The sequence below is a fragment of the Trichocoleus desertorum AS-A10 genome, assembly GCF_039962155.1.
In the GTDB taxonomy this organism is placed as follows: domain Bacteria; phylum Cyanobacteriota; class Cyanobacteriia; order FACHB-46; family FACHB-46; genus Trichocoleus.
In genome coordinates, this window is the sequence record NZ_JAMPKN010000002.1 from 288180 (window position 1) to 345850 (window position 57671).

A 57671-nucleotide genomic window follows, 5' to 3' on the forward strand; every position below is an offset into this window, starting at 1 on the left:
GACTGAACGTATAGAAGCAGTCAAAAAACCATCAATTTACTCAGCTAACTGCTGGCTTGACGCTCCCATTGGCATCAGTGGGTCGAATCAAAACGATTGGCGTTTGTTCGTCAGAATTTCCGGCGGGATTACTGATTAATGCCTGCTCCAAAAAGGTTTGAGTTAGGCCAGGGGATGCTGCCAATATCTTAACTGCTTTTAAATCGTTCACGTCTACGATCGCAGCCAGTAACCCTGTTTCTCGGTAAATCTGGTCCACCACTTGCTGCGGGTTTTCTGGCCCCATGACGATAAATTGGTCGTAAGGCGGCAGAGTGCCCGTTACATCGTCGATCAGGCGAGCTTGTTCCCCAGCCAACTGGTAAAACATACCCGGCTTACCAAAGATTTTGGCGATCGCGCCCACCACGAATGCAAAGACCACTCGCCCAGGCCCCACAATATCTACCAAAGCTTGCAAACCACAAGCGGTCGCCAAGCTGGAAGTAGGCAAGAAGAAGTAACACAATCGCTTCGCAACCCAACCAGGCTTAACTTGTGTGGGGTGCCGAAACCGCCCTTGCATGATTGCCACCGGGCTTTCTCCCAGGGTGACCACATCTCCGGGTTGCGAGTAAGGCGCGACGTAGCGCTTGATCACCTCAACCGGATCATCTAAGTGCGTCAGCAGATGCGTGCGGATGGGTAACACATCGGCATTGGTAGCAGGTCGCCAGCGCGAGGGAGCGGTTTCAGGGGTCGGGAATTGCAGCGGCACAATCACATGCCGCACTTTAGAAATGCGCCCCTCCGGACCATAGGTGACGTAGCGAATTTGAATCCAGGCAACTTGAAGGGGTGTCAGGTCTTCACCTTGCATCTCCACCACAACTTGCAGACGGGTAGACTTGCCAATTTTAACGATGTAGCCAAACCAGTAGTCATCGGGTCTAGCTGGGGTATCTGCATGATTAGGAATCACTCTTGTGGTGTGGGTTACACCCTCCAAGCTCGCCTTGGATAACAGTTTTACCTGAGCCTGAACTTCTGGCACCATAATTTCTAGGGTGCGAGTCCGGTTGCACAGCTCTAGCTCACCGACCAGGACATACCGTTGCGGTTCGTACACCTCCAGTTGCCAGTTACCTGAGGTCAACTCCAGGTCGTTTCCTGGGCGGCGACGATATTGACTCTCTAGCGCTAAGCCCCCCAGCCCGACGAGTAGCGCCGCTGCTCCTAAACCAATTCCGATACTCCCCACAGTCGCCCAACCCTCGATCAATTAACTAAAGCAATTACCTAGTGCAAATTGGTTGCAATCAAACCACTTTAAGGCAGTGTGATCTCTAACCAAGTCCAAGTACTTGAAACAATGCGTCTTTAAGTCTATAGAAGAAACGGGTGCTTGGCAGCGAGGAAAATCATAGTTTTTGTCAAGTTTCCCTCTGGGCTCAAGCGTCCAGCTAATAGCCTTATTATTCAAGCCCGTGCCAGATGTTCCGAAACGAACAGCTTTTTTCTCGTTTCAGGTTTACAAAACTTATTATGATGAGTGAATGAAGTTTGAGCGGCTGGAGATTGCTATAGCTGTCAGGGCTTGGAGTTGATCCAAATCTGTCAATATAGCTGCTCAGCTCGATCGAACCTGGCTGAACTGAGTCGGTAGATTTTTCTTAAACGTTTGTAAACTTTTAGGATGCACTCACAGAGTGCTTTGGTTTCTGAGGAGTCTGTATGAAGCAACTTTTGACTGCTGAGCGCTTCAGTTTAATTGGCCATGTGGTAGCAATGGCCTTTGGACTAGCTGGATTGCTGTTAGTTTTACCCCACCCAGAGTTTGTTCTGATGTTACCTCCAGCGGGGCAAACGCTGTTTCAGTGGAGTATGGCTGGGGGCGGCGTGGTTTACATTCTGCTAGGAGCGATCGCCGTTGCCATTTACACCTATCGGACCTTGGGCTGGCAGCGTTGGCTGGCGTTTATGGTGCCTTCTGTCTGCATTTCTCTTTCCAGCGAACTTTCGGGCACTAGCACTGGTTTCCCCTTTGGTAACTACGATTATCTGAGCGGTTTGGGTTACAAGATTGCGGGCTTGGTGCCGTTCACGATTCCTTTGTCTTGGTTTTACCTCGGTTGTGCTTCCTATCTATTGGCCCGCGTGGGTTTGGAGGCTAGCCAGCAGACCAAGTTGCCAGGATGGGTCCGGGGTAGCTTAGCGATCGCCCTGGGTGCTCTGCTACTTACCTCCTGGGACTTTGTGCTAGATCCTGCCATGAGCCAAACGGCAGTTCCTTTTTGGGAGTGGAAACAACCAGGCGCTTTCTTCGGCATGCCTTACCAAAACTTTGCAGGGTGGTGGGGCACTGGGGCAGTGTTTATGAGCGTGGCCGCTTTGCTATGGGGTAAAGCGCCCATCCAACTCACTCGTCAGCAGTTGCAGTTGCCTTTGGCGATTTACCTCAGCAATTTCGCCTTCGCGATGATCATGAGCTTGGCCGCAGGCATCTGGATTCCAGTGCTCTTAGGCTTGGCACTTGGTGTGGCTCCAGCGTTGATTCTGTGGCGCATGGCCCCCGCTACTAGCATTGCCTACCAAAATGGCAATACGACAGAGGCTGTGTTGCCTTTTGTGGGCGAAGTCAGTGAACCAGCGATTAGTCTGGCGAGTGAATTGTCTGTTGCGCCTATGGAACTCGGCTCGAAGTGAATCTCAGTTTCGTCTTGTTGCATGAGTTCGCTTTGACTCCAGTAGCGTTCAGTGGACAAGGAGATGGTTCTGTAACAGGAGCGATCGCCCTTGTCCTACTGCTGCTGCAAATTCCCGCTGTCGCGATTTTGCTGTCCCGTTTGCTGCGCGGTCCTACTCGTCACCCGCCCTTACAGCCTCAGAAACCTAGCCCAGAGCTGCTGGGAAAGGTCAGCGTTGTCGTTCCTACGCTCAACGAAGCAGAACGAATTGGGCCTTGTCTCGCCAGTTTGAGCCAGCAAAGCTATGAAGTGCGAGAAGTTTTGGTGGTGGACAGCCGTTCCCAAGATGGCACGCCAGATCTGGTTAAACGAGCGGGACAAGCTGATCCGCGCTTCCGGTTGCTGACGGATGATCCTTTACCTCCAGGTTGGGTGGGACGGCCCTGGGCTTTACATACAGGCTTCGTCGAAAGCTCGGAACAAAGCGACTGGGTGCTGGGCGTGGATGCCGACACGTACCTCAACCCTGGCTTGGTTAGCAGTTTGGTGAAGACCGCGATCGCGGAAGGCTACGACATTCTCTCCCTAGCCCCTCAATTCATCCTCAAGTATCCGGGAGAGCTGTGGTTACAGCCCGCTCTGCTAATGACGTTGGTGTATCGCTTCGGCCCCGCTGGCGAAACTAACAATTCCGCTGAACGGGTGATGGCAAATGGGCAATGCTTCCTCAGTCGGCGCTCGGTTTTGGCAGCTGTGGGCGGTTACAGCAGCGCGCGCAACTCCTTCTGTGATGATGTTACGCTGGCTCGGTATGCGGCTGCCCAAGGAGCCAAGGTGGGCTTCTTTGATGGCTCGAAGTTGCTGAAGGTACGAATGTACGAAGGAGCAGCGGAAACTTGGCGCGAATGGGGGCGATCGCTCGACCTCAAGGATGCGGCAGCCCGTGGTCAGATTTGGGGTGATCTATGGCTGCTCACTGCTGTGCAGGGCTTACCAGTAACTCTAACGCTGATATTGCTGAGCTGGATCAGCCTAGGGTTTGGCTCTTTACCCGTGGTGGCGGCTTTAGGCTTAAACCTAGGTTTGCTAGCCATGCGGATAGGATTGCTGTGGGCGATCGCGCCTTCTTACGACCTCACTCAAGCGAAAGCGGCTTGGCTTTTCTGGCTCTCTCCTCTAGCCGATCCCTTGGCTGTACTCCGCATCTTCCTTTCGTCTACCCAGACCTCAATTCAGTGGCGAGGGCGGAGTTACACCCAGGCTTAGCCCATCTCGTTAATCTCTTCTGGCTTTACCCCATGCTCCACAGCTTTGCTCAACTACCAGTGTTTTATCTGGGCTTATTTGGCAGTCTGCTCGCAGGATTGGCTACAGGAGTCGGAGCTTTACCTATTCTGTTCTTGAGCAAAGTCACCCAGAAGTTTCAGGGGGCTTTGATGGGGTTTGGAGCAGGGGTGATGCTAGCCGCAACTTCATTTTCCCTGGTAATTCCAGGGATTGAAGCTGCAACGGAGCAGACAGGTAGCGAAGTGGTAGCAGCCTCGATCGTTACCGTGGGGATGATTCTAGGTGGATTGTTTCTCTGTCTCAGCCATCGCTATTCTCCTCACGAGCATTTTATTAAAGGCCCAGAAGGTGCCAATCCGGCGAGCTTAAAGCGGATTTGGCTCTTTATTATTGCGATTACCATTCATAATTTCCCTGAAGGCTTAGCAGTAGGCGTGGGCTTTGGCGGCGAAACTCTAGCCAACGGCATCACCCTCGCTACCGGAATTGGGCTGCAAAATATGCCCGAAGGCTTCGTCGTTGCCTTAGCCTTAGTTGGTGAGAAATATTCCAAATGGACGGCCCTGCTAGTGGCTCTGATGACTGGTTTAGTCGAACCTGTGGGTGGCGCGATCGGTGCAGGTGTGGTTTCCGTTGCCAAACCGATTTTGCCTTGGGCAATGGCCTTTGCTGCGGGAACCATGCTGTTTGTGATCAGCGATGAAATTATTCCAGAATCCCACCGCCTCGGCTACGAAAAAGGCGCAACCTTCGGCGTCATCCTCGGCTTCGTTTCCATGATGTTTCTAGATGTCACCTTGGGCTAATTGCTTAGGTAGAAGTGGTCAGGGCTAACTTGGCTTGGCGTTGCAGGAGCAGGCCGTACTCCAAACCTTCCACCACAGCTTGGTAAGACGCTTGCAAAATGTTGGTGGAAACGCCCACCGTAGTCCAGCGTTGATAGCCATTGCTAGATTCAATCAGCACGCGAGTTTTAGCAGAGGTGCCCGACCCACCATCCAAAATCCGCACCTTGTAGTCGGTGAGATAGAAACTCTCAATTTCTGGGTAGCAGCTGACTAAGGCTTTACGCAGAGCTGTATCCAGTGCAGAAACTGGGCCGTTACCCTCCGCTGCTTCGAGAATGTCTTGGCCATCTACTGCCAATTTCACGGTTGCCAAAGACAAACTCTGCGATGGGTCGGTGTCGGGCATCATGTGGTAGTGAACTTGCCAGCTTTTGAGTTCAAATGGTTGCTGTCGTTGACCCAATGCTTCGCGCATCAGCAACTCAAAGCTGGCTTCTGCTGCCTCAAATTGATAGCCTTCGTGCTCCAGATTTTTCAGGTGTTGCAGAATTTGGCGATAGGTGGGGTCTTGCGGGTCGAGTTCGATACCGAGGCTCCGCGCCTTTGCCAGAATATTGCTCAGACCTGCTTGGTCAGAAATAACAATTCGGCGGTTGTTGCCGACTAGCTCTGGCTGGATGTGCTCGTACGTGATGGGATTGCGTTCCACAGCGCTAACATGCAAGCCCCCTTTATGAGCAAAGGCCGAAAGGCCCACATAAGGAGCATGGTCGTCGGGAGCCAGGTTTACTACTTCACTGACATAACGGCTGAGTTGCGTTAACGTCGTCAGTTTTTCGGGGGGTAAGCAGGCATAGCCCAGCTTCAGTTGCAAGTTGGGAATGAGGGAGCAAAGATTGGCATTGCCACAGCGTTCGCCATAGCCGTTGATCGTGCCCTGCACCATCTGGGTCCCTTCCATTACTGCCGCGATCGCATTGGCCACCGCCATCTCTGTATCGTTGTGGGTGTGAATGCCCAAGGGGGGTAAGGGAGCGTGGAAATCCGCGTTTTGAGCGGCTCGACGCTCCCTTAAGCGCTGCTTGACCTCTCGCACAATCTGACTAACTTCGTGCGGCAAGGTTCCGCCGTTGGTGTCACATAAAACTAACCACTCCGCTCCTGCTGCGATCGCGGTTTCTAGCGTTTCCAGTGCGTAGTCGGGGTTATGCTTATAGCCGTCAAACCAATGCTCCGCATCATAAATCACCCGCCGTTCTTGGCTGCGAAGATAGGCGATCGTGTCCTGGATCATCGCCAGGTTTTCGGCCAGCGTGGTTTTCAGGCCTTCAGTCACATGCAAATCCCAGGATTTGCCCACAATTGTGACCCAGTGGGTGCCTGCGGCTAGTAAGGGTTGCAACATGGGGTCAGTCGCAGCGGTTCTTCCGGGACGGCGAGTAAAGCAAAACGCCACAACTGCTGCCTGAGCCAGTGGTGCTTCTTTGATTTGCCAAAAGAACTGCACATCCTTAGGATTCGCTCCGGGCCAGCCTCCCTCAATAAACGGCACTCCCAGTTGGTCGAGTTGCCGAGCAATGCGGAGTTTATCTTCTAGGGATAGAGATAACCCTTCGCGTTGGGCACCGTCCCGCAGGGTAGTGTCATAAATCCAGAGTTGGGGAGAAGGTTGTGAGGTCATGGAAGCAGCCAAAGCAGAGGAAGGATGGAATAAAAGCGTTTCAAAAAGCGTAAAGAAATTTAAACTTTAAAGCTGTAAGACAATCCGTTGGTTCGCACAGCTTAAAATCATGCCGCAGGTTACAGCTCAAGGAAAAACTTTTATCTGCGATCGCGGAGCCAATCTCCGTCAGGTTTTGCTTCAAAATAGCGTTGCTTTGCATAATGGCAACGCCAGCTTCATCAACTGTCATGGTTTAGGGAGCTGTGGTACTTGTGCCGTTGAGGTCGAGGGGGAAGTCTCAGAAGCTAACTGGCGCGATCGCACTCGGCGGTCTTTGCCACCCCGTGACACTAACCAAAATCGCCGACTGGCTTGTCAAACCAAAGTGCTAGGGGATGTGCGAGTCACTAAGTTTGATGGATTTTGGGGCCAAGGCACTCAACCGCTCTGGACTCCAGAGGGATAGACTGAAGAGAGGTTTGGGGAAGAAAAACACCAATGAATGACTTACTAAAAGCTGTGATTGGACTGATAGTTTTCGCTATCTTGCTGGGAGCATTCATTGCCTTGCGCGCTCGTGACTCGACTCAACAGATTGGCGGGTCAGCAAGTCCTAGCCCCAGTGCTTCTCCTGCTACTCAGGTGCGGAGTGTGGGCCAAACCACTCAACGCTCGACCAATCAGCCTGTCACTTCTGCTCCTGCTAGCCAAACTGGTACCGCTGGCACCACAACCACCCAACCCAGTGGCACTTCCGCTACAGGCACCGCCGGATCAAGTGCTGGTGGCGGCAGCACGACAACTGCTCCTAGCGCTGCGGGCGCAGGTAGTAAGCCAGTTCCAGCGCTTTGGTAATCACGACTTAGTAATTGTGACTCAATTTCAGCTTGCATGAATACAACCAGTGACGTTCTCATCATTGGCGGCGGTATCGTCGGCCTTGCGATCGCGATTGAGCTGAAATTGCGAGGAGCTACGGTAACAATTCTCAGCCGTGATTTTAAGCAAGCCGCCGCTCATGCCGCCGCCGGGATGTTAGCGCCTCAAGCCGAAGGCATCCCGCCAGGACCAATGCTGGAGTTGTGCCTGCGATCGCGCCAACTGTATCCCAACTGGATTCGTAAGCTGGAGGAATTAACCGGAGCTTCAACGGGTTATTGGCCCTGTGGCATTTTGGCTCCAGTCTACGTAGCAGACGCTGAACGGACAGATTTAAGAGAGGCAGCCGCGATCGCTCAAGCCTCCGGAACCGAAGCGCAATGGCTAGATCAAGCTGTGATTCACCAATATCAGGTGGGGCTAGGCTCAGATGTGGTGGGTGGTTGGTGGTTTCCAGAGGATGCTCAAGTGGATAACCGCGCCCTCACCCAAACGCTATGGATTGCTGCCCAAACTCTCGGCGTGAATATTCAGGATGGCGTCAGCGTCCAAGCAATTCAGCAGCAGCAACGCCAAGTCGTCAGCGTCCAAACTTCGGTGGGAGATTGGCAAGCCAAGCATTATGTCTTAGCCACAGGGGCTTGGTCGAATGAACTGTTGCCAATTCCAGTGCAGCCCCGTAAAGGCCAAATGTTAGCGGTCAAGTCACCCGACTCAGCCGCAGATTCACCCTTGCGACGCGTGCTGTTTGGCTCCAACCTATATATTGTGCCGCGCCAAGACGGTCGCATCATTATTGGAGCTACCAGTGAGGAAGTTGGTTTTACCCCCAACAACACCCCCGCAGGCGTTCAAGAGTTACTGGCACGAGCGATCCGGCTGTATCCAGCCCTACAAGATTTTGCTTTACAAGAGTTGTGGTGGGGCTTTCGGCCTGCAACTCCAGATGAATTGCCGATTCTAGGGGCGAGTGCTTGCGCTAACCTGCTACTCGCTACCGGGCACTACCGCAACGGCATTTTACTGGCACCAATTACAGCTCAACTGATTGCCGATGCGATCGCCCAACAACCCGATCCACTGTTGGAGCATTTTAGTTGGCAGCGCTTTCATCAAACGAAACCCTCAACTCCCCCTGCTTCGTTGGCAGCTTCCTCAACTCCTGCTGCCCTTAGTTCTTCCACCCACGTTCTCCCAAGGTCTAATTCTGTGTTGACTCACGCTGTTCCTGCCTTAGCTCAAGCCGATATCACGACGCTAGATAGCCCCTTAGTGATTGCTGGGCGATCCTTTCGCTCCCGCTTGATGACGGGGACTGGCAAATATCGCAGCATTGCCGACATGCAGCAGAGTGTCGTGGCGAGTGGTTGTGAAATTGTGACGGTGGCGGTGCGACGAGTACAAACCAAAGCCCCAGGCCATGAAGGTTTAGCTGAAGCACTGGACTGGAGCAAAATCTGGATGTTGCCCAACACCGCAGGCTGCAAAACCGCAGAAGAAGCGATCCGAGTTGCCCGTCTAGGCCGAGAAATGGCGAAGCTGTTGGGTCAAGAAGACAACAATTTCGTCAAGTTGGAAGTGATTCCAGATGGAAAATACTTACTGCCTGACCCTATTGGTACGCTAGAAGCCGCTGAGCAATTGGTAAAAGAAGGGTTTGCCGTGTTGCCCTACATCAATGCTGACCCACTCCTAGCCAAGCGATTAGAAGAAGTAGGATGTGCGACGGTGATGCCTTTGGGTTCGCCGATTGGCTCCGGGCAAGGCATCAAAAATGCTGCCAATATTCAGATCATTATTGAGAATGCCCAAGTGCCTGTCGTCGTAGATGCAGGTTTAGGGGCACCCAGTGAAGCCGCCCAAGCAATGGAAATGGGGGCTTCGGCTTTACTAATTAATACTGCGATCGCCGAAGCTCAGAATCCTGTAGCAATGGCTAGAGCGATGGGCTTAGCAGCAGAAGCAGGTCGTCTAGCTTACCTAGCAGGTCGTATTCCGGTGAAAAGCCACGCCAGCGCTAGCTCACCCCTCACGGGCACCATTACTCAGTAAATCTAAAGTAAATTTGAGCATTTTTTAGTTTCTAACTTAGGAGCGAGAGTATCTTCATAATTTTTGTTACAGTTAGTTAATACAAAAACTGAGGGTTTTGTTCATGCGTTATACGACCGAGGAAGGTGGACGCTTAAATAACTTCGCTGTTGAGCCGAAGATGTATCAAGCAGAACCACCCACTAAATCCCAACAAAGAAACTCCCTTATCTTGGGAGCTTTAGGAATGGTTTTAGTCGGTGGGCTCGTCTTTGTCGCCTTCTCCGTATCCAACCTAGGCTAGAAAAAATCAGCTTTAAACTTTCAAAATATAAAAATAGGCCAGGTACTGCTTATTTCGAGCAACCTGGCTTTTTGCTATAGGTTTCCGCTGCAGTGAGCTGATCAGCGCGATCACTTTCACATGAAACCTTCGTCAAAATCAAGCTTTAGTCCTGAATCGAGCTTGAGGAATTTGAAGAGTGTTATACCTCCAGATTTCCTCGCCACGATTAAGGGTATTGTTGGTGCAACTAGCTGATCGCCACTCCCCATTGCTCCGCATGACTGGGCCGAATCAAACCAGTTCACATTTGAATCGGCAAAGTTATCAGCGTTTAAAACGAGCGCTGAGCTTACACTTACGCCGTCAAATTTTTGTGGCGGTCTGCGATGATCTAGCCCTACGAAATCGCTTGGCGGCTCGGCTCCATGCGGAACTCGCCTATCCCGCTGCCTCGGCAAACATGCGTCACCCTGAAGAGGCTGGGCTTGCTTCAGATTATCCCCAACTGGTTACGCTCAACCTCAATCTCAACGATCCTAATCCGATCGCTCAGGTGACTCAGTGGTTAGCTCGTCATCCTTTACCCAAAGGATCAGGAACAGAGCCACCGACCCCTAGCTTCCAAATCTTGGGGACTGAGCGACTGACGCGACAATCGGCTGCGGTACAGCGGTTGTTTCTCAGCTATCTACAAGGGTGCGATCGCAGTTTACCCACGTTAGAAGCAAGCTTGTTGCTGTGGGTGCCTCATCCCTGGTTTCGAGCCATTCAACAGTCTGCCCCTGAGTTTTGGGGTTGGCGCACTGGCGTGTTTGAGTTTGTCGGAGAACCCACACCGCTTTCAGTCGTTTCTGAGCAACCCAAGCGCCGTCATTCAGACCAAGTAGCTTTCACCCATCAGCCAACCCCGAAGCGTCCCCAGCCAGCGATCGCCTCTACTTCTGACGTTGCCCATCCTCCAGTTTCACCTGCCAATCAGAAACCTGTAGATGTGCCCATTAGTTTACGGGATTTATTGGCTGATGAGTTGGCCTTTGGAGACTTGGTGGATGACCTAGAAACCACAGTAGCTCCAGCAAACACAACAGAAAGTACAGGCGATCGCCTAACTGCCAATCCAGCTTCTCCTCCACCCAACTCTTGGAGCGTTCACGTTCCGACTGCTGCCGCGCCAACCAACCAGGTTACAGCCAACAGCCTGCCTGCCCGCTCTGGATTTCACTCAGAATCACCCGCCTCAGAACCGCAGCCGCTGCGTACGGTTGCTACAGAGCCTCAATCCCCATCGATTACCGCCCCAGCAGCGAACTCATCAGAGTTAGACAATACACCTACAGAAGCTCCTCTTCCATCAATTGCGCCGGAACTTGTCAATTTAGTTCTGACAGCGGCAATTCAAGAGATTGGAGGGGCAACAGCGCTACGAGCCAATGCTCCGGTTCCGTCTCTCTCTCGTCTTAGTGCTACCTTGCCTGCCCCTTTAGTGGCTGCTCTGGAGGACTTTCCGCCTTTGCGGATGTTGCGGCATCTAGAGCAGTTACATCAACAACAAGCAGAAACTACAGGGTTAGCTGTCACCTATCGCACTCTTGGTAATTTTTATCGCGATCGCATTGAGCAAGGACACAACTCTCCTCAACAGTTAGCGATTGCCATTCAAGCTTATGAGCAAGCCTTAATTCACCTAGAAGAGTCTTCGGCTTTAGTTCCAGATATTCTCAATGACTTAGGCAATCTCTACTGGATGTTGTCCCGGTTTCCGCCCAACCCGGAACAACGGTTGCCTTATTTAGAGCAAGGCATCGCGGCCTATCACCTGGCGCTGACTCATGTAAGTTCTGAGCAGCAACCACAATCCTACGCCATGATCCAGAACAATCTGGGAGCAGCCTATGGAGATTTAGCTCGCTACCGGGAGCCCATTGAGAACCTACAATGCTCGATCACAGCTTATGAGGAAGCGTTGCGACATCGCAAACCAGACGTAGAACCTTTAAAGTATGCTTCCACCCAAAATAACCTGGGTACCGCTTACTGGCACTTGGCACAACACCATCAACCTGCCCTACATCTGAAGCAAGCCATCGTTGCTTACACCGAGTCACTCACTTTCTACAACCCAGAGCAGGAGCCGTTGCATTACGCCATGATCCAAAACAATTTGGGCACGGCTTATTGGAATTTAGCCCAGCATGAGCAGCCGGAAGAATTTCTCAATTTGGCGATTAGTTGCTATCGCATCGCCTTGATTTACCGCACCGTAGAGGTTAACCCTGCTGCCTATGCAGCGACTCAAAACAATTTGGGCACCGCTTATTGGCACCTAGCTAGCCGCTCCAAAGAGCAACCAGAAGCCCAACAGCAAGCTTTACGATCCGCGATCGTAGCCTACGAAGCAGCTTTAGCCATCGTTGAACAAATAAACCAAACGCCTAATGGTGCTGGCACTAAACTGACCTTTGACGTGTTCGCAACTCACAACAATCTAGGTTTAGCCCATTACCAAGTGGTGACCGATCAAGCGGGCGCTATTCCGGTACCTGCTAAGTCTGCTCATTTAGAAGCGTCTCTGCGTCACCATCTGCAAGCGTTACAAGGATGGCAGCACCAACCTGATTTTCACCAAACAGCGCTAGGCTATGTCCTGCAAACGGTACGGGCTTTTTACAGCGAGTGTGGTCTGCAAGGCCAGAACTTAGCGCTATCTCTATTGCCGGGTCATTTATTACCTGAAATTTTGCCACGGCTCTAAGCACAACCGCTCTCGGCCCAAGCGGGACTTAGGCATCAAAGTAGCGATCGGGATGGAGAGAAGAGGGTACGCCCAAGACGGGACAAGGGCTATTAGCGCTCAAGGTTCGGACAATGGAGTTCTTGGGAGAGTCACAACCCAACCACAACAGCACTGCCGATTCTGCTTTAGCGACACTCCGCAACTCCTGAGCGACTTGCCCAAATCGTAGGTGCGTTTTCAGGGAACCACGCCACTCGTTAGCGAGACAGCGAGCTTGCCACAAAATTCGGTCTGCCTGCTCAAACTGATCGACTTGGCACAGGGGGTAATTGCCGAATGGTAGCCCAGCATCTTCTAGGGTTGGTTCAGCTAGAGTTGCGATCGCGCCTTCCCGCTCCGAAGTGGCACTAGAGGTTGCGCTAGAGGCCGCACTATAAGTATCAGGTGCCACCAGTGCCTTAGATAGCTGCGCCTGGTGCTGAGAAGATTTCTTGCCAGTTCTGACTGGGCGAAAATCGGTTGTAGTGGGAATGCTATCTAGACAGTCAGTGGGATTGATGACATACACCACCTGCACGGTCACTTGGCGACGAGTCGCTAAACGAGTTTGGTGAGCAATCCACAGGGTCAAATCTAAAGCGGTCTGGCTCTTCGGGGAGCTGTTGTAGCCCACCACCAAATTAATTTCGGCATCAGCTCCAGACGCTGCTTCTGGACGGTTAGCCTGGAGGTGCCGTTTAGTAGCCCGCCGAGTCTGGCCTGGCAAATGCAATTTACCGGAAGAGCGATCGCCCTTAGGCCGCTGAGGCAACAGCAGAATTTGCTCGATTAAGTCAGTTGAACCCAGTGCGCCCTGTAGCCGCACCAACATTGGCATAATATTCACGATAAAAACCTCTCCAGACTACTTGTTTCGAGAGGTGGGCCAGGAAACAGACATCATCAACTCTGAGAGAAATCTCTTAGGGGAATCTGATATCTGCTAGGAGACCGCAATGACCGTTGCTATCAAAAGCCTGCGTCCTAGGTACTCCTCCCACTGCCGACGGAGTTAGCTGACGGGCTAAGACTGGAAGGTGTCTCTCTCAAATTAATCTTTGAGATTAGCCCCAAAAATCGGTTCCTCCGTTCCAGACGAAACAGCATTCAAGTTTTCACCTTGATGCCTATTAATCCGGATTAGGCTACCCACTGAATGTTTTAATGAACGCCTTTTTGATGTAAGAAATGCCATCAAAAGACGGTTCTATTTCAGAGCAAAAATTGTGCTCAGATGTGATTTAAATAACGTTAAGAAATCCTTCACCAACACGGTTGTATGAGGAATTCCTTATCCGAGGTTGATTGAACCCTTCATCCTTGAGACAATATAGCTCACGTTAAACCGCATGGTCATCTACCTAAAAGCAGTAGTCAAGTTTACGATCAATCAGATATTTGCCGCTGTATCCTTGGTTGCTATTCGCCAGAAATGTATGTATGAAGTGGCGATCGCGGTCTGATTTGCCCTAGATTAAGCTGAAGAATAGTCAAGCTTTAATCACAATCAATTATTAAGATTCTTGAATGCGACAACTGAGTTGGCTCGACCTCCTCGTAAGGTGACGAGGTTGATCGTAGCAAACAGCTTTAGTAGCTGCGGTTTACAATTAAAAAGATGAATTGTAGGCCAATTTCTCGCGAAATTTTGCCTCTTGAGTATAGATCGCAACCTGATTGGAACTTAGTGCGTGAACGTTTCCTCTACTCTGCCAGAACTAAATTTACGAGAGCTGTTTCCCTTTGAATTAGATGCGTTTCAGTATCAAGCGATCGCGGCTCTGAATGCGGGGCGATCGGTCGTAGTCTGTGCGCCAACGGGGTCAGGCAAAACGTTAATTGGCGAGTATGCCATCTATCGCGCTCTGGCTCAGGGGCGACGAGTGTTCTACACCACTCCGCTCAAAGCATTATCCAATCAAAAGTTACGAGATTTTCGCGATCGCTTTGGCCCTGAGCAAGTTGGGCTGCTGACAGGAGATGTATCGATCAACCGGGAAGCACCCATTTTGGTCATGACGACCGAAATCTTCCGCAACATGCTTTACGGCACCCCGATCGGTGAAGTTGGCACCTCAATGGTCGGTGTAGAAGCGGTGGTTTTAGACGAATGCCACTACATGAACGATCGCCAACGGGGCACCGTCTGGGAAGAATCGATTATTTACTGCCCACCGGATGTGCAGCTAGTCGCGCTGTCAGCCACTGTTGCCAACAGCGATCAGCTCACGGATTGGATCGGTCGAGTTCACGGCCCTACAGAGCTGATCTATTCAGATTTCCGCCCTGTTCCTTTGCGCTTTCACTTCTGTAACCCCAAAGGCTTATTTCCTCTCCTCAGCCAAGATCAAAAAAAGATCAACGCCCGCCTCAAACCTAAAGGAGGCCGAGGCCAACGCAAGCGGGAAGACGAGCCTGGGCTGGCTTATGTGGTCAGCCAGTTGCAGCAGCGGGACATGCTTCCAGCTATCTATTTCATCTTTAGCCGTCGTAATTGCGATCGCGCCATTACCCAAGTCGAGCATTTATCCTTGGTCAATGAGGCGGAAGCGGCAAAGCTGAAACACCTGATTGATGAGTTTTTGATGCGACACCCTGATGCTGGGCGAGCTGGGCAGATTGAGCCGCTCTACCGGGGCATTGCCGCCCACCACGCTGGAATTTTGCCTGCCTGGAAGGGCTTAGTCGAAGAACTCTTTCAGCAAGGGTTGATCAAAGTGGTCTTTGCCACCGAAACGTTGGCCGCTGGCATTAACATGCCTGCCCGCACCACAGTGGTTTCTAGCCTCTCCAAGCGCACCGATTTGGGACATCGCCTCCTCAATCCCTCAGAATTTCTCCAGATGTCGGGTCGAGCTGGCCGGCGGGGAATGGATGAGTTAGGGCATGTCGTCACGGTGCAAACTCCTTTTGAGGGAGCCAAAGAAGCTGCATACTTAGCCACAGTCGGAGCTGATCCGTTGATTAGCCAATTCACTCCCAGCTATGGCATGGTCCTCAACTTGCTACAAACTCACACCTTAGAAGAAGCGCAAGAGCTGGTCGAGCGCAGTTTTGGGCAATATCTCGCCACGCTGTCTTTGCGGCCCCAACAACAGGCGATCGCTGATCTGACTAAAGAGCTTGAGCAACTTCAAGCCCAGCTCGAACTGGTTGATCCACAACTATTTTCGAGTTACGAAAAGCTACAAGAGCGCCTGAAAGAAGAACGCCGCCTCCTGAAAATTTTGCAGCACCAAGCCCAAGAGATGCAGTCGGGTGACATTGCTGTAGCGCTCTCATTTGCGATCGCGGGCACCGTACTAGGGCTGAAGGGAGAGAACGTCCCTACCGCCGAGCCAATCCCAGCGGCTCTGGTGATGAAAACTCCAGGTTCTGGCCAATTCCCTTATCTCGTTTGCTTGGGTCAAGATAATCGCTGGTATGTCGTAGCGGTGGGAGATGTCGTCAGTTTGCGAGCCGAGATTCCTCGCATTAAGGCAGTAGACAACCTCACCCCCCCGGCTGAGATGCCGCTGAAACCAGGACAATGCCGCAAAGGCAGTGAAGAAACAGCAGCGATCGCCCGGCAAATTCCTCCTGTGCCTTCGCTCCTCGAAACTGCCCCAGAAGTCCAAGCCCAACTCGAACGGCTGCAAGCGGTGCAAACCCAACTAGAGGCGCATCCCCTACATCAATGGGGCAATTCTGCCACGCTGTTAAAGCGGCAGCGCCGAGTCCAGAATTTGCAAGAAGATATTGCTCAACGCCAAGCCAAGTTAGAGCAGCTATCCCACCAGCATTGGGAAGAATTTGTCCACTTGATTGAGATTTTGCAGACGTTTGGCGGCTTGGATGGCTTAACTCCGACTGTTCTGGGCCAAGCAGCAGCAGCCATTCGTGGAGATAACGAGTTATGGCTGGGCATCTCCCTCATGTCGGGAGAACTCGATGATTTGGATCCGCACCATTTGGCCGCCGCTTGTGCTGCTTTGGTCACAGAGGTCTCGCGTCCTGACAGTTGGACTCGCTACCAAGCTTCCTCGGCAGTTGAAGAAGCGCTGGGTGGCTTACGGGGTCTACGACGGCAGTTATTCCAGGTGCAACGACGGCATCAAGTGGCTTTACCCGTTTGGCTAGAAGACGAGCTGATTGCTTTAGTCGAGCAGTGGGCTCTGGGAGTGGAATGGGCGGAACTGGGAGAAAACACCAGTTTGGACGAAGGAGACGTAGTACGGATTTTGCGGCGGACCTTAGATTTCCTTTCGCAAATTCCCCATGTCCCACATCTGCCAAATTCGCTGCGTCAGAATGCCTACCGAGCTATTCAGTTGATCGATCGCTTCCCGGTCAATGAGGCCGTTGAGTAGGAGATACTGCAACCCTGAGTGTTGGATGTCAAGGTCTACTTGAACGATGTCACGGTTTGCACTCAGGAACTAGCAAGGGTAGGATGAACAACGGGGTAAAGCTCTACACAGAATTTAATCGGGTAGGGGTGCAGAGATCGTTGAGCTTTTGGGCCTACTTAGGGAACCCTTCAAATTGAAATAAGTCTTAAAATCTTGCTCCTAGAAGGCTCCAGTTTCTCCCTAGTAATAGCTGCGGGAAGTCGCTTGTGACTGCGATATCCGCTTTAGGAGCTGATTTTTTCGCATGCATGGTTTTCGTAGCAATCTGCAACAGAAGCTGTGGCCTTGGTTCCAGCGATCGCTTCGCTCTCAGTCAGTTATTTTGGATGTTGCCGATCTAGTGATGCATCAAAGGCGCTCAACTCGTTCAACTCGTTTACTTTTGAATCTGATGAGCAAGAGTCGGCTAGCGACTAGTGTTTGTTTAGGCTTGTTGCTGCAATGTCTCGTGTTGCTCTCCCCAGCAGTTGCCGAGCGGGTATCCCTAGGAGTGGCACGCAGCTCGGATAATGCGGCTGACTGGGAAAGTATTACCACTCGGCTGCAAGCCGCTAAAGTTGGTTATCGCGTGATTGATTTCCAACAGGTACAGCGAGCCGCTGACCTCAACGGCATCAGCGTGCTATTTCTGCCCAATGTGGAAACAGTTACAGAAGTGCAAGCGATCGCCTTAGAAGAGTGGATGAGCCGAGGTGGGCGGGTGGTCGTTAGTGGCCCAGTTGGTCGGTTGTCGCCTTTAGGAGTCCGGCAAGCTTTGCGATCGCTCTTGGGTGCTTACTGGGCCTATCCGCTCTCAGAACCCACGGGTTTGCAAACCATCACGAGGCAACCCCAGTCTTGGGCGCGCAAAGGTCAAGCGGCCAGTGGCCTCTGGGGAGGTGTGATTATGCCTTCTAGCCTGAGCAGCCAAACGATTGCGACTTGGAAAAGTGCTACAGGAGTTAATCCTGCTGTCACTGCCACTGGAGCGCCCAGTGACAACCCACCGGCGATCGTGACCACGGAGCGATCCACCTTCTTTGGTTGGAATTGGGGTCGGCGCTCTTCAGGCTCTGCTGAGTTTGATGGTACTTGGCTCCGGGCCGCTTTGAGCCGCTATGGTGAAGTGCCAGTCGTTACAGTTCCTATCGCAGCAGTGCCACCGCCCGCAACTCCAACTAACAGCACAGCCCCAAAACCCACGGTAGGTACCAGCACCCTCAGCCTTCCTCTCACCTCTACACCACCAACGGGTTCCACAGCGTTGCGTCAGGCACCTGTCCAGTCTGGCAACGACCCCGCCGAGCAGGTAGCGCCTCCAGGCATAGAAGTTGAGCCAGGGGCACTCCCCATCGCCACGCTCGAAGCGATCGCAATGCGCCAAGAGCTAGAGAATTTGATCGGCAGAGTGGCAAGCGCTCTCCTCACTGCCAATGCCGCTAACAGCTCTGCTCAGACAGCTAGCTCAATCTCTACACCCAATAACACAACTGCATCCAGTTTAGTTGCCAGCAGCAAGGAGTTTGTCGCCGCTACACCTACTAAAACTTCAGCCACGGCTGCTTCCTCTGACCCGGTTCAAGTTGTAGCCACGGCTCGCCAAGGGCTGCAAAAATTTTCTCAATTAGTAGCACAAGGAGATTACCGCAAAGCTCGTAGCCAGTGGATCCAAACTCGACGCTTTCTTTGGGATAACTACCCGACTGAACGGTTACGGGCTCAACCGGAAATTCGCGCTATATGGCTGGACCGAGGCACCATTGTCCGAGCGGGTTCTGAGCAAGGACTCGCAGCTTTATTCGATCGCTTGGCAGCATCGGGCATTAACACAGTTTTCTTTGAAACCGTTAATGCAGGCTATACCATTTATCCCAGCCAAGTTGCACCACAACAGAACCCGCTCACCCGTGGCTGGGACCCCCTAGCTGCTGCCGTTAAGCTGGCTCATGCTAGAGGCATGGAACTACACGCCTGGGTTTGGGCCTTTGCTGCTGGCAACGAGCGCCACAACTTGCTGCTAAATCTTCCCAAAGATTACCCAGGGCCAGTCATTTCAGCCCATCCAGACTGGGCCAACTACGACAACCGGGGTCGCATCATCCCAGCGGGCCAGGAAAAACCGTTTCTTGATCCAGCTAATCCTGAAGTACGGCGTTATTTGCAGCAACTCCTCAGCGAGATTGCTAGCCGCTATCAAGTTGATGGCATTCAGTTAGACTACATTCGCTATCCTTTCCAAGATCCAGCGGCTGGTCGCACTTACGGTTATGGCAAAGCCGCTCGTCAGCAATTTCAGCAATTTGCCGGCGTTGACCCCCTCAAAATCTCTCCTGGCGATCGCAACCTATGGCAGCGCTGGACTAACTTCCGCACCCAGCAAATCGACAGCTTTGTAGCCGAAACCTCACAGCAATTACGTCGAGCAAAACCTAATTTGGTCATGTCAGTCGCGGTGTTTCCCCTACCGCAGCACGAACGCATCCAGAAGCTGCAACAGCATTGGGAAAATTGGGCAGAGCGGGGAGATATTGATTTGGTCGTGCCAATGGCTTACGCAATGGATACCAATCGGTTCCAACGCCTAGTCCAGCCTTACCTAACTTCCAGCAAGCTCAATTCAACCTTGATCATGCCAGGAATCCGGCTGTTGAACCTGCCCGAAGCGGTGGCGATCGATCAGATTCAGGCGCTACGAGACTTGCCCTCTGGAGGTTATGCTCTATTTGCGGCTGAGAACTTCAACGATCGCTTGCAAACCATCTTTCAAAAAACTCAAGGACCCATTCAACGAACTCCCAAAGAGCCTGTCCCTTATCGTCAACCTTTTGCGGCGGCGGCGGTGCGTTACACAGCTCTGCAACGCGAGTGGAATTTTCTTCAAGGGCAAAAGCAACTTTGGATGAGGGAACCTGCTTTAAGTCGTTGGCAAAATCAATCAAAAGCTTTGGACCAAGCGCTCCAAGCTCTAGCCGAACGTCCCGGACGCGATCGCTTAAAAACTGCCAAACGAGAATTAACTAACTTCCGGGCTCAGTTTAGCAGTTGGATGAACTTATACGCCCTAGAGCATCGTTACCAAGTAGACGCTTGGGAGCATCGCCTGGACACCATCGACACCCTATTGAACTACGGCGATCGCGTGACGCTTAACTCAACGCCCAACCGGTCTGCTAATAGGTAAACCCATTACTACTCCTTGAGTCGGCTGAGAAGCAAAAGCTTGGTTTCAACTGAGGGGCAAGGCGATCGCAAACTTCGTTCCTTGACCAGGTTCAGAGGTGAAACTCAAATGGCCTGCGTGTTTTTCCTCGACAATTTGTCGAGCGATCGACAATCCTAAGCCTGTACCCTTACCCACGGCTTTGGTCGTGAAGAATGTCTGAAAAGCTTTTGGCTGCAACTCTGGCGGCATCCCCGCTCCGTTGTCAGAGATATAAACAACAATCTGCTGATCAACCAGAACGGTTTGAATCAAGATCTGAGGTGTAGCAGGCAGCGCTTCCTCCAAAGCATCAATTGCATTGGCCAGAATGTTCATAAACACTTGGTTGAGTAGCCCTAGATAACATTCCACCAGAGGTAACTCCCCATAGTGCTTAACCACCTCAATGGCAGGACGGTGCTGCTCCTTACCCGCTACTCGCACACTCCCAGCCTTCAAGCGGTGGCGCAAAATCGTTAAGGTGCTCTCTAAGCCATCATGTAAATCAGCTCGCATTTTCGCGGTGGCATCCGAGCGAGAAAAAGTTCTCAAAGAAATTGAGATGTCTTTAATTCTCTCTGTACTCAATTTCATAGAATGGAGCAGCTTCGGCAAATCCTCTAATGCAAACTCAACGTCAATATCGCCTAAGGTTTGCTTCAACTGCAAAGCCGCTTCAGGACAAGCCTGCTGATAAAACTCAATAACCTTCGTGATCTCAGTGACATACTCAAACGCTGGTGCCAAGTTGCTGACAATACAGCCAATGGGATTGTTCAGTTCGTGAGCAATGCCCGCGACTAGTTGCCCCAAGGCAGACATTTTTTCGCTCTGCACCAGTTGCACTTGGGAGCGTTGCAAATCTTGTAAAGCATTAGAGAGTTCAGCAGTTCGCTCTGTTACCCGCTCCTCTAGCACTTCTGTTGAGTGCTGAAGTTGAGCATTTTTCTCTTCTAAAGCTTTCGTCAGTTGCCGCAGTTGTAAATGAATATTGACCCTAGCCATCACCTCCTGCTCTTCAAAGGGTTTGGTGATGTAGTCTACTGCCCCTAGTGACAGGCCCTTCACCTTACTTTCACTATCCGCCAGAGCCGTCATAAAAATCACGGGAATCGCTTGGGTAGACGGATCAGCTTTCAAGCGAGTACAAGTTTCAAAGCCATCTATCCCTGGCATTTGAATATCTAGCAAAATGAGTTCGGGTAATTGTTGCTGAGCAATATTAATGGCGCTGACTCCATCCATTGCTACCCGAACTTTTAGACCTACTTGTTTGAGTGCTTGAGACAACACCGACAAGTTGGTGGAGTTGTCATCCACAATCAAAATGAATTCGGTCGATTGGTCATACATAGCTGATAAGCAGTGTTTGTTAAAAGTGAAGCTGTTAAAGCGGCAATATGAATTTAGGTCAGCAGTCTGGGGCATCACTCTGGCATGGACTGCTTGAGCAAAGTCGTAAGTGCGTTTAGTTCACAGCCTTCAGCTAGCTCCGCTACTTTGCGGGCAAAGGAAACCAGTTGAGGATCGGCCTGTTCTAGTCGCTGAGCTGTCTCTACAATGCCGTCCAGATCGCCCATCGCTAACAGTTGGTGTAGGTGTTGCAATTCTTCTGCGGCTGGGAGTTTCCAGGTTAAATCTATACTCTCAGCTGGATCGACGGTTGCACCTAGCTGATCCAGCTTATGGTCATAAATCCATTCCAGTTCTAGATAGTGTTGTATCCATTGCAATAAGGTTTCAGTCTGAATCGGCTTGGGTAAAAATTCATTGGCACCCGCTGTCACGCTCATATATTCATCCGTCTCAAAAGCACTCGCGGAAGAAGCAATCACAGCCGTATTTTTGAATTGAGAGAGCTGCCGTAAATGTCTCAGCATTTCAAAGCCATCCATGACTGGCATGACCAAGTCGGTGACGATCAGGTCAGGACGTATAGCAACTGCTGTATCTAATCCTTCTTGGCCATTGTTTGCTTCAATCACCTCGAAACCGATTGGTTCTAGTAGGCTCGCTAAAACAGAACGATTTTCCCAGCGATCGTCAATGACTAAGATTTTGCGTCTAGCTCCCTGATAACCTACAATCGTGCCTTGCTGAGCTGTCCTAGCGGCAGCAGCCCAATTTTTAGCTTCGGGCAGATCTGCATCGAACCAAAATTTGCTGCCTCGGCCAAAGTTGCTTTGTACTTCCAGGCTGCTACTCATCAATCCCACAATTTTCTGGCTGATTGCCAAGCCTAGTCCAGTTCCTTCAGATTGCTTTCTGACATCTCCCACTTGCTCGAAGGGTAGGAAGATTTTCTTCACTTGCTCTGGCGTCATCCCTACGCCTGTGTCTTCTACGAGGAAACGAATTCGCCAAGGAGAGGCATCGGTCTTGGGTTTTGCCGCCTGGCTGTTGGCTCCTGGTATGGCTTGCACTTCCACCCGAAAAGTCACCTTGCCGCTATCAGTAAACTTGATGGCATTTCCCAACAGGTTGATCAGTACTTGGCGTAGTCGCTTTTCATCAGCTCGAATCCCAGTTGGCAACTCTGCATCTGGCTGATAAACAAAGGCGATTTGTTTTTGCTCTGCCCGAATCCGACAAATTTCGGCAATGCCTTGGAGGAAGGACGGAAAATGGAATTCGCTATGACTCAAATCCATTTTTCGAGCTTCAATTTTCGCTAAATCGAGGATGTCGTTGATTAGCATCAACAAGTGGGAGCCACACTGATGAATAATGCTGATGCCTTTACGCCCTTTATCGGTCATGGATTCGGTGCGCTGGAGGATTTGGGTGTAGCCGAGAATGCCATTGAGGGGAGTGCGTAGCTCGTGGCTCATGTTGGTGAGGAACTCGCTCTTGGCTTTGTTGGCGCTGTCGGCGACTTCTTTGGCATTCTTGAGTTCTGCGGTGCGCTCTTCCACTCGCTGTTCTAGGGCTTGGTTGGTGTTTTCTAGCGCTGTAAAAGAGTCTCGTAGTTGCTGAGCCATGCGATTGAAGGATTGAGCCAGAACAGTAAGTTCTTTGACTCCAGAAACCTCGATTTTTTGGTCAAGTTCACCCTGGGCAATCGCCTCTGAAGCTTGACTGAGCCGCAAAATCGGTCGGGTGATCCAGCGAGAGGTGTAGATCCCCAGGAGCGTAGCCAACCCCAACGCACCAAGGCAAAGCCAAATCGTGTTGATAGTATTGGCGTTAATCTGGCCCATGAAATCTGATTCGGGCATAGCAACCACGACGAGCCAATCTAAGCCCCACTCATCCTGCCAGCGGTTCACCTGGACAAACTGACGCTGGCCGTTCAGCTGGAAGTCTAGCTGATGCTGATTTTGAATTGTTTTCAGGTCGCCAAAGCGATCGCCTAAATATTTAGAGGTGGCTTGGATGAGAGTGTCCGGGCTTTCTACACCTCGCAGTCTTTGCGGCTTCCCATTTACCACGGAGAAGACAGGGCGATCGCTGGAACTTGCGACCAAGAAACCATTCGTTTCCAAGATGAAAATTTTGCTGGATTGGCTGACTTGAATTTGCCGCAGAAAATCCCCAATCTGGGACAACCGCTGTTCTACCCCAACGCTGCCCATGAGCTTGCCAGCTTTGTCATAAATCGGTCGGCTAGTTGCGATCGACAGGGGATACGAGTTAGTTTCCCATTGGTAAATTTCACTCCATCCTGGCTTACCCGTTTCAACGCCTTTGGCATACCAGCCTTCTTTTTGATATTGGTAATCTTTGGTGCCTGGAAAGGATTGGACTGGTTGACCCTGGTCATTCGTCGCATAGTTATAGAGGTCTGTGCTGCCGTAGCGCTTTGGCAACACTAGACTGATATCGGGGTTGCCATGCTTCGGAATCGAAGACTCGCGATAGTACCCGGAGGCGATGAATTCTCCTGTTTTAGAACCGTACAGAATGTATCCAACGTTATAGGTTTTTACCTGTTTAGAGAAAAATTGCGCCAAGCGGTCAGCGTCTGCTGGATTCAGTAGACCTAAATCGATTTGTTCGCCATCGATTTGAGTTAGATACCGAGTGGTGGCTGCATAGTTATCGAGGTGCTGATTGACGCGATTACTTACCTCTGTTTCTAATCGGGTTGCCAACTCATTCACCGCTTTTTGTCCGTTTCGCAGTGATAAGTAGCCTGTCAGCCCCACCGCTACAAAAATCTGTAGGATGAATGGAACTACTAGAACTGTCCTGAGCGGAACTTTTCCAGAGGCTTTAACTACGGCACTCGGTATAGAATCAGACAACATAGCTCAGCGACCACTGAAGTCAGGATATGTTTCTATAGTTCCCACCCTGTCAAAAAACATCCTCACCATTAAGAAAACCTGTATTTATTGTTACTTTCTAGTTTTGAGAAAACCTGTGGCCTGACCGTTTTACCCAAAGCTTAGACTTCCTTTCATAATCATGTCCGATCAAGCTGATATCCTAATTTGTTTTGTTGGAGACTCCTTCGTCAATGGCACTGGCGACCCAGAATGCCTAGGTTGGACGGGTAGAATCTGCGCTGCGGCTAGTCATAATAACTACAACGTCACTTACTACAACCTAGGCATTCGGCGTGAGACTAGTGCGGATATTCGCGATCGCTGGCAGCAAGAGGTAGAGCGCCGTCTTCCAGCAAGTTGCGATCGCCGAGTGGTCTTTTCGTTTGGGGTGAACGATACCACGATCGAAAATGGTAAGCCGCGCGTTGGTCCCAGTGACTCGATCAAAAATGCGCGTCAGATTTTGACTGAAGCACGGCGATCGTTGCCTGTGTTGATGGTGGGGCCACCCCCTGTGGCTGATGCTGAGCAAAATCAAAGAATTAGTGATCTGTCAGGGCAGTTAGGTGCGCTTTGTCAGGGGCTTGAGGTGCCGTTTTTGGAAATCGCGGGTCCGTTGCAAGCGTCTCCGGTTTGGGTTGCAGAGGCGATCGCCTCTGATGGAGCGCATCCGAGAGCGGCGGGTTATGCGGAGTTGGCGGAGTTGGTGCAGAATTGGTCGGCTTGGCGGGGTTGGTTTCCTAATCGGGGCTAAACATTTGTTTGTGACACGCTTCTCTGTGACACGTTCATGAGATCTGAACCCGAGCCTTAGGGGATTCTCCCCCAAACCCCTAATTGAGGGACGGCTGCGTCCCCCAAACCCCCTCTAGAGTGCAAGGCTGTCTCAAGCTAGATTTAGTTTTCTGAGCTTGAGCCGAAGCGGTAGCCTCGACCGTAGACGGTGTGGATGAGGGAGGTTTCGTTTTCGGCTTCGATTTTGCGTCGGAGGAGGCGAATCTGAGCGGCTAGGACGTTGCTGCCTGGTTTTTGGTCGGTGTCACCCCAGAGATATTCGTGGATTTGTTGGTGGGTGAGCAATTGGCCTGGATGCCGCATCAGGTATTCCAGCAATTGGCTTTCTTTCTCGGAGAGATCGATCGAGCGACCTTGGCGGTACGCTAACTGGTTTTCGCGATCGAGTTCTAGGTCTTCGACTCGTAAACGGGAGGGTGCGGTGGTGGGTTCTAGGGTAGCGGGGCGACGGAGTAGAGCCCGTACGCGAGCTAGCAGTTCTCGCAGTTCAAAGGGTTTGATTAGATAGTCATCGGCTCCTGCATCTAAGCCTTGAACGCGATCGTCTAGGGTGTCTTTAGCCGTGAGAAACAAAACTGGGGTGGTGTCGCCTTGCGATCGCAACTTCTGGCAAATCTCTAAGCCCGTTTGCTGTGGCAACATCCAGTCCAGAATCAGCAAATCGTAGTGCCCCTGCGTTGCCAAATTTCCTCCTGCGGCTCCGTCATAGGCTACATCAACACCGTATCCTTCTCGTCGCAAAACATGGCTCAGCGGATCGGTAAGTTCTACTTCATCATCTACTAATAGAATTCGCATGAGCAACCAACAGCAATTCGCGATCAGCTTTCAGCTATTATTATCCTGCTGACCGCTGCACGCTGAACGTTTCTATGATTACCGTCGCATTACCAAAAGGTGCTCTGCTCAAGGATGCTATCCGTCTGCTGCAATCGGTTGGACTCGACTTTAGTGCCTTTCTCGACTCGGCCAATCGCCAATTGCAAATTTCAGACCCAACAAACACCGCCAAAGCATTATTGGTCCGGGCGCAGGATGTTCCGGTGTATGTGGAGTATGGGCAGGCGCACTTAGGCATTGTGGGTTATGACGTGCTGCGTGAGAAAAAGCCGCAGGTGGCTCAACTAATTGACTTGAAGTTTGGCTATTGCCGCCTCTCGGTAGCGGTGAAAGCATCGAGTCCTTACCGTTCAGCGCTGGAATTGTCACCTAACAGCCGGGTTGCGTCTAAGTTTGTCCACTGCGCCCACGATTATTTCCAAAGTTTAGATTTGCCCGTAGAGATCATTCCGCTGTACGGTTCGGTAGAGCTAGGACCGATTACAGGCATGTCTGAGGCGATCGTAGATTTGGTTTCTAGTGGCAAGACGCTGCGCGAAAACGGCTTAATTGAAACTGATATTTTGTTTGAGAGTACCGCCCGACTGATCGCCCATCCTCTCAGCTACCGCACCAATACAGGCAACCTCCACGATTGGATTGAGAAGTTGCGGGCTGCCAGCTTAGTTAGCGCTTAGCCTCTGGGTTCATTGCCTCGGCTAAATTTGTGGCAGGCTCGACCGCGCTACATTGGAGGGACTTGCCCTTTTCTGGAACTTAACGTTTAGGTCTTAGCATGGCTGGTTCATTGCCTCGGACGGAACAGCGGCGATCGCGCGAAAATGACTGGCGGCTGTTTCTCAGATTAGTGCCTTATGCTCGGCGCAGTGGTCGGTTGCTCGCCACCTCTACGGTACTTTTGGTGCCGCTGGCGATCGCGGGAGCCATTCAACCCATCATTATTGGGCAGGCTATTTCCTTTATTAAGCAAGAACCAGCAACTTTTGATTTCCTGCAAAACCAGCCACTTCTGGATGGCATCAATATCCTGGCGGGTTTGCTGCTCCTGACGATTGTGGTGCGGCTGGTTTTGGACTCGATCCAAGGCTATTTAGTGCAGAACTTGGGCCAGCAGATTACGGCTGATATCCGGAATGACCTGTTCGATCATGTCACATCGTTAGCGGTGCGCTTCTTTGATCGCACTCCCGTAGGTCGCTTAATCACTCGTCTTACTAGCGACGTGGAAGCCTTGGGTGATGTGTTTGCCACTGGAGCCGTTGGCATTGTCAGCGATCTGTTCAATATGGTTGCGATCGCGATCGCCATGTTCAGCTTGCAATGGCAACTGGCATCGATCTTGGTAGTGATGCTATTGCCTGTCACTGGGCTAATCATTTACTTCCAGAAAGAGTATCGCCAAGCCAACTACAAAGCACGAGAAGAACTCTCAGCCCTCAACTCCACGCTGCAAGAAAATATCGTCGGCATCGGCGTGGTACAACTGTTCCGCCGGGAAAAGTTTAACTCGGAGCTGTTCCGCAATATTAACCAGCGATACGTCAAAGAAGTCGATCGCACCATTTTTTACGACTCGGCAGTTTCGGCCACCTTGGAATGGGTCTCACTCGTGGCGATCGCGGCAGTGCTTTGGTTGGGTGGCACCTTGATTCTGCAAGGCAATTTAGCCCTAGGTACGCTTTCGGCTTTCGTGATCTTTGCCCAGCGCCTCTTCGACCCACTGCGACAATTTGCCGAAAAATTCACAGCGATTCAATCGGGTTTTACCGCAGTTGAACGGATTAGCGACATCTTGAATGAACCCATCGAGATTCGCGATCCCGTCGGAGTCACACCCAAACTCCCCGATGCAGCGACCAAGGGCGAGATTCGTTTCGAGCACGTCTGGTTTGCTTACAAAAATGATGAGTACGTGCTCAAAGACCTGGACTTCACGATTCGTCCTGGAGAAAAAATTGCCCTAGTCGGCCCAACTGGAGCCGGGAAAAGCTCGATCATTCGGCTGCTGTGCCGCTTGTATGAACCCACTCAAGGCCGCATCTTAGTCGATGGCATTGACGTCCGAAATTTGCCCCAACACGAGTTGCGTCAGCACATTGGCGTGATTCTGCAAGACGGCTTCCTCTTCGCCGGAGATGTCAAAGGCAACATTTCTCTGGGCGAAGATTATCCTTTTGCAGATATCCAAGATGCCGCCGAGCGAACCAATGTCGCCAAACTAATTGAGCAATTGCCTCAAGGCTACGACACCATTTTGAGAGAACGGGGCACCAACTTATCGGGAGGCCAGAAACAGCTCCTAGCCTTTGCCCGCGTGGCTATTCGGAGCCCTCAAATCTTGGTGCTAGACGAAGCGACTGCTAGTTTAGATGTCAGCACCGAAGCTTTGATTCAAGAAGCACTAGACCGTTTGCTCGTAGGCCGTACCGCCATTATCATCGCTCACCGACTCTCCACCATTCGCAACGTCGATCGCATCTTTGTACTCAAACGCGGTCAGCTAGTAGAATCCGGTAGTCATGACGAATTACTCGAACTCAGCGGTTTATACGCTAGTCTCTACCGACTCCAAATGCTGGATTCCTAACACTATTGATACTCTTGAAGATTTTGTCTGAGTAATGTGTTCCCTAAAAGTTGAGACGGTGTAGGGAAGTCGGCCGATGCGGCGGCGATCGATCGCGTTGGAGGAGCGAGAAACTCCAGCTCACAGGCTGCAAAAAGCATTAGCCTGGAGTTATAAGTACTAGAACAGGCTACTAGTTCCGCTTCCCAGGTCTTTTCTGGCAGAGATAGGTCTTCTAGGCCAGTCGAGCGCTGGCTAACTGTGGTCGGATCTAAGGACTGAAGCCAATCCACATCAACCAAATCGTCAATTTGCAAAGGTTCTAGCGCTACCGTAGCGGTCTCAAGCTGAGTGACTGCCCCTGCCTCTACTACAGGCAACCCCAACGAAAGCGAAATGCGCTGAGGGGCAATATCAGATTGGAGAGCGATCGCGAGCATGGCAGTGATTGAAACGGTGCAGCCGAGACAAGCTCCGACTGTTAACCACTGCTCCAATTTCATGTTCATTCTGACTTCCCAATCGCAGGTTGATATCTATTGTAGATACAACACCCGATCCGAGAATTCTGTATTCAAACGCCTTAATTTTGTAAAGTTTTTGCCAGTCTAGCGATCGCGTCTGCGTTACAATGTTTTTCGCTCGCCGAGGAATAGCCCAAACCCTGACGGAGCAAAGGTCAGCAGTCATCTAACCTCGGTGTTTCCGGCTCTGCTTTTCTGCTTCACCGATGAGCCAGTAACCATAGGAAGTGGTAGCAAAGAAGGTAATCAACAAGAGCCAGTTGGTCGAATTAAATGCGAAGTCCATAAGATTTTCCTAGAGTTTAAGTTTCGGAGAGAATGACCGCTCATTGCAGTAATGTCTGTAAGCCTGCTACTCATCGTTAAGCAAAGTTAACTGCCTCAGTCTTTTCTCGACCTGCCTCTAACAGGTATTCGCCTGCAACACCCAAAAAGTCTAGGCTGACGGGTGCAACTAGCATGACTGCTTCTAGGATTAACTCCACAAATAGCCGTTTCCAATGCTTACGTTGCAATTTCATGGCCTACCTACCTTCTGGGGTTAGAGTGGGTGGGAGGAGAGCAGGCTTGAGAAGATTGTTATCTGCATCAAGTTGGGTTCATATTAAAAATTCCAGCTCTAGGTTGAATGCGAACCCTTACTGAAATCTTTGTCTTCCCCAAATTAGCTCCAGTAAAATCACGAGCCGTATTCTCCGCAGCCTTCACTCAAGAAAAATACCAAAGGCGATCGCTATTACTGAAATACCTTGGATAGCAAAGCCCTTAATTAAGACAACAAACGGGCTGCCAGAATTCCGCCCACAAAACCAAACAAATGCCCCAGCCAAGACACACCACGGCGTGAGGGCAAAATGCCCCAAATCAAGCCACCATAAAACAGGCCCACAAAGAGCGAAATCATGCCAGTCCAAAGACTGCGCTCAAAGTAGCCGTATAAAAGTAAAAACCCCAAGTAACCAAAGATTAAGCCACTCGCTCCTAAATGCACCGAGCGGGGGGCACCAAACAGCCAAACTCCCAACCCACTGACGAGAACGGTGACGGCACTCACCACAAAGAAGTAGTGAATATCTTGGAGCATCACCAGCCAACCTAGAGTCAAAAGGGGCATGCTGTTAGCCGCTAAGTGCTTAAAACTGCCGTGCAGGAACGGAGCTAGAATGATGCCACTTAGTCCTCTGAGACTTCGGGGTCGAATGCCAAACCGATTCAGGGCTCCTTGAAAGATTAAAAAGTCAATGATTTCCAAGGCCCAAATTAACAGCAGTAGCCCTCCCAGAATGGTGGCTTGAGTTTCAAAGTTTTGTTCTAAGTCAGGCAGTTGTTCTGAGATTCGATTAATCTCCTGCGCCCAGGCTGGGAGACTGGTGTCAGTAGTAATTAAGTTCAGTTTTAACTCCATGCCATCCGCTGCTACTCTACCTTTCCATAGCTTCTACCTAATATCCCGCCACGTTAATTTCGTTGCTAGGGCTGCTGTGCACAATGTAGCCCTGCAAACTTAATCTGGTCCAGGATTAGGGAACTCCGCCTATCGACCAATTTCCTTAGGTGGAAGAAAACAGAAACCAGCCAAGCTACAGTGTATTCAACAAGGGAACGGGAAGCGAGCCCAGTCCTCCTCTTACTAGATACTCAGTTAGCCAGATTTCTCCAATACAAAACTTATTAGCCTCTAGACGCCAATCTAGAGGTTATTTTTTGCTCATTTCTTCTGCGACGGCCCGACTGCATCAAAAGAAAAACCCCGGTCCCTGCCGAGGTTTTAGAGAGGAGAAAAATCCGAAATGTTAAATACTTTATTCATTGATACAAGCTCAGGTTGGCCAATTCCTGGAAGATTTCTCTAGTTTTAGGGTAATGGCTCTAGCAGCAGAAATAGGCAGATTGGAAGCTCGGCTTAGTAAAGCTTGATTGTCTTTTTGTGCTAACTTCATCCGGACTAGCCCACCTACAAATCGGATCTTCATTATGAAGATGAAGAATTTATTGACCCCCGGTTCAGCCTACAGGTCTGGGGGCTTTTTTACCATTGGAACTCTTAATGATTAACCGGCTAAGGTGAAGGACGCTATAGCTATGGATACTCTTACCTAAAACTTCTCTAGTTAAGGGAAAGTTAAGGGAGAGGCGATCGCTTGTATACTCATCGTCCAAAATCAACCCTGTAAAATAGGGTTTGCCTCATCTGTTGAAATTAGGCTAGTCTCTATGCTTGCTATGCCCCTTTATATCTAACTTGACGATACATTTTGTGAAACATCGGCAGAAATTCTTTAATCCACAGGCGGGGATGGCGTCTGTAATACCGTAAAACCAATGGCATAGACAGAGCTGCTTTGAGTTTTTCTTGGACAGATAGTTCACGTCCCAGAGCAGACTGCCACTTGCGAACGTAAATGTTCCACTCCAGAGATACTAAGTCATCTTGTAAGAAGCACCATTTCTGAGTATGAGCTTTAGCAAAGGCTTGAAAGTGGTGGTCTTCTAACAAAAAGCGCATAAATTGCTGAGTGGCTACAGTTAAATCCTGCACATTGGTAGTGTCTCCATTACTCGTTCCATGCACTCGCCAGCGAAACGTACATGCCTCGCTCACAATCACATCACGCCCTAAACACAATTTCATCAACAAACCACTGTCGCTATGAAATCCCCGAGGGAAGTCAGGATAACCACCGAGGGTGCGAATTTCACTGGTTCGGGCCAAATTAGTGACGAAGCATTTAAAGCCATGCTGGCCTAAGTTCCAGCGACGGATAAAATCTTGCCCTGTCATTAATCCCAGCAGTTTATTGGTGGATGTTGAAATCACTTGGCTAGCGCGATCGATCACCTCTTGGTGGGAGATGGCTACCGATGCACTAGGATGAGCTTCTAAAGCACTGACCAACTCTGAGACATAATTCGGGCTAATTTCATCATCATCACAGAGCAAAACAAAATACTCTCCAGAAGCGGCTTGTATTAATTGGTTAAAGTGTTCTACAACAGGCACGCTGGTAGGATTCTGCCGAAATTTATAGGGCTTGAAGTAGTGCTGACAGACCAGGTCACGAACCTTTGAACCATTCATGCCATTGTCAGAAACAATTAATTCGATATAAGGATAGTCTTGTAAATTGACTGACTTTAAGGCTTCAGACAAATATGCAAGAGACTTATAAACAGGGATTGCAACCGTAACTAATTTGGCTACTGATTGAGACATTGAACAAACTTTAAAGCTTGAGGTAGGTAAGCAAAAGACTTAATTAGGGATTGTAACTACGACTAATTTGGCCTCCGATTAGAACGTTGAAATATCCCCATAGAGTTTTGCAAAACTCTAGAGTTTCCAATCAAAAAGCTGCTAAGTATAGTCTCCACTTAACAGTGGTCTAAGGACTCAATAGACCACGTTTAATCTAGAGCCTTGTGTTCCTTATACAGTACTTCTCAAACACCAGGCTATGGAAGCTCAGATATTTTACAAAATCCTTACTGACTTAGATACATCGTTTTATAAAGCCCAAACCCGATATTTAATCGAGCCTTCAATTCTACCAATGCACCTAGCTAGATCACCCAACCAGCGCACTCGTGAACCTTTTTGATAAAGCTGACGAGAGCGTTTCAACAAACGGACCCATTCTAAAAGACCAGATTGCCAAGGTAACGCAGGCATACCCAAAGGTCGGTATTTCTTGTAAAGCAAAACGTTGTAGACTCCCCAGAGCCGAGCTTGCTGAAACCGTTTGGCTAAAGAATCACGGAGACGGTACTGAATCACCACCGTATCCACAAACTTCAGCTCAGTTCCTGCTAGTTGGACTCGCCAGCAGTAATCAGTGTCTTGCAGGCGTAGCATTGTTTCGTCATACCCACCAACAGCTTCGTGAATGGCACGTTTAATGCCCAAATTGCTGCTAGCAGCATGAGGTAAGAACGGAGGATACTTATAGTCCTGCAAGCCTTTTTGCTGCAAAAGAGTACGAGATTTGAGAAGCCAAGGTTCATTAAGCTTGTCAAACTCATGGCGACCGGCAACAAAGTCGTGCTCAGCCAAAGCCTGCCCCATTGCCGCCACCCAACTTTCGGCAACTTCGTCATCCGCATCGCAGAAGGCAAGAAACTCTCCTTGAGCCACTTTGGCTCCTGTGTTGCGAGCATGAGCAGCACCAGGTTGATCAGATGCATCAACAATTCGTAGATTTGGAACACGATCTTTGAATTGTTTGGCGATCGCTAGTGAGCTATCGGTTGAGCCATTATCTACAACAATTACTTCCCACGGTTCTAACCACTCCTGCTTTGCCAGTGCCTCTAATTGCACTCCGATTGTGTCAGCCGCATTGAAGCAAGGAACAATTACACTCAGCTTCATAGAAAAATCTTTTAAGGAAATAATCAGAAGATGAGCTGCTAAAGCAATGTAGCAACTTTCACAACTCATACTCAGCGGCTTCCACAGACCTTTAATGCTAAATTACAACACCAAATTTTTCTGGGGATTTGAGTTAATTTTACTACCGCTCCAGTTCACATTGAACTGGGCTTATGTAGTTGCTGTTGCAAAGCACATCCTACAAGCATCAGTAGGATTAGTGTCTAGGCAAAGACTATCGGTGGTGTAGTTGTTAGAGAAGTTAGTGAATCGCGATCGCCCGCAGGTACACCTATTTTTGAGCGCATGCCTCTAGATTTCACGTCTTGAGGCATGCAAGGTTTTGCCGATTTCGTTTACTAAACTGCCGCAGGTACCTTTGCAGCAACCCCAAAGTAAGCATTCTGTTCGGCTCGGAGCTTATCAGAGAGGCGACCTTCGGGCAGTTCTACGTCATCGTAGGTGAGCACTTGGTCTTTGGGCACATCCCGCTTCAGACGGCAGCCTTCGGCCAAGCCCATTGGCAGCAGGTTTTGAGCCTGAGTGACATCAGAATTTTCGCACTGGCCGTAGGTCATGTAGAAGCCAATGCCATCCAGGGTTTCTCCCACTTTCAGGTCAATCTTGGCAGTGGTGACTACATCCACGACAGGACCACCCAAAGGAGTCATAACAGGATCTTGGAACAGTACGGCGCGAGCCACCGAGAGAGGAACTTCAAAGTGGCAGAGGTGGTAGGGGGTGTAGAAACTGTAGAGGGGGCCTTCACCCAACTTGTACAGGTTCAGGTAGTGCTGCTGTTTGGGGTCATCGTGGGTGCCGAAGACAAACACCCCTGGACCTGGTTTAGTACCAACCACATAGTCCACAATGCCACCCAATTCTTTGAGCTGATCTACGTCGTACATGTGGGTCATTTCATCGACATGACCGGTATAGTCGTAGCCCAACATACCCCGCTTAGCAACTTTCATGCCCGTTGCGTTAGCAACGATCGCCTGCTCAAAGGAGATCTTGCTACCGTCGGCGAAACTGGTGACCATGTGGGCTTTTTGGCCCCAGCGCTTGGCAAAGCCTTCTTGAGTGGTGGGGTTGCGGTAGGGATCTTGCAAACCTTTGATGTTGCCGCACAGCAGGGGAGTTAAGCCAATGCTCTTGACGAAGCGGTACAGGTTCATCTGCACGCCTGGTTGGTCGCCATCACAGGCGGAGAGAATCACACCTTCCCGGTCAGCATAGACTTTGAGGATGGGGCCGATGGTGCCGTCGAGCTCGGCATTCATCAAGATCACATGCTTGTGGTGGGCGATCGCTTCTAGTACCACTTGGGCACCAAATTCGATCGTGCCTGTAACTTCAATCAGTGCGTCAATGCCTTCCGCTTGGCACAACAGCATCGCGTCATCGGTGACGGCATACTGACCTTGGGCGATCGCAGCCTCTAAATCAGCGACCGTGGTCACCACACGGACATCGGTGATGCCTGCTTCGGTGTAAGCCCGTTTGGCTCCATCCAGGTTGCGGTTAAATATGGCGACCAACTCCATTCCTGGCACGGAGTTAGCAATTTGGTTGGCAATGCCTCGGCCCATGAATCCAGCACCGATCATGCCGACTCGGACGGGGTTGCCTGCTTCAGCGCGGGCTTGTAACGCGCGATCGACAATAATCATGCCTGTGCTCCTACCATTACCGTTTCAAACAAGGGCCAAGATTGGTCTTTTTCCGAAATTTCTGTAACGGGCAAAGGCCATGCAATTTTGAAAAATGGGTCGTTATACCGCAGACCCCGCTCGTAGCCAGGAGTGTAGAATTCCCCTACCTGGTAAATCACTTCTGCCCCATCAGTCAACGCTTGATAGCCGTGAGCAAACATTTCAGGCACATACAGCGCCCGACGGTTTTCTGCGGTCAGCTCAATGCCAAAGTGTACCAAATAGGTGGGAGAGTCTGGACGCATATCAATGATCACGTCATAGATTCCCCCCTGGGTGCAGCGAATCAGTTTGGTTTCAGCGGCGGGAGGAGTTTGATAATGCATCCCGCGCAACGTCCCCTGCTTATGGTTGTAGGAGAGATTGCACTGTGCCACGGTGGGCTTGAGGCCGTGGTCTTCAAACTCTTTGGCACAGAAGGTACGAGCAAAGAAACCGCGATGGTCGTTGCGGTGTTCTAGGTCAATGACAAAGGCACCCTTGAGTGGCGTTTCGGTGAATAGCATTACTGTCTCCAGAAGAAATCTTGGTCAATTTGCTGCGTCCGCAGGAGATATTCCAACTGTTTTAGGCGGGTGAAGCCTCTAGATAGGAAGGTAGCCTCATCCATGTCGATTTGGTTAAACAAATCAAACAATTGTTGAGCACCGCGTCGGGCATCCCACTCACACTTAAAGCCAGGCAGGATGGTGTTGATCTTCTCGAAAGAAACGCGATAGCTGCGATTATCCGCAACATTGGCACCAAAGCTGAGCTGACATCCGGTGAAGATATCCGCGACGATTTCCGCAATCTCTTTGACGCGATAGTTATGCGCCGTATCCCCAACGTTGAAGATTTGGTTGTGGATAATATCGCGGGGAGCTTCCAGGACGCAGAGAAGAGCTTTAGCAATATCCAAGGCGTGAACCAAAGGCCGCCAAGGAGTCCCATCGCTGATCATCTTGATCTCTTTGGTTGTCCAAGCCAGGCCCGCTAGGTTGTTCAGCACGATGTCGAAGCGCATCCGAGGCGAAGCCCCAAAGGCGGTAGCGTTCCGCATGAAGGTGGGGGAGAAATTGTCGTCCGCCATTGGCTGCAAGTCACGCTCTACCAAAGTTTTGCAGATGGCATAAGCGGTTTGTGGATTGACTTCTGACTCCTCCGTGACATCTTGACCCGTCGCCACGCCGTAGACGCTGCAAGAAGACATATAGACGAAGCGACGCACGCCAGCAGCTTTCGCCAATTCTGCCAGGCGTACCGAGCCTTTGTGGTTGATGTCGTAGGTGATGTTGGGGGAGAGCTGTCCGGTGGGGTCGTTAGACAGTTCCGCCATGTGAACGATCGCATCGACGCCTTGCAAATCTTCAGCGGTGATGTGACGAATATCTTTGTTGAGGGTTTTAGCGGTAAGGTCGGTGGCGTTGTAGAGCCAGCCAACTTTGTAATATCCAGTGTCTACCCCAATCACCTCGTGACCGTGCTTCATTAACAGCGGCGCAAACAGAGAGCCGAGATATCCTTCTGTGCCAGTGACCAATACTTTCATGGGTGTGAAAATCCTATACGCTTAACGCTGCCTGAAGATGTTGCGGTTGGGGAATTTGAGCGGCGATCGCCTTACCAATCTCTAAAGAAGAGGTGGCCGCTGGAGAGGGAGCATTGCAAACATGGATGGAATTGGGGCCAGGGACAATCAGAAAATCATCCACTAGTTTTCCGTCATTCATTAAAGCTTGTGCCCGCACGCCTGCATGGGTAGGAATCAGATCCTCAGAGCGCACTTCCGGAATCAGCTTTTGCAAACTGCGAACAAAGGCAGCTTTACTAAAGGAGCGAATAATCTCCTGGATGCCTTCGTCCGCATGTTTAGCGGCGAGCTTCCAGAAGGCAGGATAAGTCATGACTTCGGCAAAGTCTCGCAAGTCAAAATCGGTTTTCTTGTATCCTTCGCGCTTGAGGCTGAGAACCGCGTTAGGGCCAGCATGCACCGTACCATCGATCATCTTGGTGAAGTGAACGCCCAAGAAGGGAAAGGCAGGGTTGGGCACAGGATAGATCAGCGTTTTAACCAAGTAGCGCTTTTCGGGCACCAGTTCGTAGTATTCACCCCGGAAGGGCACAATCTTAGCTTTCGGATCAGCTTGGCCCATTTTAGCCACGCGATCGCTGTGCAACCCCGCACAATTCACTACAAACCGCGTTTCAAATTCGCCTTGATTGGTTTCGAGCACCTGGCGATCGCCTTTCTGGACAATCTTGGTGACTTTCGTATTCAGCCGCAAGTCACCGCCCTGAAGCCGAATTAGATCGACATACTTGAGGCAAACCTGTTTGTAGTTGACAATCCCCGTCGTGGAAACGCGAATCCCAGCGATGCAGCTCACGTGAGGCTCAACTTCCCGGACTTCTTCAGCGCTGATTTTGGTAACGTTCAAGCCGTTCTCTAAACCGCGCTGATAAAGATTTTCCAGGCGGGATAGTTCGCTCTCGTCTGTTGCAACAATGACCTTGCCACAGACTTCGTGAGCGATGCCGTGCTCTTGGCAAAATTCCACCATTGAGCGACTGCCATCGCGACAGAACTTCGCCTTGAAGCTGCCTGGTTTGTAATAAATCCCGGAGTGGATCACACCACTGTTATTGCCCGTTTGGTGAAAGGCCCAATTACTTTCCTTCTCTAGGACCAAAATCTTGGCATCTGGATATTTGCGGCCTAACGCCATCCCAGTGGAAAGGCCAGCAATACCGCCGCCAATTATCGCGAAATCATACATAAAGCTATTTGCCCCTGAGCTGAGCCTTTAATGTTTGCATCTGTAAGGTAAGGAGTGGCTACCACACTTTCCAAGGAGCCTTACCACTCTTCCACAGCTCTTCTAGATATTGCTTATCTCGCAACGTATCCATCGGCTGCCAAAAGCCATTGTGTCTATAGGCCGAAAGCTCGCCATCGGAGGCCAGCTTCTGGAGCGGCTCTTTTTCCCAAATTGTCGAGTCGCCTGCGATGTAGTCAATCACTTCCGGCTCCAAAACAAAGTAGCCGCCGTTGATCCAAGCACCATCGCCTTCGGGCTTTTCTTGAAAATTCTCGATTTTGTTTTGCTCTGAGCCCAAGCAAATGGCACCAAAGCGTCCAGGTGGCTGCGTAGCCGTTAGAGTCGCCAGAGTTTTCTGAGATTTATGAAACTCTACTAACTCCTGAACATTAACATTACTAACGCCGTCGCCATAGGTAAAGCAAAAGGTTTCGTTGCCAATATGCTCTCTCACCCGTCTCAGTCGACCACCCGTAAGGGTGTCTTCTCCGGTATCTACTAGGGTCACCCGCCAAGGCTCGGCATAACCACAATGCACGTTCATTTGGTTAAAGCGCATGTCAAACGTGACATCAGACATGTGCAAAAAGTAGTTAGCAAAATATTCTTTAATGACGTAGCCTTTGTAACCGCAACAAATAATGAAGTCGGTGATGCCATGAGCCGAGTAAGTCTTCATAATGTGCCAAAGGATCGGCCGACCGCCAATTTCCACCATTGGTTTAGGCTTAATGGTCGTTTCCTCGCTGAGACGAGTTCCGAGTCCGCCAGCCAAGATCACGGCTTTCATAGGGTAACCCCGTAGTTTTCAAGAAGACCAGTTGGTGCGTTTTTGTGCTTTCACGTAGACCGATGAGCGTTGAGACGGGAACACAAACTGAAGCACTATACCTCTGCGTAGTAATACTAGCCAAAGGTGAAGCGATCTACTGTAAAAATCTGGTGAATTCATTAGGGTTTTTTGTGAAAACTCAAAGAAACCATTTACACAGGTTCGCCTTCTTAGAGAACCTATAGGTTGGCCAACCTTGCAACTCTGTTCCCAGGCGAGGATTGCAGGTGGTTGATCACACCTCTCCTCAAAGAATCCAATAGAGAAGGCAATTTGTATTTTTCAGATTAGCCAGCTAGCCTTGCCAGTTTTGCGTAACCTTACGCTAAAAGTATGAAGGCTCAGTAAAAAGTATTAGGCGATCGCAAAGAAAGAATAAATTTATACGATTTGCACTAGTTATAATCGCGTAGATAAAACTAGCATGTAGCAGGTAAACCCCACAGCGAGCAACCTCAAGAACGAAGGCATATATTTCAGAAGCGGCATAAGTCTAGAGATTGGATGAGCGGAATGCTTCAAAAATCTGCTGAAGCATCCATATGAATTTTATGAACTTGGCTATAAGTCTGGGTGCTAGTCCGTACACATATAAAATCACAGCTTCACATTTATAGAGCTAGCGCTACTAAAACCTAGAAGCGCAACGTTGCACTGCTCTTACATGTGATTGATACATCTTTAATGCAGTCAGTTAAACACGTTTAAACGTGTCCATGTGTGGTGGGTTAACAGAGGGAGTTCCGAACTTATGGCATCTGATTCTTGGAACATTACGAACGAGGAAACGACTCAAGCAAGTCAGGGTGAACCGCCCCTTTCTAACCTCTTATTCGATTCGTTTTTTTACCTTAAGCAAAATGCAGATGTTAGAGCAGCCATTGCCAGCGGTGCTATAAAAAGCGCTTGGGACCATTTTGTGAATTTTGGTCAGTATGAAAACCGCAATACCAGCGCCTTATTTGACCCCACCTTCTATCTAGAACAAAACCTTGATGTTAGAGCAGCCATTGCCAGCGGTGCTATAAAAAGCGCCTGGGACCATTTTGTGAATTTTGGTCAGTATGAAAACCGTAATGCCAGCGCCTTATTTGACCCCACCTTCTATCTAGAACAAAACCTTGATGTTAAGGCAGCAGTTGAAAACAACATATTCACAAGCGCCTGGCACCACTTCGTTTCGTTCGGCCAGTACGAGGATCGGGCTCCCAGCACCTTATTTGACCCCACCTTCTATCTAGAACAAAACCCTGATGTTAAGGCAGCAGTTGAAAACAACATATTCACAAGCGCCTGGCACCACTTCGTCTCGTTCGGCCAGTACGAGGATCGGGCTCCCAGCACCTTGTTTGACCCCACCTTCTATCTAGAACAAAACCCTGATGTTAAGGCAGCAGTTGAAAACGGTGAGATTGGTAGTGCCTTAGATCACTTTGTCATATTCGGTTTTGAAGAGAATCGACTGGGTGCTCAACCAAGGAACCCTATTGAGGTCATTGCTCCGACCGCCAATCTATCATCTGACGATATCACCATTAATCTTACTAACACTTTTACAGTTACCTATACCGATAATGTCGCAATCGATGTAGCCAGCATTGATGGAAGTGACATTCGAGTTGTTGGCCCCAACGGTTTCGAACAATTGGCAACGCTGGTAAGTGTTGATGCTGAGGATAATGATAGTTCTGCGAGGGCTACTTATCAATTTATGACACCCGGAGGAATCTGGGATGCTGCTGATAGTGGTATCTACAGCTTTAGCGTTCAACCCGGTCAGGTTGCTGATATCAACGGTAATTTTGTTCAACCTGCTGGGCTAGCAGCGATCGCGATTGATAATGGCCCGATCAATGGCACCCCAGCCAACAACACGCTTAACGGAAATATTTTCAACAACATCATCAATGGTTTGGCAGGGGATGACATCCTTAATGGCAATAAGGGCGATGATTTGCTTGATGGCGGCGCTGGTAGTGACACCTTCGACGGTGGCGACGGCATTGATACCGTCAGCTATGCCCTATCAACCAGCGGCATTAGTGCCAACCTGCGGCAGGGAACTGCTACTACGATTCTGCGGATTATGCCGTTGGGCGATTCCATCACTCATGGGATGCCGACTTCTAACCCTTTGGCTTACCCAGGGGCTTACCGAATTCCGCTCTGGAGAAAGTTTCAAGCAGACTCCATCTTGATAGACTTTGTGGGCTCTCAAAAGAATGGGGGCAAGAGTGAGAACTCGGATAGTCCCACAGGCTTTGACCAAGACCACGAAGGCTACCCTGGAAAGAAAATTAATGAGATTGCCACGACCACCCAGGTCAATCTGAATCCACGCTTACAAGAACTGAAGCCAAATGTAATCTTGCTGACGATCGGAACGAATGACGCCATGTCTAATCGCAGCGTCAATCAAATGAAAAGTGACTTGAGTAATTTGATTGATCAGATTACCACCCAGCAGCCCAATGCTCAGTTGTTTGTCGCAACGATTCCGCCTATCAATCCGGAGCGCAGCTCAACTGCGGCAGAAAAAGCGATCGCCTTTAACAGAGATCTTCCGAGTTTAATCAGTGCTAAAGCTGCTGCTGGCAAAAATGTTCTTTTTGTAGACACCGTTAAGGGCGTCGATGGTCGTAGTGGTACCTCAGATGACTTGAAACTCTCTGACATTGTCGCGGATGGGCTCCATCCTAATGAGGGAGGCTACAACAAAACCGCCAACACTTGGTATGAAGCACTTTCCGACAACATCACGATCGATCGCGACACCTTCAAAAGTGTCGAGAATCTCCTTGGTAGTGACTTTGATGATGTCCTGGTCGGCAGTTCTGGTGCCAATGTGCTCAACGGAGGAGCGGGCAACGACAAGATTCTGGGCGGGGGTGGTAATGACACCTTTATCGGCGGTGCAGGGAGCGATGTATATGGAGTTGGGACAAATGGCAAACCGATCATTCTCGATTTCCAGAATGATCAAGACTTGCTGGGCTTAACAAATGGCCTCCAGTTCAGTCAACTCACGATCGCGCAGGGCCTAGGGGATAACGCTAATCACACCCTGATTAGCCTGACTTCAAACGGCCAATTGTTAGCTTCCTTAATGGGTGTGCAGGCTACCAATATTACGACTAATGACTTCACAACCGCATAAAGACGAAGCAAGGCTAAGAGAGCCACCTCATCCCTCTTTTAGTCTCTGCTTGCAGTCTCAGATACTAAAGGCGATCGCCGACCTGAGAGCTGCTGAGAATACTGAGACTTAGGCTAACTGACAACCATTATTTCGGAGATTTTCACATGCCACCCATTCGAATTGAGGCTGAAAACTACACAGGTTATTACGACACCACAACTGGCAACTCCGGTAGTGTCTATCGCACTGACAATGTTGATATTCAAGCTACCACTGATGTGGGAGGTGGTTACAACGTTGGTTGGACTAAATCTGGCGAATGGCTGACCTATAACTTTGAGCTAACAGAAGCTGGGTTCTATGATCTGACGACTCGGGTTGCCTCTGGTACAAGCGGCACCAAAACATTACGAATTCTCATTGACGGTGTAGACGTAACTGGCAGCCTCAGTTTTACAGATGCCTCTGGCTGGCAATCTTGGCGTGACCTCACCAAGCAGGGGCTGAACTTGAGTGCTGGTCAGCACGAAATGCGAGTTGAAATGGTGACTGGTAATCTCAATTTCAACTACATCGAACTTACCCCTGCTGTTAGTGTTACCGATGCGATCGCTCCAACTGCCAGTTTGGCTGCAACCAACGTCACTACGGCGGGAGCTGCTGATTACACCTTTACGGTTACTTACCAAGATAACCAAGCGATCGACCTGGCTAGCTTGAGCGATGGCGATGTCATTGTTACGGGACCCAACGGATTTCAGCAAGCACCGACTCTTGTCAGCGTCAATACCACAGGGAATGGAAGTCCCCGCACTGCCACCTATCGAATCACTGCTCCAGGTGGTTCCTGGGATGACGCTGACAACGGCACCTACGCGATCGCGATTCAAAGTAATCAGGTCCGCGATACCAGCGGCAACGCTGTAATTGCCAGCAACTTAGGCAGCTTTCAAGCAACTGTAGCTGCTCAGACCGGTGGGATTGCGCTACCAGGTCGAGTCCAAGCCGAGGACTATGTCAGCTCCTCTGATACCACAACTGGTAACTCAGGGGCGGTTTACCGCAACGACAACGTAGACATTGAAGCAACGGCAGATATCGGTGGTGGTTATAACATTGGCTGGGTCAAGGCTGGAGAGTGGCTGACCTACGACATTAATGTGGCTCAAACTGGATTTTATGACCTCACTGCTCGTGTCGCTTCTGCGGCTGTAGGGACCAAATCTCTCCGCATCAAAATTGATGGGCAGGATATGGGGACACTGAGTCTTACAGATGCGTCTGGGTGGCAGTCTTGGCAGAACATTACTAAAGCAAATGTCAATTTGACGGCTGGTCGTCACCAATTGCGGGTTGAGATGCTAACCGATAGCCTGAACCTCAATTACATCGACTTTACCCCAGTTCCAGTGGGACGCATCAATGGCACTAACTCGGCAGAAACCCTGAATGGGGATGCGCTTGACAATATCATCAGTGCTTTTGGGGGCAATGACATTCTCAATGGCGGTGAGGGCAACGATCTGCTGAATGGTGGTTTCGGTAGTGATGCGCTAGATGGCGGTTTGGGAAACGACACAGCCAGTTATGCTCAATCCAGTAGCGGTGTTAGCGCCAATTTGGCGACCGGGCTGGCTAGTGCCATTCTGCGGATTATGCCTCTAGGCGACTCCATTACTCACGGGATGCCTCCTTCTAACCCACTCGCTTATCCAGGGGCTTACCGAATTCCTTTATGGGAGCGATTCAAGACAGACTCGATTCCTCTAGATTTTGTCGGGTCTCAGCGCAATGGCAGTCTGAGCGAAAACCCTGATAGTCCTGATGGCTTTGACCAAGACCATGAAGGATACCCTGGAAAGAAAATTAGTGAGATTGCCACGTCCACCCAGGTCAATCTGAATCCACGCTTACAAGAGCTGAAGCCAAATGTAATTTTGCTGACGATCGGAACGAATGACGCCATGTCTACACGTTCGGTTGATCAGATGAAGAGCGATCTGGGCAAGCTCATTGACCAAATTACAAGCCAGCGTCCTGATGTGCAGTTGTTGGTTTCTACTATTCCCCCGATTAACCCAAGTCGCAGTTCTACCGCAGCTCAAAAAGCGATCGCTTTTAACAACAGTTTGCCGACAATCATCAGCACCAAAGCGGCTGCGGGCAAGAAGGTAGCGCTGGTGGACACAATTAAGGGCAATGATGGGCAGAGTGGAACTGCTGACGACTTAGTGGTGAGCGATCTGGTCTCAGATGGCTTACATCCCAATGAGGGCGGCTATAACAAGATTGCCAATACCTGGTATGACGCCATCTTCAAGAATGTCACGATCGATCGCGACACCTTCAACAGCATCGAAAATCTGACTGGCAGTGACTTTGACGATATCCTTGTCGGCAACAATGAGGCCAATGTTCTGGAAGGTAGCAATGGCAAAGATCAGCTCACAGGTATGAGTGGTGCGGATACCTTTGCCTACCGAAACCTTTTGGAGGCTGGGGACATAATTACTGACTTTGCAGCGAATGATCTACTACAAGTTTCTGCGGCGGGCTTTGGCGGCGGGTTAGTGGCAGGTGTAGCTTTGAGTGCGGCGGAGGCTGCAACTGGTGTCTTTGTCAGTGGAAGTAATCCGACGGCGATCGGTAGCAGTGCTAACTTCCTTTACAACGCAACGAATGGGGTTCTGAGCTTTGACCAAGACGGCGTAGGAAGCGGTACGGCTGTCGCGATCGCTACGTTCAACACACTCCCCTCTCTATCGGCGAATCAATTTATGATTACGGCCTAACTCAAATCATTCTCTTTTCACCATCAGGCAGTGTACCTCGCACGCGTAGCCAGCTGCCTGATGTGGATTTAGTTTGTGAATTGTCTTGTTGACCCTAGATTTACTTTCCTCAATCTCGGGTGCTTGAACTTCTAAGAGATCAAATCTTTGGCGAGTTCAACAGTACCCCGCTGAGCCACAATCCGGGCAGGAACACCTACTGCGACAGAATAGGGTGGGATATCTTTGGTGACTACTGCTCCAGCACCAATAACGCTGCCTTCGCCAATAGTGACGCCATCTAGCACCTTCACGCCACTACCAAGCCAGCAGTCATCTCCGATCGTAATTCCTTTGCGGCTGACACCCTGCTCACGAATTTTACGATCGCGCTCAGCAAATTCATGATTATTGGCAAAAATGCCAACATGCGATGCAATTAGGCAATCTTGACCGATTTTAATGTTTCCGGGACCAGCAATACAGGTGTAAGGGCCGATCGAGGTGCGTGGACCAATCTCAATTAGGCAATCACCCCGACTAACACGAATGTCAACGCCAATATCAATTTGCACGCGATCGCCTAGAGTGATTTTGCTATGAGACCCACTGGCGTTCAGGCGAGCACCTCTATTGATCGTCACCTGATTTCCGAGTTCAATCTGATGAGCGCCTAAAAATTCCACCCCTGGCTGCAGCTGAACTGATGAGCCTAATTGGTGAAATACGAAGCGATACAGAATTCTGCGGAGGGCAAAACCGGGCGAGAGAGGAACCCAACCTGCCGAAGCTAACAGTAGCGCTTCTAGACGCTGAGAGGAGCGGCTGGACGGCGTGACAGTTTCCGAAGTCATTGTGATCTCTGCTTCAATTATTTTTTTCCTTCAGGATTTGATTGACTAGGCTCCAAACACTGCCACTGCGATCGCCCGACTGAAACTCTTGCAACAGCTTTTTGGCGCGATAGATCTTGCGTTTGGCCCGTTGAGTCAAAGTACGTTGGTTAGTAATGAAGTAATAGTATCTATCTTGAGTGAAGGCGTCAGCTTGCTCATCTTGCAAGATAAATCGAGGATGAATGAGAGGAAATGACAACTCGTTCACAGGTAGCCCTGCCCGCCAATCGTAGCTATCACGGGTATGAGTAGATTCGGAGCCAAAACCAAGGTTTGAAACCATATTGACTTTAGGCACAATGCACAGACCACTTTGCACCCAGCAGGAAAAAATCCACTGGTAGTCCCAAGTATCTTTGCGATCGCTGTACACCTCTTCAAACCGGGCTGCCCACCAATCAACCATTTTGGGGTCGCCTAGCCAATCTAGCAGCCAGCCATTGTCACGAATTTCAGGCCACACCTTCATATTCACATCGTAGTGCTGCCAAGCCCGTCGCCAAGTCGCCCAACCCCAAAAATGAGTGTAGCGAGAAAAGTAATAACTCGCGTCATTGCGTTGGTGATCAGTTTGGAAGTTATCTCCCGTCACAGCCATGATTCGGTCATCTTGCCGATAGCGCTCGAGCATTTCTTCACAGAAGCGAAAAAAGCTGGGATGAGGCACACAGTCGTCCTCAAAAATTATTGCCTCTTCGACATTTTGGAATACCCAATCCAAGCCGCTGTAAATCCGCTCCTTGCAACCCAAATAAGTATCTGCGTAGTTCGTCAAAACCTCACAATCCCAGTCAACTCGCTCAATGATGGAGCGGGCAGCCTTGCATTTAGCAACTTCTTCTGGGTGGGTGGGGCGACCCATATTCGAAACTACTAAGAGCTTGGGAGGTTTAGCCTGACGAATCGCTTCAAAGACTTTTTCGGTTGTATCGGGTCGCCTAAAAATCAATAGAGCGACTGGGGTTTTGAGTTGCCAATCCGTCATGTCCTCATTCCTGCATTAATCTCAAGCGGGCGCTTAAAGGGGATGTTTCGTGACTACACCAGGTCCAGCCAAAATCTCGCTATACAGCGCTTCAAGCTTGGCTATACTGTGTTTTTGATCAAACTGTTGCTCAATCCTCTGACGGCCCGCGATCGCCATTTGATTTCGCATTTCAGGATTGTTGAAAATAACCAGCAAATGCTCTGCGATCGCCTCCCAGTCTCGTTCTGCCGTCAAGAAACCTGTCTCTCCATGAACCACCGCTTCGGGAATTCCCGCATGAATTGACCCTATCACAGGTAGTTGCATAGCCAGTGCTTCGGTGACCACATTTGGTAAGCCTTCCGAATCGCCCGTGGCCGCAGTGATGCTAGGGGCACAAAGCACATTGGCCCGATTCATCCACTCTTTCACGGTGGGATGAGGCTGGGGCCCCAAAAAACGATATTGCTTCAAGACACTCCGAGCTAAGCTCTCTAACTCAGCTCTTTGCGGTCCATCCCCAATCAACACCAGTTCTACGTCAGGTCGAGCTGCTTGTACCGCAGCCATTGCCCGGATCAAGTATTCACAGCCTTTTTTCTCAACCAACCGCCCGACAAACAAGACTACTGGCTCACGGGTTAAAGTTGGGTCAAAGCTGAACTTGTCGAGATTCACGCCGTTATAGATGACCACCGCCTTCTCAGGTGGGCAACCCTTTTCTACCACCTTGTGGCGAATAAAATCGGACACACCAATGCAATAACGAGCCGTTTGAAAGAGTTCGGGCCGTCGCTGTACGTAATAGTCTCGGAAGAACTGTCCACGGCGATGCCAAAAATCAAGGACTGAGGGTGTCCTTTGTCCCGGCTTCAGATCCATGCCTGTGATATCATTGCCGCGAAATGTCACAACTAGGGGCAACTGTAGCCGCCGAGCCAACCGCATTCCCCAGATTCCATCTAGTCCAAAATGAGCATGGATCAAGCTGGGCGATAACGCTTGTAGGCTCTGTAACCATTGAGGGTGAACTACACCCCCTAGCTTAAAGGCCATTTTCCAGACACCTGCTGATTGAACAAAGTCGCTCAAGGTGAGACTTCTATCAGCTGGAATTAAAGATGTGGCATTAGCGGTACGCGAGGTGCCTACGTAGAACCCTGTATAAGCAGTCAAACTCTCCACTTGAGCAGGAATAAAGGTTTCCGAGTAGGGAAGTAACAGATCCCGATAGATGATTACTCTTCTCTGCATTACGTGGGCTCCAAGTCGCAGACTCCTCCTCTGCAATTAAATCGGCAACCTTGAGCAAGTAGCTATGACTCGACCCATCAACCTGACAATTTTTAACAAAACAGACCTTCTCTGTCAGGTTTGTATGAAGCGAGTTAGCGATCGCCCCTTCAAATTTGCCCAAAGCGATCGCCAAGTTGTTAGCTTAGGCTAAGCAGCACCACTTTACCGCTTCACAGAACTCCGTTGAAGCAGATTAACCCCCTTCACCTTGAAGTGTGGCTTCAGTTAAACCGAGGTCGAAAGAGAGTTAGGGTATCTACTCGCTGCTTTCACCTCTAAGTACTTTTCCCGCCAAAGGAAGAAAGGACTAACCAGAATTCCTAGCAGTAGCTCCATTTCGCAAGCGGCAACCACATCAGTTTTAATCACTGAGTAGTACTTGATGAAGTGCAGCAGCGCCTTACGAACATCATTCGCTAAGTAGATTGGAAAGGCGAAGGGTCTTTGCCACGGCTTGAAGCCAATCATCCGAATGTGGTGACGACCTAGCCCCGCGCCTCGACACAAATTGAGCAAATAAGCTTTTTCTAGACGGGACTTGGGAATTTCGTGATAAATACACATGGCTGGGTTATGCCAAATTTCCCAGCCCCCACGTTTGAGGTAAGCCAAAGCTTCAATATCTTCACTTTTGGCAGATAGGGACGTTCCAACAGGACCCCGTAACAGAAGGCGAGAAGGCACATTCTCCAACCAAGCTTGCTTACGGACCACCAGGCCTGCACCAGGAGGCAGTACCTTGGTGTCATACCGGAATACCTGCTGACCGCGATCAATAATTGCTAGAAATGCAGCAATTCGCTCAAAGTTCTGGGGGGGTGCAACTTCAAAGTTCCCACGAATCTGACTACCATAAGCCCCTGCTTCGGGATGCTGTTGGCCAAAGGCACAGGCTTTCGCAACCCAATCTGGGGTGGGCAAATTATCGTCATCTAAAAACCCAATGAAGGTACCTTGGGCCTCGCGAATCGCCCGCTGTCTTGCAAACGCTGCCCCTTGCTCCCCTTCAAAGGTGTATCGGATGGGATAAGCTTGGGGCCAGTTGGTTTGGTAAGCTTCAACGACCTTTTTGGTGTTATCAGTGCTTTTGTTATCGACAATCAGCACTTCCCAAGAGAACCCCTCCGTTCCCACCTGCGATCGCAACCGATCCAAAACAGCAGGTAGACGCTTTTCCCCGTTATAAGTACGTATGGCGACAGTAAAGTCAATCATATGTTTGCGATCGCTCTCAGTATTCCTGTCTTGGACGTTGCTCCCCAAAACCGCGAGCCGAAGTAAGAATGAATTAAGCTTGTGTAATTAAATACCGATTTGCGGGAAACACGAAGCTAGGGTTTACAGTTGGATGGTCCATTCGGCTAAACAGATTCTAGATCTGTTTAAATTACTCAAGGTTCCTCTAAAAGTAAAGTCGAGCTTATGTAAATTTGCGGAGCATAACTGCACTATATTCCGGATGTCTCAAGCGCTGCTATTCCTAGCCTGGCATCTTCATACCAACTTTAAACTAGGTGCAGGGTTCCAGCAGCCATATAAAGCTTAAGTAAAATTCCTTAGCTTGGCGCGCGTTATTGGTTCTTATAGTAACCAGTTCTTGGCAGATTTTCAGTCATAAATATCTGTAATGAATGCTCCTCTGAGGCAAGTTGCCAGCTGTACAGAGCCTACCCCGAGGGGGTGAGAGTTCTTTAGACGCGATCTAAAAAACTCTCATCAGGACTACCGAGTTAACTGGAGTTTAGCGAGGGTTTGAATAGCACTCGGCATTCCAGACTGCGCCTAAGGTAGCCAGGTTAAGCAACGACCCAGTTGACCAGGGTGCGAACCCCGTAGCCCGTAGCTCCAGCACTGTTATAGCCATTTTCCTTGTCTGCCCAAACTGGGCCAGCGACATCAAGATGAGCCCACGGCGTTTCTTTCACGAACTGTTTTAAGAAGAGGGCGGCGGTAATGGAGCCGCCAGGACGAGGACCAGTATTTTTCATGTCTGCGATCATCGATTTCAGACCGTCAAAGTATTTTTCTTCCATTGGCATTTGCCAGAGCTTTTCACCTGCGGATTCAGCCGCATTTAGTAACTCCGCAGCCAAGGTATTGTCACTACTCCAGAGACCCGCAATATCATCACCTAAGGCAACGACACAGGCTCCAGTGAGGGTAGCTAAATCTACGATTGCATCGACACCGAGTTTTTCCGTAAACACCAGGGCGTCGGCCAAGGTAAGACGGCCTTCTGCGTCGGTGTTATTCACTTCGATGGTTTTGCCGTTGGAAGCAGTCAGTACATCGCCAGGACGCAAGGCTCGACCGCTGATCATGTTCTCAGTTGCGGCGCTGATGAAATGCACTTCTACATCGGGTTTAATTTGCGCGATCGCCTTAGCAGCACCCAAGGTTGCAGCGGCACCCCCCATGTCGGTTTTCATCATCTCGATGCCGCTGCCTGCTCCTTTGATGTTGAGGCCACCAGAGTCAAAGGTGAGTCCTTTCCCCACGATCGCAACTTTGCGCCGGGGAGTGCCGTTGGGCTTGTAAGTGATGTGGATAAACTTGGGCGGAATATCAGAAGCTCTAGCCACGCCCAGGAAAGCCCCCATGCCCAGCTTTTCGCAGTCTTCTTGCTCCAGAATCTGAATTTCTAAGCCGTGTTCTTGGGCGATCGCTTCAGCCGTTTCTGCCATCGTCAGTGAAGTGACCACGTTGGGAGGAGCAGCAACCAGTTCTCGCGCCAAAATTACTCCCGAACAAATCTGCCGCGCCCTCTGAATAGCAGCGCTTTGGTCGCCGACACCTAAAATTTCAATTTGTTCTAGCTGGGAGTTTTTGTCTTCCGATTCTGACTTGAAGCGGGTGTCCTGATAGGCAGCTAACTCTGCCCCTTCGGCGATCGCTTGCACAGTAGCTTCAGGCTGGCTATTCCATACCGGGAACTGAATAGCCAAGGTCTTGCCTTTTTCTTTTTTCGCTTGTCGCATACTCAAAGCTGCGGCCCGTCTTAAACTTTCTAGCTTTAGCGAGTCGGGTTTGCCTAAACCGACTAAAAGCACTTTGCGAATGGCACTACCGCCGCCTACACGGGCAAGAGCACTGCTGCCTTCTTTTCCCTTAAACTCAGCCTCAGCCATTAACTCTTTTAAGGTGCCTGCGAGTTTCTCATCCAAGGTCGCTAGATCACCCGTCAGTTCCACCCCATCTTCAAACAACCCTAGAGCTAAAATGTCTCCCGCCCAGTTTAGGCATGAGGTATCTGTCGCGCGAACATCCATCCCTTCTTGTCCTTCTAAATCAAAGACTTCTCTATTTCTTCAGGCTACTAGTTGCAAGAGAAAATTTTTCGGATTAACTCCAAAAAAGTGACGATTTTTCGCTGATTCTCTCCTACGAACTAGCGCACCAAATGGAAGTACCAGCCTGATCACTTTTCAACTATTGTCGGATCTAGGTAGAATTCCCTGTTTAAAGGAGCAAGACCTAGGGCGGAAACGGAATTAAAAATGCTAGAGTCTCATGGGATTCGGTCCAAATCTTCGAGCGAGGACGCATGCTGAAGCGACGAGGCACGCAAGTTTCTTTGGCCATTGGAGCAGGGCTGTGTGCCTTACTCTTAGGGGCAACGTTGTCGGTTACAACCAGCGGTTTTACTCGCAAATGGCAAAGCTGGATTCAACCACAGCCGTCATCTCTGCCCAGCCAAAGCCAAGCTGCTGACTCTGCCGTTGCGGCTTTAGCAGACCTATCTCCCGAGCAACGAGCCACTAAACTAGCAGCGATCGCCCAAGGCAAACAAGGAGCAGACCGCAACCGCGCTCGCTATTTGCTAGCAAGTGATGCCATTCGGCAACGCCAAGGAGAAAAAGCGCTCCAGTGGCTCAAGGGTTTAGAGTCAGATTACCCGGAGCTTGCTGCCTATGTTGCTTTTAAGCAGGCTCAAGCCTATACGGTTAGTGGCAAAACAGCCGAGGCAGCAGCCGCTTGGAAAAGTCTGCTGCGACAATATCCGGATCACCCTGTCGCTGCCGAAGCTTTATTCGTGCTAGGCCGCCAGGATCGGCAGTATTGGGACCAAGCGATCGCCAAGTTTCCAACTTATCCTCGAACTCAAGACATCATTCGGCAACGCCTGCGCCAGAACCCAAATCAGCCAAAATTGCTCTTAATTTTGGCTAAGTATGGCATTAATGCTCCAGGTATTGTCCCGGTGCTGAATCGGCTAACCGAAAACGCCAGCTTTACCGCTACACTCCAGCCCGAAGATTGGGAGGCGATCGCCTTTAACTACTGGGAGCACCAGGAATATGGCAAGGCCGCAGAAGCTTATGCCCGTGCCCCTCGTAATTCCCTCAACACATATCGGATTGGGCGCGGGTTGCAACTCAGCGGTTTAAACTCTCAAGCTTACCGAGCTTACCAACTGTTAGCCACTGCTTTCCCCCAAGCTGAGGAAACGGCCACGGCTCTAATTCGCATGGCTCAGCTTACGCCTAAACCGATTAATGGCATTCCCTATCTAGATCGAGTCATTAGCCAATTCCCCGACCAGGCAGCAGAAGCCCTGATGGTCAAGGCTGACATTCTAGAAGGCTTAGGTAGCGGCAAATCAGCCGCGCAATCTCGCCAATCGGTTTTGAGCCAGTACCCCAAATCAGATGCTGCCGCCGAAATTCGCTGGAAACAAGCCCAGCGTCAAGCCAACACCGGAAACTTTTTGGCTGCTTGGCAGTGGGCAGAACCAATTACCAAGCAAAACTCCGAAAGTGAATTCGCCCCAGAAGCCGCTTATTGGGTGGGTAAATGGGCAAGCCAAATTGGGCGCGAGCAAGATGCCACAAGTGCCTTTGAGTATGTCTTGGCAAAATATCCAGAGTCTTATTATGCTTGGCGATCGGCTGTACAGCTAGGTTGGAACGTAGGCGATTTTGATAGCGTCCGTCAACTCCAACCGCAAGTTGTGCGCTCTGGTCACTCCAGCCCATTACCCACGGGTTCTGCTACCTTGCAAGAGCTGTATCAGTTGGGGCAAAGCCAAGATGCTTGGGCACTCTGGCAAGTAGAATTCAAAAATCCCACTAAGCCAACGGTAGCGGAGCAGTTTACCGATGGGGTGTTGCGCGTGGGAGTGGGCGATCATCTTGATGGCATTTTTATGTTGTCGAGCCTGGCTTGGCGTGAAAAAACTGAGGAGCGATCGCAATACCAAACCCTTAAGCAACAGCCTGCTTTCTGGCAAGCACTGTATCCTTTTCCCTTTCTGCAACCCATCGAGGCTTGGTCGCAAGAACGGCAACTCAATCCCCTGCTTGTCACAGCCTTAATCCGCCAGGAATCCCGGTTTCAGCCGCAAATTCGCTCTGTTGTGGGAGCAACTGGACTGATGCAAGTCATGCCCGAGACAGCTTCTTGGATCGCCTCGCAAATTAAGCTGAAGCAGTACAAACTGGACAAACCGGAAGACAACATCAAACTAGGTACCTGGTATTTAGCCTACACCCACCGCGAGTACGACAATAACTCTCTCTTCGCGGTTGCCAGTTACAATGCGGGTCCCGGTGCTGTAGCGGGTTGGGTAGATAAAAACACCTTCACCGATCTTGATCAATTTGTGGAAGCAATCCCCTACGGCGAAACCAAAGGCTACGTGAAGTCAGTGTTTGAAAACTACTGGAACTATCTACGCCTCTACAATCCAGAAGTTTCCCAACAGGTCGAACAGGTCGCCCAAGCTTCCGACAGTTACCAATCCGCCTTCAAGTTTTAATTAAGTTCTAATTGGGATACCTAACATAAAAAAGACACCTCTGTTGAAATACTCAACAAAGGTGTCTTACAGCCATGATGGACGACGGCTGTTTTAGAAGTTCATTTCAGCAGCTTGCACTTTCTCAACTTGCTTCTTCTTCAGGACAAGCATGATTTGAGAGAGAGTGATTGCAGCGAAGAAGGCAACCAAGCCTTGGATGCGAGCAGGGCTTTGCAGCACGATTTCTGTATCAACCTGACCGAAGCCACCCACGTTAGGATCAGTCGTGAGCGCTTCACCCGCTTTCACTTCTTGGCCTTCCGCGACTACTAGCTCAGGACCCGCTGGAATGTTGTCTACAGCGGTGCCACCGTCAGCAGATTGAATGGTGACAGCATAACCACCACTTTCGGCTTTAGTAATTTGGGTAATTTTCCCAGCAGCAGAAGCGTTGTAAATCGTGTTGTTGCTCTTGTCACCAGTAGGATAAACCTGGCCACGACCACGATTACCACCCACGTTGATTGGGTATTTACCAAATTTCACAGACTTATCGGCGTTAGGGTCGGGGGAGAGGACTGGGAAGGTCAGCTCTTGATACTGCTCTCCAGGTAACGGACCCACTACCACGATATTGTCCTTGTCGGCACTGTAGGGTTGGAAATACAGACCGCCAATTTTTTCCTTCATTTCTTCAGGAATTCTGTCCTCAGGAGCGATCTTAAAGCCCTTAGGCAGGATCAGGACCGCACCAACGTTCAGAGGACCTTTTTCACCATTGCCCAACACCTGCTGTACGTTGGTGTCGTAAGGAATCTTGACGACTGCTTCAAACACCGTATCTGGAAGAACGGCTTGAGGTACTTCTACTTCAGTCCGCTTAGCGCCTAAGTGACAGTTGGCGCAAACAATCCGACCTGTGGCCTCACGAGGATTCTCGTAAGCTTGCTGAGCATAGACCGGATAAGCAGCAGCAGAGTGAGGCAGCATTAGATCGCTACCGAGCAAAATGGCGATCGCGCTGATAGCGGCAAGCGTAACGCGCCAGAGGTATCGCGGAGCGAATATCGCTGACAAAAAAGTTTTCTTCATCTGTAATGAGTCTTCAATAGCAAAGGATCAGGCAGTCAATACACAAGACAGGATGCAACGTCTCACGATTGGTAAAAATGATCAATTCCTAGGACCACCAGGGGTCATCACCTGTGCGGAAGTCAGTTTCAGTCCAAGGTGTAAAGGAGACTTTGTCCTCTTGGACAGTTGCGTGAACTAGGGCGAGGGACAGCGGTGCTGGACCCCGGACTACCTTGCCAGTGTTGTCATACTGCGAACCATGACAGGGACAGATGAACTTATTCTCGCCACTATTCCAGGGCACGACACAGCCCAAGTGGGTGCAGACCGCATTAATGCCGTAGCTGGCAAGGGCTTGCTCGCCTTCTACCACAATGTAGGTGGGGTCGCCTTTGAGCCCCTGAGCCAAAGAGCGCTCGCCAGTTTTGTGACTGGCAAGGAAGTCACTCACGAGGATGTCATTACCGAGCGCATCCTTCGCAGTAACCCCACCGCTACCGCTTCCACTAGACGGCGGGATAAAGTATTTGACCACAGGATATAGTGCGCCCAAGGCTGTGCCTGTGACCGCACCAAACGTGAGGAAATTCATAAATTGGCGACGACCCATGCTAGGTACGTCTGCAGATCCAGAGACTTGAGCCATGACCTATGCTTACGTATGTGTTAAGTTATGTGTCTTAGCCAACAGTTTGGGCTAATCTTAGAACCCTGTTAACCCCGCATATTTAAGTCTGTACGCCTAGACAGCAACCATAGCTAAAGTGAGTCTAATGCAACAGGCAGGGCGTTACAGTCCCTTGAAAGAAGCGGTTTTTAGCGCCTCATGGGTATTATTACATTTCTTGACGCTAGCATCATATCTGAGTCGGGGAGCCTGATAGCTATACGAAATGTAAACAAAATGCTTGATTCCAAATCGGTTGATCCAGAGTGAGTCATGACAGGACGAGACTTACATCAACTCATTCTCCGCAAATGGGGCCGTTCCTACGATGTTCAAGTGCGACGGACCCAGGGCAAAATCTTTGTTCAGGTCATGTGGAAGTATTTGGAGCAGGCTTCTTTTCCCCTCACAGAAGCCGAATATTTCGCCCATCTAGAAACCATCAGCAGCTACTTAGAGGCTTGGGGTGGCTTCAGCCAAGTGCAGCAGTTTGTTGAGCAGACTAAGGAACGGCCTCGCTTGGGTAAGGCTGTGAGCATCCCGCTGGATCTGGGCGATCGCGCTTCCGAGTGGTTGCTAGAAGAGTTTTAAGGTCACTGGCTTAATCTCCCCCTTTTGGGTGATATTCGATCGCTCTCTGGACAGATGGCTGATTTAGGCGATCGCGAAACACTATAAGCAAATAGTAGTTGATGAATATTGGTTTGTATTCTCAATTACTAAGGGCTAAGTATTGGAAATTTCTAGAGTTTTTCTAAAACCAACATTCTAGGTATCGAGGCAGGTTCTGGGCTTGGAACTTAAAGCTTTAGGCTGCCAAACATTTCAGTTGGTTTCAGTAAAACACAACTTCTTTTTAGCCGTTCTTATAGTTATTTAAATTACAACTAGTGCTAATAAGAACCTCGGTATTAGTAGAGTACCAATTCTTACATAGCTGTATTATTTTAATTCGAGCAAAAGACTTGGAGACACTCTGAAACTGCTTTTCAGCAAGCATTTCAGGGAATAGTTCTATTTGCATCACAATCACTTTAGGCTCGATTTCATATTCGTAAATTCACACTTCCTTTAAAGATTAGGCTCTACACTTTATCGGCTCTATACGAAAATTTACAGGCATTGCCATTAGAGTTTGTAAATAGTAAATCTTCTCTTCAGCAAATAACCCTAAAGTCTAGATTTTCAAAACTAAGCAATCCAGGCTAATCAGCCACCATCTTTCTGAGATCAAAACTTGACCCAATTTCAGCAAACCTCTTCAGGTTTAGCTGCCTGTTTCTGCTGCCCAATGGTGCTATCTAGCTCACTTCAGAACCAACAAAAGCCCCTGTTGATTTGTATTTCGAGCTACTTACGGACAACCTGAATCCTTACACTCAGGACCCCTTGGTAGTCGTTTGCTCACCCAGTCCTGCCCTTTCGTCACTCAAAGAGCCTCCATGGTAAAGACCCCAACTAAGCCCCTCGGCTTCCAAGAGTTTGTTGCAGTTCCCCCTGAAGCTGACTATCGGTTGCCCGATTTTAAGAAAAAGCAGATTTGGCAAAGATTACTTGTCGGGATGACTTGTCTGGGGTTAGGAGGGGCGGCGATCGCCTTTGGCCTGTCCTCCGTTACCTATCGACTGACCCATGCCACTGTAGATGGTGGGCTGATTAGCGGTCGAACTGTGCGGTTACGCGCTCCCATTGATGGCAAATTGAAAGCTTTTTACGCTCGTCCCGGTGCCCCAGTCAAATCAGGCCAGATTCTGGCTCGGCTGGAAAGCACAGCCCAGGTAGAACAAAATTTGTTGCAGTTGCAAGGTGAAGTCCAAACCAAGACGGCACAGTTGGTTGCGGCTAAACAATCCTTAGTCTTTTTGCAGCAACAGCTAAGCAGTTTAGAAATTCAAGATAAAACCTTACAAAGAGTCAATACAGGTCTCTCTGCGAAGGAGGTTACGCACCAGCAAGCAGCCGTTGAGGCAGCAATGGCTAAGGAAAAAGCGGCGCGCCTGGATTACCAGCGCTACCAGCAGTTATTGCAGGAAGGTGCGATTTCTCGTCAGAAGGTGGACCAACTAGAGTTCATCTGGAAATCGGCTGAAGCAGAAGTCAAGCAAGCCCAGGCTGAGTTGTCTTCAGCTCAAGCTTCTTTAGGTGCTTTACAAGACGGTGTGGCGCTGACTCCTGGTGCAACCTTGGCCGACCAACGCATGAACTTGATGCGGAGCGTTCAAGGCCAAGCGGCTCAAATTGAAACCCTCGAAGCTGAGTTGGACAGCAGCCAAAAGCAACTGAAAAAGGCCCAGGCAGAGTTTAGCGATCGCCAAGACATTGAAATTTCGGCTCCCTTTACAGGTGTGGTCTACAGTACCGAGCACGACCAAGGCGAGCAAGTGAACCGCCCCGACACCCTGATTACCTTGTTGGACTGTAATGACCTCTGGGTAGAAACTTTGGTCTCTGCTCAACAAGCCA

The 57671-nt window shown here is 50.1% G+C and carries 42 protein-coding genes and 1 riboswitch (1 of these 43 only partly in view); of the genes, 19 read left to right on the plus strand and 23 right to left on the minus strand.

Going from position 1 to position 57671, the window contains the following annotated elements; translation table 11 throughout:
• Positions 1-40: 40 nt before the first annotated feature.
• On the minus strand, positions 41-1240 hold the full coding sequence (locus NDA01_RS05105; protein WP_348227102.1) for a F420-0:Gamma-glutamyl ligase: 1200 nt from the start codon (positions 1238-1240) through the stop codon (positions 41-43).
• Between the two features lie 473 nt (positions 1241-1713).
• On the opposite strand from NDA01_RS05105, the gene cruF reads away from it, so the two are divergent.
• The 3 genes from cruF to NDA01_RS05120 are packed head-to-tail and all read left to right on the plus strand — an operon-like array spanning position 1714 to position 4759.
• A complete protein-coding gene (cruF, locus tag NDA01_RS05110) occupies positions 1714-2685 on the plus strand; it encodes a gamma-carotene 1'-hydroxylase CruF (RefSeq protein ID WP_348227103.1) in 972 nt (323 codons plus the stop codon).
• On the plus strand, positions 2682-3932 hold the full coding sequence (gene cruG, locus NDA01_RS05115) for a 2'-O-glycosyltransferase CruG (protein ID WP_431193321.1): 1251 nt from the start codon (positions 2682-2684) through the stop codon (positions 3930-3932). The genes cruF and cruG overlap by 4 nt, the downstream gene beginning before the upstream one ends.
• A 32-nt stretch (positions 3933-3964) precedes the next feature.
• A complete protein-coding gene (locus NDA01_RS05120) occupies positions 3965-4759 on the plus strand; it encodes a ZIP family metal transporter (protein ID WP_348227104.1) in 795 nt (264 codons plus the stop codon).
• Between the two features lie 4 nt (positions 4760-4763).
• On the opposite strand, the gene cimA is transcribed toward NDA01_RS05120, so the two are convergent.
• Positions 4764-6422 carry a citramalate synthase gene (gene cimA / locus NDA01_RS05125; protein WP_348227105.1) on the minus strand — a complete coding sequence of 553 codons (1659 nt, stop codon included), beginning with the start codon at positions 6420-6422 and terminating at the stop codon, positions 4764-4766.
• Positions 6423-6531: 109 nt separating this feature from the next.
• Here cimA and NDA01_RS05130 point away from each other — a divergent pair, with 109 nt between their 5' ends.
• The 5 genes from NDA01_RS05130 (at position 6532) to NDA01_RS05150 (ending at position 12352) form a co-directional block, all read left to right on the plus strand.
• Entirely contained in the window at positions 6532-6870 is a 339-nt protein-coding gene (locus tag NDA01_RS05130) for a 2Fe-2S iron-sulfur cluster-binding protein (protein WP_348227106.1), read from the plus strand.
• Positions 6871-6902: 32 nt separating this feature from the next.
• Positions 6903-7259, plus strand: coding sequence for a hypothetical protein (locus NDA01_RS05135; RefSeq protein WP_348227107.1), 357 nt, complete (start codon positions 6903-6905; stop codon positions 7257-7259).
• Between the two features lie 36 nt (positions 7260-7295).
• Positions 7296-9335, plus strand: a complete 2040-nt coding sequence (thiO, locus tag NDA01_RS05140) for a glycine oxidase ThiO (RefSeq protein WP_348227108.1) — start codon at positions 7296-7298, stop codon at positions 9333-9335.
• A 103-nt stretch (positions 9336-9438) separates the two neighbouring features.
• Positions 9439-9618 (plus strand): photosystem II assembly protein Psb34, encoded by a 180-nt coding sequence (psb34, locus tag NDA01_RS05145; protein WP_190431326.1) that lies wholly within the window; start codon positions 9439-9441, stop codon positions 9616-9618.
• 223 nt (positions 9619-9841) lie between these two features.
• Positions 9842-12352, plus strand: coding sequence for a tetratricopeptide repeat protein (locus NDA01_RS05150; protein ID WP_348227109.1), 2511 nt, complete (start codon positions 9842-9844; stop codon positions 12350-12352).
• A gap of 28 nt (positions 12353-12380) precedes the next feature.
• Here NDA01_RS05150 and NDA01_RS05155 read toward each other — a convergent pair whose 3' ends face one another.
• Positions 12381-13211 (minus strand): universal stress protein, encoded by an 831-nt coding sequence (locus tag NDA01_RS05155; protein ID WP_348227338.1) that lies wholly within the window; start codon positions 13209-13211, stop codon positions 12381-12383.
• 148 nt (positions 13212-13359) lie between these two features.
• Positions 13360-13489: riboswitch (cyclic di-AMP (ydaO/yuaA leader) on the minus strand.
• Positions 13490-14064: 575 nt separating this feature from the next.
• Between NDA01_RS05155 and NDA01_RS05160 the strand changes: the two genes are divergently transcribed.
• Both NDA01_RS05160 and NDA01_RS05165 read left to right on the plus strand, forming a co-directional pair.
• Positions 14065-16722 carry a DEAD/DEAH box helicase gene (locus NDA01_RS05160; RefSeq protein ID WP_348227110.1) on the plus strand — a complete coding sequence of 886 codons (2658 nt, stop codon included), beginning with the start codon at positions 14065-14067 and terminating at the stop codon, positions 16720-16722.
• A gap of 286 nt (positions 16723-17008) precedes the next feature.
• On the plus strand, positions 17009-19924 hold the full coding sequence (locus NDA01_RS05165; RefSeq protein WP_348227111.1) for a family 10 glycosylhydrolase: 2916 nt from the start codon (positions 17009-17011) through the stop codon (positions 19922-19924).
• Positions 19925-19969: 45 nt separating this feature from the next.
• Here the strand turns inward: NDA01_RS05165 and NDA01_RS05170 are convergent, their stop codons facing one another.
• On the minus strand, positions 19970-21298 hold the full coding sequence (locus NDA01_RS05170; RefSeq protein ID WP_348227112.1) for a hybrid sensor histidine kinase/response regulator: 1329 nt from the start codon (positions 21296-21298) through the stop codon (positions 19970-19972).
• 74 nt (positions 21299-21372) lie between these two features.
• On the minus strand, positions 21373-24195 hold the full coding sequence (locus tag NDA01_RS05175) for an ATP-binding protein (protein WP_348227113.1): 2823 nt from the start codon (positions 24193-24195) through the stop codon (positions 21373-21375).
• A 160-nt stretch (positions 24196-24355) separates the two neighbouring features.
• On the opposite strand from NDA01_RS05175, the gene NDA01_RS05180 reads away from it, so the two are divergent.
• Positions 24356-24970: a GDSL-type esterase/lipase family protein gene (locus NDA01_RS05180; protein ID WP_348227114.1), complete on the plus strand. Its 615-nt coding sequence runs from the start codon at positions 24356-24358 to the stop codon at positions 24968-24970.
• A gap of 143 nt (positions 24971-25113) precedes the next feature.
• Here NDA01_RS05180 and rppA read toward each other — a convergent pair whose 3' ends face one another.
• Positions 25114-25809 (minus strand): two-component system response regulator RppA, encoded by a 696-nt coding sequence (gene rppA, locus NDA01_RS05185; protein ID WP_348227115.1) that lies wholly within the window; start codon positions 25807-25809, stop codon positions 25114-25116.
• 74 nt (positions 25810-25883) lie between these two features.
• Here rppA and hisG point away from each other — a divergent pair, with 74 nt between their 5' ends.
• Together hisG and NDA01_RS05195 are read left to right on the plus strand one after the other, a co-directional pair.
• Positions 25884-26528: an ATP phosphoribosyltransferase gene (hisG, locus tag NDA01_RS05190; protein ID WP_190431318.1), complete on the plus strand. Its 645-nt coding sequence runs from the start codon at positions 25884-25886 to the stop codon at positions 26526-26528.
• Positions 26529-26626: 98 nt separating this feature from the next.
• On the plus strand, positions 26627-28438 hold the full coding sequence (locus tag NDA01_RS05195) for an ABC transporter ATP-binding protein (protein ID WP_348227116.1): 1812 nt from the start codon (positions 26627-26629) through the stop codon (positions 28436-28438).
• Between the two features lie 2 nt (positions 28439-28440).
• Here the strand turns inward: NDA01_RS05195 and NDA01_RS05200 are convergent, their stop codons facing one another.
• From NDA01_RS05200 to rfbF, 10 genes are all read right to left on the minus strand, one after another.
• Entirely contained in the window at positions 28441-28926 is a 486-nt protein-coding gene (locus tag NDA01_RS05200) for a hypothetical protein (RefSeq protein ID WP_348227117.1), read from the minus strand.
• A 377-nt stretch (positions 28927-29303) separates the two neighbouring features.
• Positions 29304-29462 (minus strand): hypothetical protein, encoded by a 159-nt coding sequence (locus NDA01_RS05205; RefSeq protein WP_190556319.1) that lies wholly within the window; start codon positions 29460-29462, stop codon positions 29304-29306.
• 248 nt (positions 29463-29710) lie between these two features.
• Positions 29711-30346, minus strand: a complete 636-nt coding sequence (locus tag NDA01_RS05210; RefSeq protein WP_348227118.1) for a rhomboid family intramembrane serine protease — start codon at positions 30344-30346, stop codon at positions 29711-29713.
• A gap of 816 nt (positions 30347-31162) precedes the next feature.
• Positions 31163-32155 carry a glycosyltransferase family 2 protein gene (locus tag NDA01_RS05215; protein WP_348227119.1) on the minus strand — a complete coding sequence of 331 codons (993 nt, stop codon included), beginning with the start codon at positions 32153-32155 and terminating at the stop codon, positions 31163-31165.
• Positions 32156-32446: 291 nt separating this feature from the next.
• Positions 32447-33379 (minus strand): glycosyltransferase family 2 protein, encoded by a 933-nt coding sequence (locus NDA01_RS05220; protein ID WP_348227120.1) that lies wholly within the window; start codon positions 33377-33379, stop codon positions 32447-32449.
• A gap of 290 nt (positions 33380-33669) precedes the next feature.
• The gene (locus tag NDA01_RS05225; RefSeq protein WP_348227121.1) at positions 33670-34983 is read right to left on the minus strand and encodes an NAD(P)H-dependent oxidoreductase; all 1314 of its coding nucleotides are present in this window, start codon (positions 34981-34983) and stop codon (positions 33670-33672) included.
• Positions 34980-35531, minus strand: coding sequence for a dTDP-4-dehydrorhamnose 3,5-epimerase (gene rfbC, locus NDA01_RS05230; protein ID WP_190554055.1), 552 nt, complete (start codon positions 35529-35531; stop codon positions 34980-34982). Before rfbC ends, NDA01_RS05225 begins: the two co-directional genes overlap by 4 nt.
• Positions 35531-36556 carry an NAD-dependent epimerase/dehydratase family protein gene (locus NDA01_RS05235; protein ID WP_190431310.1) on the minus strand — a complete coding sequence of 342 codons (1026 nt, stop codon included), beginning with the start codon at positions 36554-36556 and terminating at the stop codon, positions 35531-35533. Before NDA01_RS05235 ends, rfbC begins: the two co-directional genes overlap by 1 nt.
• Before the next feature lie 13 nt (positions 36557-36569).
• Entirely contained in the window at positions 36570-37784 is a 1215-nt protein-coding gene (gene lhgO / locus NDA01_RS05240) for an L-2-hydroxyglutarate oxidase (RefSeq protein WP_190431309.1), read from the minus strand.
• 58 nt (positions 37785-37842) lie between these two features.
• Positions 37843-38616, minus strand: coding sequence for a glucose-1-phosphate cytidylyltransferase (rfbF, locus tag NDA01_RS05245; RefSeq protein ID WP_190554056.1), 774 nt, complete (start codon positions 38614-38616; stop codon positions 37843-37845).
• A gap of 793 nt (positions 38617-39409) precedes the next feature.
• Between rfbF and NDA01_RS05250 the strand changes: the two genes are divergently transcribed.
• Both NDA01_RS05250 and NDA01_RS05255 read left to right on the plus strand, forming a co-directional pair.
• Positions 39410-41815, plus strand: coding sequence for a GDSL-type esterase/lipase family protein (locus NDA01_RS05250; protein WP_348227122.1), 2406 nt, complete (start codon positions 39410-39412; stop codon positions 41813-41815).
• Positions 41816-41961: 146 nt separating this feature from the next.
• The gene (locus NDA01_RS05255; RefSeq protein ID WP_348227123.1) at positions 41962-44589 is read left to right on the plus strand and encodes a carbohydrate-binding protein; all 2628 of its coding nucleotides are present in this window, start codon (positions 41962-41964) and stop codon (positions 44587-44589) included.
• Positions 44590-44720: 131 nt separating this feature from the next.
• Here the strand turns inward: NDA01_RS05255 and NDA01_RS05260 are convergent, their stop codons facing one another.
• The 3 genes from NDA01_RS05260 to NDA01_RS05270 are packed head-to-tail and all read right to left on the minus strand — an operon-like array spanning position 44721 to position 47685.
• A complete protein-coding gene (locus NDA01_RS05260; RefSeq protein ID WP_348227124.1) occupies positions 44721-45422 on the minus strand; it encodes an acyltransferase in 702 nt (233 codons plus the stop codon).
• A 13-nt stretch (positions 45423-45435) separates the two neighbouring features.
• The gene (locus NDA01_RS05265) at positions 45436-46449 is read right to left on the minus strand and encodes a glycosyltransferase family 2 protein (RefSeq protein ID WP_190431304.1); all 1014 of its coding nucleotides are present in this window, start codon (positions 46447-46449) and stop codon (positions 45436-45438) included.
• A 33-nt stretch (positions 46450-46482) separates the two neighbouring features.
• Positions 46483-47685 carry a glycosyltransferase gene (locus NDA01_RS05270; RefSeq protein ID WP_348227125.1) on the minus strand — a complete coding sequence of 401 codons (1203 nt, stop codon included), beginning with the start codon at positions 47683-47685 and terminating at the stop codon, positions 46483-46485.
• 64 nt (positions 47686-47749) lie between these two features.
• Between NDA01_RS05270 and NDA01_RS05275 the strand changes: the two genes are divergently transcribed.
• Positions 47750-47878 (plus strand): hypothetical protein, encoded by a 129-nt coding sequence (locus tag NDA01_RS05275; RefSeq protein ID WP_348227126.1) that lies wholly within the window; start codon positions 47750-47752, stop codon positions 47876-47878.
• Positions 47879-47952: 74 nt separating this feature from the next.
• On the opposite strand, the gene hpsE is transcribed toward NDA01_RS05275, so the two are convergent.
• Positions 47953-48942 (minus strand): hormogonium polysaccharide biosynthesis glycosyltransferase HpsE, encoded by a 990-nt coding sequence (gene hpsE, locus NDA01_RS05280; RefSeq protein WP_348227127.1) that lies wholly within the window; start codon positions 48940-48942, stop codon positions 47953-47955.
• Between the two features lie 581 nt (positions 48943-49523).
• On the minus strand, positions 49524-50996 hold the full coding sequence (locus NDA01_RS05285) for a leucyl aminopeptidase (protein ID WP_348227128.1): 1473 nt from the start codon (positions 50994-50996) through the stop codon (positions 49524-49526).
• 275 nt (positions 50997-51271) lie between these two features.
• On the opposite strand from NDA01_RS05285, the gene NDA01_RS05290 reads away from it, so the two are divergent.
• The gene (locus tag NDA01_RS05290) at positions 51272-53485 is read left to right on the plus strand and encodes a lytic transglycosylase domain-containing protein (protein ID WP_348227129.1); all 2214 of its coding nucleotides are present in this window, start codon (positions 51272-51274) and stop codon (positions 53483-53485) included.
• A 93-nt stretch (positions 53486-53578) separates the two neighbouring features.
• Here the strand turns inward: NDA01_RS05290 and petA are convergent, their stop codons facing one another.
• Together petA and petC are read right to left on the minus strand one after the other, a co-directional pair.
• Complete coding sequence (gene petA / locus NDA01_RS05295; RefSeq protein ID WP_190431299.1) at positions 53579-54559, minus strand: cytochrome f; 981 nt, start codon at positions 54557-54559, stop codon at positions 53579-53581.
• An 88-nt stretch (positions 54560-54647) separates the two neighbouring features.
• Positions 54648-55187 (minus strand): cytochrome b6-f complex iron-sulfur subunit, encoded by a 540-nt coding sequence (gene petC, locus NDA01_RS05300; RefSeq protein WP_190431298.1) that lies wholly within the window; start codon positions 55185-55187, stop codon positions 54648-54650.
• A 294-nt stretch (positions 55188-55481) separates the two neighbouring features.
• Here petC and NDA01_RS05305 point away from each other — a divergent pair, with 294 nt between their 5' ends.
• Both NDA01_RS05305 and NDA01_RS05310 read left to right on the plus strand, forming a co-directional pair.
• On the plus strand, positions 55482-55799 hold the full coding sequence (locus NDA01_RS05305; protein ID WP_190431297.1) for a DUF3067 family protein: 318 nt from the start codon (positions 55482-55484) through the stop codon (positions 55797-55799).
• Between the two features lie 851 nt (positions 55800-56650).
• Positions 56651-57671 carry the 5' portion of an HlyD family secretion protein gene (locus tag NDA01_RS05310; protein WP_348227130.1) on the plus strand. 284 nt of this gene lie beyond the right edge of the window, so the window shows 1021 of its 1305 coding nt (coding positions 1-1021); the start codon lies at positions 56651-56653; its stop codon lies beyond the right edge, outside the window.

Excerpts from the sequence above, each read along its gene's own strand:
- rfbC (WP_190554055.1), bottom strand. The coding sequence starts at position 35,531 with ATGCTATTCACCGAAACGCCACTCAAGGGTGCCTTTGTCATTGACCTA.
- NDA01_RS05235 (WP_190431310.1), bottom strand. The coding sequence starts at position 36,556 with ATGAAAGTATTGGTCACTGGCACAGAAGGATATCTCGGCTCTCTGTTT.
- NDA01_RS05265 (WP_190431304.1), bottom strand. The coding sequence starts at position 46,449 with ATGACGGATTGGCAACTCAAAACCCCAGTCGCTCTATTGATTTTTAGG.
- psb34 (WP_190431326.1), top strand. The coding sequence starts at position 9,439 with ATGCGTTATACGACCGAGGAAGGTGGACGCTTAAATAACTTCGCTGTT.
- NDA01_RS05305 (WP_190431297.1), top strand. The coding sequence starts at position 55,482 with ATGACAGGACGAGACTTACATCAACTCATTCTCCGCAAATGGGGCCGT.
- NDA01_RS05120 (WP_348227104.1), top strand. The coding sequence starts at position 3,965 with ATGCTCCACAGCTTTGCTCAACTACCAGTGTTTTATCTGGGCTTATTT.
- hpsE (WP_348227127.1), bottom strand. The coding sequence starts at position 48,942 with ATGATTGACTTTACTGTCGCCATACGTACTTATAACGGGGAAAAGCGT.
- NDA01_RS05165 (WP_348227111.1), top strand. The coding sequence starts at position 17,009 with ATGCATGGTTTTCGTAGCAATCTGCAACAGAAGCTGTGGCCTTGGTTC.
- NDA01_RS05270 (WP_348227125.1), bottom strand. The coding sequence starts at position 47,685 with ATGCAGAGAAGAGTAATCATCTATCGGGATCTGTTACTTCCCTACTCG.
- NDA01_RS05215 (WP_348227119.1), bottom strand. The coding sequence starts at position 32,155 with ATGTCTCAATCAGTAGCCAAATTAGTTACGGTTGCAATCCCTGTTTAT.
- NDA01_RS05275 (WP_348227126.1), top strand. The coding sequence starts at position 47,750 with ATGACTCGACCCATCAACCTGACAATTTTTAACAAAACAGACCTTCTC.
- NDA01_RS05255 (WP_348227123.1), top strand. The coding sequence starts at position 41,962 with ATGCCACCCATTCGAATTGAGGCTGAAAACTACACAGGTTATTACGAC.
- NDA01_RS05195 (WP_348227116.1), top strand. The coding sequence starts at position 26,627 with ATGGCTGGTTCATTGCCTCGGACGGAACAGCGGCGATCGCGCGAAAAT.
- NDA01_RS05200 (WP_348227117.1), bottom strand. The coding sequence starts at position 28,926 with ATGAACATGAAATTGGAGCAGTGGTTAACAGTCGGAGCTTGTCTCGGC.
- NDA01_RS05175 (WP_348227113.1), bottom strand. The coding sequence starts at position 24,195 with ATGTTGTCTGATTCTATACCGAGTGCCGTAGTTAAAGCCTCTGGAAAA.
- hisG (WP_190431318.1), top strand. The coding sequence starts at position 25,884 with ATGATTACCGTCGCATTACCAAAAGGTGCTCTGCTCAAGGATGCTATC.
- cimA (WP_348227105.1), bottom strand. The coding sequence starts at position 6,422 with ATGACCTCACAACCTTCTCCCCAACTCTGGATTTATGACACTACCCTG.
- thiO (WP_348227108.1), top strand. The coding sequence starts at position 7,296 with ATGAATACAACCAGTGACGTTCTCATCATTGGCGGCGGTATCGTCGGC.
- NDA01_RS05260 (WP_348227124.1), bottom strand. The coding sequence starts at position 45,422 with ATGACTTCGGAAACTGTCACGCCGTCCAGCCGCTCCTCTCAGCGTCTA.
- rppA (WP_348227115.1), bottom strand. The coding sequence starts at position 25,809 with ATGCGAATTCTATTAGTAGATGATGAAGTAGAACTTACCGATCCGCTG.
- NDA01_RS05170 (WP_348227112.1), bottom strand. The coding sequence starts at position 21,298 with ATGTATGACCAATCGACCGAATTCATTTTGATTGTGGATGACAACTCC.
- NDA01_RS05130 (WP_348227106.1), top strand. The coding sequence starts at position 6,532 with ATGCCGCAGGTTACAGCTCAAGGAAAAACTTTTATCTGCGATCGCGGA.
- rfbF (WP_190554056.1), bottom strand. The coding sequence starts at position 38,616 with ATGAAAGCCGTGATCTTGGCTGGCGGACTCGGAACTCGTCTCAGCGAG.
- NDA01_RS05155 (WP_348227338.1), bottom strand. The coding sequence starts at position 13,211 with ATGCCAATGTTGGTGCGGCTACAGGGCGCACTGGGTTCAACTGACTTA.
- petC (WP_190431298.1), bottom strand. The coding sequence starts at position 55,187 with ATGGCTCAAGTCTCTGGATCTGCAGACGTACCTAGCATGGGTCGTCGC.
- NDA01_RS05285 (WP_348227128.1), bottom strand. The coding sequence starts at position 50,996 with ATGGATGTTCGCGCGACAGATACCTCATGCCTAAACTGGGCGGGAGAC.
- petA (WP_190431299.1), bottom strand. The coding sequence starts at position 54,559 with ATGAAGAAAACTTTTTTGTCAGCGATATTCGCTCCGCGATACCTCTGG.
- NDA01_RS05210 (WP_348227118.1), bottom strand. The coding sequence starts at position 30,346 with ATGGAGTTAAAACTGAACTTAATTACTACTGACACCAGTCTCCCAGCC.
- NDA01_RS05135 (WP_348227107.1), top strand. The coding sequence starts at position 6,903 with ATGAATGACTTACTAAAAGCTGTGATTGGACTGATAGTTTTCGCTATC.
- NDA01_RS05220 (WP_348227120.1), bottom strand. The coding sequence starts at position 33,379 with ATGAGTTGTGAAAGTTGCTACATTGCTTTAGCAGCTCATCTTCTGATT.
- NDA01_RS05225 (WP_348227121.1), bottom strand. The coding sequence starts at position 34,983 with ATGATTATTGTCGATCGCGCGTTACAAGCCCGCGCTGAAGCAGGCAAC.
- NDA01_RS05290 (WP_348227129.1), top strand. The coding sequence starts at position 51,272 with ATGCTGAAGCGACGAGGCACGCAAGTTTCTTTGGCCATTGGAGCAGGG.
- NDA01_RS05250 (WP_348227122.1), top strand. The coding sequence starts at position 39,410 with ATGGCATCTGATTCTTGGAACATTACGAACGAGGAAACGACTCAAGCA.
- NDA01_RS05205 (WP_190556319.1), bottom strand. The coding sequence starts at position 29,462 with ATGAAATTGCAACGTAAGCATTGGAAACGGCTATTTGTGGAGTTAATC.
- cruF (WP_348227103.1), top strand. The coding sequence starts at position 1,714 with ATGAAGCAACTTTTGACTGCTGAGCGCTTCAGTTTAATTGGCCATGTG.
- NDA01_RS05180 (WP_348227114.1), top strand. The coding sequence starts at position 24,356 with ATGTCCGATCAAGCTGATATCCTAATTTGTTTTGTTGGAGACTCCTTC.
- lhgO (WP_190431309.1), bottom strand. The coding sequence starts at position 37,784 with ATGTATGATTTCGCGATAATTGGCGGCGGTATTGCTGGCCTTTCCACT.